Raw genomic sequence first — 50618 nt, 5'->3', positions numbered from 1 at the left:
CGCGGCGCACCGCCTGCCGCACGGGGCCCGGCGCGCGTTGCGCAGGGCGGGGAGGCTGCCGGTAATGGCGCCGGCAATGGGGCTGGAAGCGATCCGGAGCCCGAGCCCGAGCCTGCCGCGCAGGACGCGCCTGAGGACAAGACATCCGCCCGGCGCGCGCCGCCCGCGAAGGTCGTTTTCCGTGAAGTCGACGGCGTGCCGCCGCTATTCACTGGCGAATGGCCCGCGCTCGCCGCGCAACTGCCGGCACGCGGACTGGCGCAGCAGTTGGCCTATCAGAGCGAACTGATCGAGGTGGCGGGGCGCACGCTGACGGTGCGGGTACCGCTGCGTCAGTTGGCCGATGCGGCGACGACCGACAAACTGCGGCAGGTGCTGATCGAACATTTCGGCGGCCCGGTCGATCTTCAGGTCGAACTGGGTGCCGTCGGCACGACGGCCGCCGCGATCGCCGCGGAACAGGCGGCGCAACGCCAGCGTGCCGCCGAGCAGGCGATTGCCGACGATCCCATGATGCGCACGCTGATCGAAGAATTCGGCGCGCAAATCCTGCCCGGGACCATCCGCCCGGTGCAATAATCCAACTGTTTACGCGATTGCTTTCGCTTTACCTCCAGGAGTCATGATGCTGAAAGGACAACTCGCTGGCCTGATGAAACAGGCGCAGCAAATGCAGGACAACATGAAGAAGATGCAGGAGCAGCTGGCCCAGATCGAAGTCGAGGGACAGTCTGGCGCCGGTCTCGTCAAGGTGACCATGACCTGCAAGAATGATGTTCGCCGCGTGTCGATCGACCCGAGCCTGCTTGCGGACGACAAGGACATGCTGGAAGACCTCGTTGCCGCCGCGTTCAACGATGCCGTGCGTAAAGCCGAAGCCACCGCGCAGGAAAAAATGGGTGGCATGACGTCCGGCCTGCCGCTGCCGCCGGGCTTCAAACTGCCGTTTTAACGCATGTCTCTCAAATCCGTTCGGGGGTTCACCGGACGCTACGCATTGCGCAGCGTCCGGCATGCGCCCTGGGGGCGAACATGACGCAACTCTCGAGCCTGCAGGAACTGGTCGAGGCACTGCGTGCGCTGCCAGGCGTCGGGCCGAAATCGGCCCAGCGCATCGCCTATCATCTGCTTCAGCGTGATAGAAGCGGTGCGGTGCGCCTTGGCGAGGCGCTCCTGCATGCGTCCGGGCAGATCAAGCATTGCGCGCGCTGCAACACCTTCACCGAGGTCGAGATTTGCGAAACCTGTCTCGATTCCGAGCGCGATCCCGCGCTGTTGTGCGTCGTCGAAACGCCCGCCGACCAGAACATGGTCGAGCAGACCATGACATTCAAGGGGCTGTATTTCGTGCTGATGGGCCGCCTGTCGCCGCTGGACGGCATCGGTCCGGGCGAGATTCACTTCGAGCAATTGATTCGCCGTGCCACTGACGGCGTGGTCGAGGAAGTCGTGCTCGCCACCAATTTCACGAATGAAGGCGAGGCCACCGCGCACTATCTCGGCCAGATGCTCAAGGCGCGCGGATTGCGCGTCAGCCGTCTGGCGAGAGGGGTGCCGGTCGGCGGCGAACTCGAATATGTGGATGCTGGCACCATCGCCCGCGCAGTCCTCGATCGTCATACGCTCTGAGCATCACACGCCTGCGGCCGCAGGGACTTCTGCGCGTAGGTAGTCGTACCGTCATCCAATCGGATTAGCTGTTTTCCGCTATATCTGCGCACATACCCCTCACCTAGACTGAATTGCCGACCCGGAGCCCGACGTGGCTCGTTGACAAACGCGGGCGGTATTGGGGCCGTTCACCTGACGTGCAGGCACACCGCGATCATTGCCGGCGCGACAGGATCTGCTTATGGCAGGGAGTTAAGGTATGGCTAACGATACCGGGCGCACCCTGATTTACGCTTCCCGAAAGCACGATGATGCGGTGCTCGCCTACATGAGCGCTCAAGGTTGGCATGTGACGCCAGCCAAGTCGGCCAGCGACGTGGGACGGGTCTTGACCCCGGGGCTCACCACGGCGGCGCTCATCGATCTCAGCAGCGGTTACAGCGACCGCGACATGAGTTCCTTCGAAACGTGCATGCAACCGGCCACGGTCGGTTGGGTTGCCGCGACCCTTCCGCAACAGCTCGCCAGCACGCCGGTGCGGCGCCTGATTCGCGACTATTGCTTCGATTACGTCAATATGCCGTGCTCGAACGATGCGCTTGCGCACTCGATCGGTCACGCGTGGGGCATGGCATCGCTGTCGGAAGCGCCGCTTGTCATTCCCCAGACAACGACCGGCGACCAGGAAATGGTTGGTACGTGCGAAGTCATGCAGCAACTGTTCCGCACGATTCGCAAAGTGGCCAATACCGACGCGCCGGTGTTCATTTCGGGCGAGTCGGGGACCGGCAAGGAGTTGACGGCGGTTGCCATCCATGAACGTTCGTTGCGGGCGAAGGGCCCGTTCGTCGCGATCAACTGCGGCGCGATTCCGCCGCACTTGATGCAATCGGAGCTGTTCGGCTATGAACGCGGCGCGTTTACCGGCGCCAATCAACGCAAGATCGGCCGCGTCGAAGCGGCCAATGGCGGTACGCTGTTCCTCGACGAAATCGGTGATTTGCCGATCGAGAGCCAGGCCGGCCTGCTGCGTTTCCTGCAGCAAGGCGCGATCGAGCGCCTCGGCGGCCACGAAGTGATTCCCGTGAACGTTCGCATCATCTCGGCGACGCACGTTGATCTCGAGGCGGCCGTGAAGGAAGGGCGTTTCCGTACTGACCTGTTCCACCGCCTGTGCGTGCTGCGGGTTGAGGAGCCGCCGCTGCGGGCGCGCGGGCAGGACATCGAGATTCTCGCGCACCATGTGCTGCAACGGTTCAAAGTCGACAACCATCGCAAGATCCGCGGCTTTACGCAGTGTGCGGTGCAGGCCATGTACGAATACCACTGGCCGGGCAACGTTCGCGAATTGATCAACCGCGTGCGGCGCGCCATCGTGATGGCCGACAGCCGCATGATCTCGGCGAAAGATCTGGACCTGTTGGCTTGGGCGCCGAAGCTGGTGCGCACGCTCGAAGAGATTCGCACCGAGGCTGAACGGCAGGCGATCGAGCAGGCGCTGCTGCGGCACTGCCATCGGTTGACGGATGTCGCGGCCGAGCTCGGCATTTCTCGTATTACGCTGTATCGGCTGATGTGCCGATATGGTTTGCGTGGTGAAGAATCGGGCGTGCCGGCCTGATGTCTCCTGGCGGAGTGAGGCGACCGTCCCGTGATAAGCGGGCCGGTCGTTTTTTTGCCTGCGCACGAGGCAATTTCGGCTGTCTGTTCCCCGATCGCTCCCCGGTACCCGATATTCCTTAGATTAACGAACTATCCACGTCTTTGGCGACGGCTGGCGTCGTCGTTGGCGACGGCCTGTTCGGGCACGGTGCGCAGTGCGTACGGCGTCGCGGCGGCCGGCATGCTGGCGTGCGTGGAAGCGTCATCGGCGGCCGCATCCGGTGCGGCATCAAAGTTGAAACATCCTCGCCGGCCGTGCCTGGAGCGGTCTTTCCGGCGAGCGTTGCACTTCCCGCCGAAATCGGCGCCGACCTCGCCACCGCCGACGCGCGATCCCTTGATATACGTGCTTTTGCCCCACGCGCGTGAAAAAGTCCGACAAATCAACGATGTTTGCGGGCGGGCCTGACGCAGCGCAGCGGCCACGATGTTGGGCATATCGAGGGGCGCGTATCAGGCATGAAACGTTTTTAGCTCCCGTGGGTGCCAGGGCTCGAGGTCGAGAATAAAAAACGCTTTGTTTTCAATGGTCTGAAGGCCGTGGCACGGAAGTCGCTTTATTGACTCCGCAAGGAGGACACGGCAATGCGACTTCTCACCTTTGACATGACCCACAGCGCGCGGCAACGCTTGAGCGCACTGTGCATGACGGCGCTGACGGCCGTGGGTGCTTTGTGCGCGGCCCCGGTGTTGGCGCAGGGCGCCGAGCCTCAACTGCGCGGCGCCGAGACCCAACTGGCAATGGTGTCCGATACGGGTGTGGTGGACAAGGCCGTTGCATCCGTGGTCGCTACGCAGGCGGCCGACGACGAAGCCGCGGCGGCGCAAGCCAAAGACGAGAGCTTCTCCGGCGCCGTAGCGACGAGCGTCGCGCGCATCGACGACAGCAGTCTCGGCAATGAACGCGGCCGCAATGCGCAAGGCATGACGTTGACGGTGCCCGGCATGGCAGCCAACGGCGTCACCCTGTGGGACGAACTTCCGTCCTCAGGCGTGCCGCTGCCGCGTCCGCAACAGTTGTCGAACGGCAGCAACGTGCAAGTCACGCGTGTGACTTACACGACGAGGTGAACGCCATGGGCCACGTGCCGAATTCACTGACGCGCGCAGGGCTGGCTGCAGTCCTGCTTGGGCTGGCCGTCCAGTCCGCGAGCGCAGATCCCGGCGATCTGGTCGTTGAGCGCCAAGTCGGCCCGCGTATCGCCTACCGCGGCTTGCCGGTCGATAGCTATCCGGTGACGGAGAGCGTGCACACCTTCCCGTCCCAGGCTTTCGGCGCATCAATGGATTCGCTGCAAAGCGTGACCGACAGCGAGTTGGCGTCGTATGCCGCCACAGGCGTGGGCGGTGTAGTGGACAACGCGTTGCAGCCCGCGATGGTGGGGCTGCTGGCAGGCAGCGGTGCCGCCGCCGGCACCCTGACGCCGGGCGGGACGCTTGGCGGCGCTTTTGGCGGCCTCGCCGGGGGCGTGGGCGGCACGATCACCGGCGCCCTTGGCGTGCTGTCGACGCTGCCTTCGATGCTGGGCACCGCGGGAGCCGGCAAATGAGCGCCCGTCACGTGGTCGGGTTGTCCGTCGCACTGGCGTGCGCCGGCATCCACGGCCTCCCGGCACAGGCGCAGTCGCTCGACGGCAACGCTGCGTATGCCGTCATCAATGGGGACGCGGCACGTAACGCTTCCGGGCGGATAGCGGTCAACGAAGCTGCGGGCAGCAGCAGTGCGCAGAGTAATCAAGCCGTCATCGCGACCAGTAGCGCCGTCTTTGGCGTGATCGGGTCCAGGCAGTCGGCGAGCATCGCCGGCGACGTCGCCACCGCAAGCAGCACGATCGGCGGCGCGGCATTTTCAGGTGTCACCGGACTGACGCAGGTCAATCAGTCCAGTGGCAGCGGAAATCTTCAACACAACGCCGCGGCGATTGTCGTCGGCGCGGTGAGTGGGGTGGAGGTCGTCTCGGATACGGCACTATCCGGCGCGATCTCCAAGGGTGGCCCGACTGGCCAAGGCAGCACCTCCGTGCAGATTCGGGAGGCATCCATTTCTCCGGACGCCTTTCGTAATGCATCGGGCATCGTGCAGGTCAACCAGTCGGCTGGGATAGGCAATGTAACCGCAAACGTTTTTGTGCTCCGTCCCCCGGCGGGCACATCTTTTTAAACTTGCGCTCTCGTCAAGGAGATGATCATGAAAAAGACATTTATCGCAGTTGCCGCAGTATTGGCCTTAACCGCCGGATCCGCGATGGCAGGCGGCGATGGCGATGAAGAACTCAGCGTCAGCAGCAACACGGAGATCAACAACGTCGCGAACGTCCGGACTTGTCTGTTCTTCTTCGGTTTCAACTGGGTTGACGGCGAAGCCAAGGCCAACATCGGCAATGAACAGCTGACCTTCAACAACACGCTCGAGCCGGGCAAGATGAAGCACCATCATAAGGATCATGGCGATGACCCGACTGCGACCGTAGGCGGTGGCGCATTGGCAAAGGCTTCGGGCAATATCGGCGTGAACGTGGCGGCCGGTGTCGGCAACAACCAGTCCAACGACGTCGCGTTGGCGGCAATTGACGCAGACAACGTCTTCGCCGCAGCGACTTCGGTATCGCATCAAAAGACCTTCGGAAATTCCGAAAAGCGCATGACCAATACCGCCACGCTTGACGGCGGCGCGCTGGCCGACGCCAAGGGGAATATCGGCGTGAACATCGCGGCCGGTGCCGGCAACAACCAGGAAAATGCGCTGGCTGCATCGATCAACAAGAGTGGCGTGTTGGCCATGGCGACGGGCACCAACGATCAAACCACGTCTGGCAACAAGGAAACGGGGGTGGTGGACATGGCAACGTTGGGCGGCGGCGCGTTGGCCGGCGCCGTGGGTAACATCGGCGTGAACTTGGCTGCGGGCGTTGGCAACAACCAACACAACAGCCTGGCAATCGCAGTAGGCGCCAAATTGTAAGACTCACTAAGCGCGAGCTCGGGCCGGTTGCAGACGCAGCCGGCCCGACCACCTCGCAGGGAGGCCGTGATGCTGAGACTCCGTAAGGGCTCTCTGTGTCGGCAGTTATTCGTCGGCATCTTGCTTGGCATGCCTTTGCTCGGGCATGCCCAATTGGCGTTTGACGCCAATGAAATGGTAGGTGTGCCAATCGTCAAGACGATCCATACGATGCGCGACTTGCGCTATCGCAACATCGTCAGGCAGCAATACGACTTCAGTTGCGGCTCCGCCGCGCTCGCGACCCTGCTCAAGTATGGCTACGGCATCGACATTCCCGAGCCCGAACTGATCAAGCAGATGATGACGTTCTCGACCCCCGAGATCGTGATCAAGAACGGCTTCTCGATGCTGGACATGAAGAAATTCGTGGAGACCCTTGGCTTTCGTGGCCGGGGATACCGGGTCGACATGGCTGCGCTGCACCAACTGCGCGTTCCGGTGATCGCGCTGATAGACATCAAAGGCTACCAGCATTTCGTCGTCATCAAGGCTGCCGCGGAAGGACGTGTGTTCGTTGCCGATCCCGCGCTTGGCAACCGCATCGTCGAAGAAGACGTTTTTGCCCAACAATGGAACGGGCTGGTGCTGGCTGTCGTCGGCAAACCGTTCAAGGAGGACTCCCCCCTTCTGCAAGGCAACGAATCCCTGGCCATGAAGTTGCGCGACCGCGCGCTTGCCACGGGAACGTCGCCGACGCCCATGGTCGATTTCGGCTTAATCAGGTCGGACTTGTTCTGAGAAGATCATGAATCGCTATGCAACGCTATTGGCTCTGAACCTGCTCGCAGGCGCCATGCCCGTGCTCGCGTCTGAAGTGCCGACATCCTGGCAGGCCGTCGACGACGACGTGCTCGCGCAGGCTACCGGAAAGTATCTCGATCAAAACATGATAGCGGGCTTCCAGCTCGTATTGCAGTCGCAATGGCAGACCCCGTCGGGCGCGAATCTTATTGCCTCCGGCGCCATCGACGTACAGAAGGCCGGCAATGGCTATCAAGTCGGCACCTCCGGCGCGACCGGCGTCACGCCGGCGCTCACGAACGTGTTGCCGTCGGCAAACAATATGGTCTCCAGCGCGTTGGCTACCATCAACGGTGTGGCGCAGATCACGCAGGTGGCCGGCAACGGCAACGCCGCGACCAACTTCGCAAGCATCGATTTCTCACCCGTAGCACATCTGGTGCCGACCGGCGGCACGGGAGGCGCAACGAGTTCGTCGACATCGCTGGGCGGCTCGACGGCACAGGTGGCGATCAATGCGGCTGGCGTAAACCTCAACCTTTCGACGCCGTTCGGCAATGTTTCCCAGTCGGTCGCAGGCGGCGCAGGCGGTGCGGCGAACCGCCTCATGCAGTTGGTGCAAGTGACGGGCAACAACCAACAAGTGCTCAACACGTTGAACCTGCATCTCCAAACCAGCCCGATTACCGCAGATGCGCTGCGTCAAATCGGCATCCAAAGCGCGCTGGCGAACATGCTGCCGGCGCGCAGGTAAATACAAAGCGGGGGATCGCCGTGCAGGGAGGCGGCGAATCCAGAAAAGAAGCGGAAGTAAAGACAAAGCAGTCAAGCAGCAAGGACGAGACGTTTTCGAGTTGATGTTGGATTGAGCGCGGCGGGGCCGTTCAGGCACCGCGGCGCTTTTACCCGGGGGGGTGCCATGAAGAACAATCACCGTTTTTTTCCCGTTGACGCGATCGCATGGGGGGTACTGCTTTTCACGCTATCGGCCCAGGCTCAGGAGCATACCGGCCCCTCGCCGGACGACAGATTCCAGCAGTTGATGGATATCGTGGACCGGCAGCAACGGGAAATTTCTTCTCTGAAGCAGCGTCTCACCGACCTGGAGATGACGCAGCGCGCGAGGGGGCTGACTGCGTGGGACACCGCGCAGATATCCCCGAGCGACGGTACCGCCGCCGGCACGGCCGGCGCGGCGGCCGGTGGGGCGGCCGGATCCTCCGGCGCAGGCTCGGCGGCGCCGATCGGCCAGACGCAACAAATGCAACGCAGTGAAAGCGAAGCGCAGCGCTCGCCCGGGGAAGAAGCCGTGGTGCAGCGTGAACATGCGCCGTTGTTCGACAAGAAGCTCACCATCGATGCTGGCTTGAGCTACGGTTACTACGACCGTCGCCAGTTGGCCTTGACGGGCTTTCTCGCCCTCGACGCGATTTTCCTTGGCACACTCAACCTCGGCGAGACCAAGGCGAGCGTGTGGACGTTCGACGTCAACACGCGCTACGGTCTGACCGACCGGTTGAGCGTGGCCGTCGACATTCCGTATCTGTATCGCAATACGAATTTCATCTCGGGCGGTGTCGGCGGCGCATCGACGACGATCAGCGACATCTCGAAGAACTCGTCTGCGATCGGCGATGTCAACGCATCGCTGTACTATCAAATCGTCAAGGAATCGACGGGCTGGCCGGATATCGTCGGTTCCTTGCGTGTGACGGCGCCTACCGGCACGTCGCCGTTCGGCATCAAGCTGGTCACGCCCGATCCGAACAACAACAATCTGCAAACGCCGGAACGCCTGCCTACCGGCAATGGGATCTGGTCGCTCACGGCCGGGGTGTCCTTCCTGCGTACGTACGATCCGATCGTGCTGTTCGCGAACGTCGCCTACACGTACAACATCGCGCGCTCGTTCAACGACATCTCGGCGGTATCGGGCGTTGTGCAGCCGGCCAAGGTAAAGCTTGGCGATGTCGTGCAGGTGGGTGCCGGGATGGCGCTGGCACTGAATGACAAGACCGCATTGAGCATTTCCTATTCGACCGCGATTTCGCGCGCATCCAAGACCCAGGTGCCTGGCGGCAGTTATACCAAGGTAGCCGGCAGCGCGACCAACGCGGCATCGCTCAATTTCGGCATCAATTACGCGATCGACAAACATTGGACGTTCAACGGCTATGTCAATGCCGGCATGTCGCCCGATGCGCCGAACTATGTGATCGGCGTTCGGTTCCCGTACACCTTTTGACGGGACGGGGTAACCAGGGCGGAACTGCGCCCGCCGGCATGTCCGGTGCGCGTGGTGCCGCATGCGGGAGAACGGAGATGGACAAGATTCGATCGGGGTTGGCCGCCTGTCTGGCGGTTGCGGGGTGGTTGATGGTGTCGACGGCTTACGGGGTGCCTGACTCGCTTGGCAGTGTGGCGCTGGGTACCGTTTTCGGCGGTGGTTCGTCGAGCCAGCCTGCGGCGGAAACGCCGCGATTGAGTCCGGAGCAGCTCGGCGGCTTGCTCGGCGGCGTCGCAACGCGGGTCGATCAATGCGTCAAGGGTGGATTGCTGGCGGACGACGGGACGCGTGCGGAGACACAGCTCGACAGACTGTTGACTAGCGCCGAACGCGCAACGGGCGAGACCAACGTGTTTTCGCAGATTCGCGGCGGGTGGGAGAAGGTCCGGCTACAGATGGCGGCGACCGAACAAACACCGCTGACAACGCGGGATTGTTCGGTGGCGGCGCGTCAATGGCGGCAGGCGAAGTCGACCTACCCGATCCAGTAGGGGGTACGCGCGTATGCGGCACGGCAAAAAATCGCCGCCACCGGCAGCCTGTTGCGGCAGCTCAGTGACGGACGGGGCCCACGCTCAAGTGAACGACGCTCAGCTGTTGACTGTGAAGGTTGGTGGTGGTGTCGAGGTGCGTGCCCGTGTTCTGTTGCGGCTTCGGCGCGGGAACGGGCGGGATGATTTCGTCCCACAGGCGTACCGCGCTGAGTTGCATTGTCGGGGCGGCCGGCATTGCGACGACTGTCGCCGACTGGCCGTGTGTCGCGCGCATTGTCGAAAGGGCCGCGTCGCTAATCGGCTGCGCCGGCAGCATCGTTGGCGCCGTGATGTCGGCGTGAGCCGTCGCCGGCATGAGCAGGCCCGGCAGACAATACATGGCTGAACGAATCAAATGGGTAATGGTATTTGACATGGCGAGCCCCCCGGCGTCCACCGTGCCGCCGCCTGCGACACTGCTCTGTATTGTATTGCGGACTCGGGGAAAAGATAGGGGTTTATTGGGGGTCATATGCGACTGCCCTTCGGTTTTCGCCGCAGGGGGGATGTCGCGCGCGGGCAACAGCTACGCGATGCGCAGCGCAAATGCCGCGCGAATTGCGGCGAACCGACATAAACTGGACGCCAACCGTCTCGGATGCGCGCCGGCGGGTGCGGTTGCGCGCAGCGTACGGAATCCGAGGGTTTCGTCTAATCGAATCGCCGCAGGGCGGCAAGACACAATAATAAGAAGCGGTCTGACCTGACCAGGCAGAGCGGGGGAAGCATGCGCGTGCTGGTGGTGGGCGAAGACGCCCCCTTGACCGGGGGGTTGACAACGGCCTTGCAGGCCGACGGGGAAGACTCGTCGGTCGCATTGCGCCACGCCCGGGAAATTCAACCGCGCGACTGGGCGTGGTTGCGCGAGTCGCCCGTGCGCCGGTGCCTGGTGGTGGGCGAGTCGGTCGCACGCGCCGGACTGGAGCTGTTGTGCGTGCAAGCGTCGGAACACCTCCCCGTCATTCCGGTGATCGTGACCGGACATACGCTGTTTCCCGATGAAATGATTCGCTGGCTGCAATTGGGCGTCTCGGCTTGTTTGCCGTGGCCGGCGCCGGCGGTGCGCACGCGCGCGGTGATCGACCTGGTGTTGGCGGGCGGCCGTTTTGTGCCCGATGAATCGCTCGCGGCGCTTCTGATGCTGTGGCGCCAGGAGTCGTTGGGCGGCGGCCCATTGGCGGCGGCCGGTTTGCCGGTGTTTCCGCTGGGCGGCGACAAGGCGGCCCAATTGGCTGAATCCGCCTTGCTCGGCATCTCGCAACGTCAATACGAAATCCTTGCGCTGCTCTCGCGCGGGTTGTCCATCAAGACCATCTGCCAGCAGTTGCTTATCTCCGAAGGCACGGCGAAGACGCACGTCTCGGCGTTGTACCGCCGGCTCGGCGCGCGCAACCGCGGCGAGGCGATTTATATTGCGGCGCAACGCGGCGCGAAGCGCCTCTTCGAGACGTGAACGCCCAAATCAAACGGAGACAATAGGCGCGGCGCGCTGCCGGGATTACCATCATGGCTTCGAGAACAAGATACCGAGACAGAGGAGCCCACGTTGTCCGCATCGTCGTCATCGTCAACGCCCACTTCACCGGCCGCCGCAGCGGCTGCCCGTTCGCAAACTGCCGCGCCTGAAAGCGTACCCGACCCATCGACCCCGAAAGGCGCGTTGGCCGGCGTCAAGGTGCTCGAACTCGGCACGCTCATTGCGGGGCCGTTCGCGGCGCGCATGCTCGCCGAATTCGGTGCCGAAGTCATCAAGATCGAAGACCCCGCCGGCGGCGATCCGCTGCGCAAATGGCGCAAATTGCACCCGGCTGAAGGCGGCACGTCGCTGTGGTGGGCCGTGCAGGCGCGCAACAAGAAATCGGTCACCGTCAATCTGAAACATCCCGAAGGCCAGGACATCGTGCGCCGCCTCGCTGCCGAGGCGGACATCGTCATCGAGAACTTCAGGCCGGGCCTGCTCGAACGTTTCGGACTCGGTTACGAACAACTCTCGGCCATCAACCCGGGGCTGATCATGGTTCGCCTGTCCGGCTACGGCCAGACGGGACCGTATCGCGACCGTCCCGGCTTTGGCGCGATCGCCGAGTCGATGGGCGGCCTGCGTCACATTACCGGCTATCCCGAACTGCCGCCGCCGCGCATCGGTATCTCGATCGGCGATTCGATCGCCGCGCTCCATGGCGTGATTGGCGCCATGATGGCCCTGCACCACCGCAATGCGCATGGCGGACGCGGCCAGATGGTCGACGTGGCGCTGTACGAGGCTGTCTTCAATCTGATGGAAAGCGTGGTACCCGAATACAGCGTGGCGGGCATGGTGCGGGAGCGCACCGGCGCCGCCTTGCCGGGCATCGTGCCGTCGAACACCTATCCATGTGCGGACGGCATGATCGTTATCGGCGGCAACAGCGATCCGATCTTCAAGCGCCTGATGTGCGCGATCGGGCGACAGGATCTCGCGGACGACCCGGGTCTCGCCCACAATGACGGACGCGTGCCGCGCACGCAGGAAATCGACGATGCGATCGGCGCGTGGACGCGCACGCAGCCCATCGAGGCCGCCCTTGGCGTGCTGCAGGGCGCGGACGTGCCGGCGAGCCGGATCTATACGGTGGCCGACATGTTCACCGATCCGCAATTCATCGCACGCCAGATGATCCAGCGGCATGCCTTTCCCGACGGCACGCCCATCGATCTGCCCAATATCTCGCCGAAACTCTCGGAAACGCCGGGGCAGACCCAATGGCTTGGGCCCGAACTGGGGGCACATACGGATGAAGTGCTGCGGCATCTGGGTTATGATGCCGACCAAATATTTAAGTTGCGAAGCAATAACGTCATCTGACGGAGACAATCGATGCAAAGACGGCAATTCATGTCGGCCCTGGCCGCAACGGGCTTGATCGGCGCAGGCGTGCGTCCGCTGCATGCCCAGGCCAAGCTGGAAAAGACGAAGATTGCGATCGCCGTCGGCGGCAAGAATCTCTTCTATTACCTCCCGCTGACCATCGCCGAGCGCCTGGGCTACTTCAAGCAGGAGGGCCTCGAGGTCGAAATCTCCGACTTTGCCGGCGGCTCCAAGGCGTTGCAGGCATTGCTCGGGGGCAGTGCCGACGTCGTGTCAGGCGCCTATGAACACACCATCGCGCTGCAGGCCAAGAACCAGTACATCCGCGCTTTCGTTCTGCAGGGCCGCGCCCCTCAGATTGTGTTCGCCGTCTCCAACAAGACGATGCCGAACTACAAGTCGCTCGCCGACCTGAAGGGCAAGAAGATCGGCGTGACCGCGCCGGGTTCGTCGACCAACATCATGGCCAATTTCGTGCTGGCCAAGGCCGGCATCAAGCCCAACGAGGTTGCATTCGTGGGCGTGGGCGCCTCGTCCGGCGCATTGGCGGCGCTGCGGTCGGGCAACATCGACGCAATGGTGAATCTGGACCCCGTCATCACGATGCTGGAGCGCGACAAGGAAGTGCGCATCGTTTCCGATACGCGCACCCTCAAGGAGACGCAAGCCGTGTTCGGCGGCAATATGCCGGCCGGTTGCCTGTACTCGACGGACAGTTTCATTCAGAAGAATCCGAATACGACGCAAGCGCTGGCCAACGCGATGGTGCATGCGCTGCGCTGGCTGCAGACCGCGGGGCCGTCGGAGCTCATCAAGACGGTGCCCGAGTCGTATTTGCTGGGCGACCGCGCCTTGTATCTCGATGCCTGGAGCCGCGTGAAAGAAGCCATCTCGCCGGACGGCCTGATTCCGGCCGACGGACCCGCCACGGCATTGCGCACGCTGCAGGCCTTCGACGAAACGGTACGCGGCAAGCAGATCGACCTGTCGAAGACCTTTACGAACGAGTTCGCGAAGAAAGCGGACGCGAAGTACAAGTAACGCGCCGGAAGTCACCCACCGACCCATGAGCCTACCTGCCCTCAGTTTCGACCGCATTACCTGCACCTTTGTCGCGCGTGACGACCGCACCCAGCGTTATACGGCCGTCGCCGACACGTCGCTGACCATCGCGGCCGGCGAGTTCGTATCCGTCGTGGGGCCGACCGGGTGCGGCAAGTCGACTTTGCTCAATGTGGCCGCCGGCTTGTTGTCGCCGTCGTCCGGCGACGTCAAGGTCTTCGGCGAGCCGCTTTCCGGCATCAACAGCCGCGCGGGCTACATGTTCCAGGCTGAAGCGCTGATGCCGTGGCGCAATGCCATCGACAACGTTACCGCCGGTCTCGAGTTCCGCGGCGTGATGAAGGACGAGGCGCGCATGCGCGGGCAGGAATGGCTCAAACGGGTGGGGCTCGGCGGTTTCGAGGACCGTTATCCGCATCAGTTGTCGGGTGGCATGCGCAAACGCGTCGCCATGGCGCAGACGCTGATTCTCGATCCCGACATCGTGTTGATGGACGAGCCGTTCTCAGCGCTCGACATCCAGACGCGTCAGTTGATGGAGAATGAGCTGCTCGACCTGTGGGCCGCGAAGCGCAAGGCCGTGCTTTTCATCACGCACGATCTCGACGAAGCCATCGCACTGTCCGATCGCGTGATCGTGTTGTCGGCAGGGCCGGGGACACGTCCGATAGGTGAATTCCGAATTGACTTGCCGCGCCCGAGAGACGTTGCGGAAATTCGGTCGCATCCGCGATTCACCGAGCTGCATGCCCAGATATGGGACGTGCTGCGCGAGGAAGTCCTGAAGGGCTACGCCCAGCAATTGAAAGCGGTTTAAGCGGCATTTTCCACTCGAGTCGAGATCCGTACGTCATGCGAAATCGTTCGTTGTCCCGTTACCTGCGGTTGTGGCAATGGCTGCTGCTGCTTGCGTGTTTTCTCGTCTGGTATGCGCTGACCAGCCCGACCTTGTTGCCCGCCTTCTATTTCGACAGTCCGGACAAGGCCGCCTTCTTCTTCGGCGAGCCGCAGCGCGTGCTGATGCAGATCTGGACGTGGTTCGCGGGCGGCGAAATTTACCTGCATCTCGGCGTGACCCTGCTCGAGACGGCGCTGGCGTTCGTCATCGGCACCGTGTTCGGGTTGGCAGTGGGTCTGTGGCTGGCGCTGTCGCCGACGGCCGGCGCGTTGCTCGATCCGTACATCAAGGCCGCGAACTCAATGCCGCGCGTGATTCTGGCGCCGATCTTCGGGGTCTGGTTCGGGCTCGGCATCTGGTCGAAGGTGGCGCTGGGCGTCACGCTCGTTTTCTTCATCGTATTTTTCAACGTCTACCAGGGCGTGAAGGAAGTGAGTCCGGTGGTGTTGGCCAACGCGCGCATGCTGGGTGCCAATCAGCGCCAGCTGCTGCGCCGCGTGTATCTGCCAAGCGCCACGAGCTGGGTGTTTTCGAGCCTGCACAACTCGGTGGGACTGGCGTTCGTGGGCGCGGTGGTTGGCGAATACCTGGGGTCGTCACGCGGCGTCGGCTATCTGATCCTTCAGGCGGAAGGGACCTTCGACATCAACACCGTGCTGGCCGGGGTGCTGGTGCTCACCGCGTTCGCGCTCGCACTCGATTCGCTGGTCGGCCTGGCCGAAAGACGCCTGATGGTATGGCAGCCGCAGGCCGGGGAGACCGAGAAAATGTAGGACAAGGGACGGCGGCCGGCTGGCCTCGGGCACGGCCGCAATTGTGACCGCATTTGTGACCGCATTTGTGACATATCGCCGTGGCTTTCCTCGGTTACAATTCCCATTATGCGAATCCTGCTCAGCAACGACGATGGGTATCAGGCGCCGGGCCTGGCTGCGCTTTACGAGGCGCTGTCACCGCTTGGCGACATTACCGTGGTGGCGCCCGAACAGAACTGTAGCGGCGCCTCGAACTCCCTGACCCTGCAACGGCCGCTGTCGGTATTTTCCGCCGCCAACGGGTTCCGTTTCATCAATGGCACGCCGACCGACTGCGTGCATATTGCCCTGACCGGGCTGATTGACGAGCGCCCCGACATCGTCGTGTCGGGCATCAACAACGGGCAGAACATGGGGGAAGACACCCTCTATTCGGGCACCGTGGCCGCCGCCACCGAAGGCTTCCTGTTCGGCATCCCGTCGTTTGCTTTTTCCCAGGTGAACAAGGGGTGGGATCATCTCGACGCCGCCGCACGTGTGGCGCGCGAGATTGTCGAACGGTATATGGAGCGTCCGATTGGCGCGCCGTTCCTGTTGAACGTCAATATTCCCAATCTGCCGTATGCCCAGATCAAGGGTGCGCTGGCCACAAGGCTGGGCAAGCGGCATCCGTCGCAACCGGTGATCCGACAGGAGAATCCGCGCGGCGAACCGATTTACTGGATCGGCCCCGCCGGCGACGCGCGTGACAGCAGCGAAGGCACCGATTTCCATGCCGTGGCACACGATTACGTCTCGGTGACTCCCTTGCAGCTGGATCTGACGCACACCGCGCGACTGGACGTCGTGCATGATTGGCTCGCCAGCGCAGGGGTCACTGGACGATGACGACACCACCGAAGCGTTTCCCACTTCCGCTCGCTGATGTGATGGCGCGCCGCCAACGCAAATCGACCGCACTGGACAAGGCCGCGCGCGTTTCCCCGGCGGGTGCGCCACCGGCTTCGATGACGCGGCCGGCAACGCCGGCCTCGGGCAAGCCCGCGACACCGCCGGCGGCGAAAACGGCAAGCAAGCCGGGCACGAATATGACAAGGCAAACCACAAGCCATGCCGCGACGAAGGCTGCATCAGGCGCCGCGAGCGCTGCGGCTGCCGGCAAGCCGGCGCATGCACTGCGCGCCTCGGCGACGTCGCTGTCAGGCGCTTCCGCACGACCGCAACCGGGCGGTGGGCGGCATCACGGTGGTACCCACGCAGCGGGCGCGAAGACGGGCGCTGCCCGACCGGCCGCCGCGCCGCATGCGCAGCCGGTGCCGAAACCTGCCGCGAAGCCGGCGGCGAAATCCGTTTCGCCGGGCGGTGGCATGCAGAAAACCGTTGCCCGCGCCGCGACCCAGTCCGACGGCGTCGGCCTCACTTCCGAGCGGGTGCGTTTGCGTTTGGCGGAGCGTGTCGAGGCGTTCGGCGTCAAACACCGCGGCGTGCTCGACGCGATAGCGACGGTGCCGCGTCACGGGTTCGTCGATGCGGCGTTGGCCAATCAGGCGTATGAGGATGCGGCGCTGCCGATCGGCCACGGGCAAACGATTTCGAAGCCTTCGGTGGTGGGGTGGATGATCGAGCTGATGCTCGCGGGCCGGCCCACCTTGGACAAGGTGCTGGAAATCGGCACGGGCTGCGGCTATCAGGCGGCCGTGCTGAGCCTGCTGGCGCGCGAGGTGTACTCGATCGAGCGCATCCGGCCATTGCATGAGCGCGCCAAAGCGAACCTACGGCCGTTACGCGTGCCCAATATCCGTTTGCACTACGGCGACGGCCGACTCGGGTTGCCGAGCGTCGCACCGTTCGACGGCATCATCATTGCTGCGGCTGGCCTTGAAGTTCCGCAGGCGCTGCTGGAGCAATTGGCGGTCGGCGCGCGTCTTGTCGCGCCGGTCGGCGGCGAACAACAGTATTTGACCTTGATCGAGCGTACGGGCCCGCGCCAATGGCGGGAGACGCGCCTTGATAGGGTCTTATTCGTACCTTTAAAATCGGGCATTATTTGAGCCCGACAGCTACATTCTGCGGAGGAATTGAGTGAATTTGCGAGCGGGACTTCATCAGCGCGTCGCCAGTGTGTTGTTGTTGAGCATGCTGGCTGCATGCGCATCGCGCCAGGTGGGCGCGCCCGTGGTCGACCGGACCATGACGCCGGGCACGAGTGTGTCGGGCAGTGTGGTTGGCGCTGCGCCGGTCGTTGACGATACCCCGGTGCCGCCGGGCTTCTATCGTGTCAAGCCGGGCGATCGCCTATATCGGATTGCGTTGGAAAACGGGCAGAATTACCGTGACATCGCACGCTGGAACAATATCGCGAACCCGGACCAGATCGAAGTGGGTCAGGTGCTGCGCGTGAAGCCGCCGGCGGGTGACACGGCGACCCCATTGCCCCAGGCTGCGCCGGTCGCAGGCGCTGCGGCGAGCGGCGCGAACGGGGCTACGGCGAACAACCCCGCGGCCGCACCGGCGCAGGCGAACCCGGCAGCATCGGCGCCCGCGGCGAGCGGCGGGGCATTATCCCTTGGCTGGCCGGCGCGCGGCAGCGTGGTGGGCACATTCAATGACAGCACCAACAAGGGGCTGAACATTTCCGGCAGCGCGGGTGATCCAGTGGTGGCAGCCGGCGCGGGCAAAGTGGTGTACTCGGGCGCGGGCCTGCGTGGCTACGGCAATCTGGTGATCATCAAGCACGATGGCACCTTCTTGACGGCGTATGCGCACAATCGCACACTGTTGGTGAAGGAAGGCGACAGCGTAACCCGAGGGCAGAAGATCGCCGAAATGGGGGATTCCGACGCGAGCCGCGTAATGTTGCATTTCGAGGTGCGCCGCGATGGCAAGCCTGTGGATCCGATGAAGTATTTGCCGCCTCAATAACCAAGGCAGGGTCGAATGCTCAAGAGAAAGCGTCGTACTTCGCAAGAGGAAGGCCTCGCTACCCCGGGTTCCGAGGATCGGAACGAGGGGCAGGACGAAGCTGTGGACGACGCTTTCGCTGAAGAGCGTGAGGCGGAGGAGGAGGGCGATGAAGAGGAGTCGTCCGAATCGTCATCGGCCGAGGGGCGCCGTGCAGCGAGGCCGGTGGCCGAGCCGGAGGACTTCGGCACGGTGCTGCAGGCCGAGCTGACGGCCGATACCGTCCAGCACTATCTCAATCGCATCAGCATCAAGCCATTACTGTCGCCCGCGGAGGAGCTCGACTACGCGACACGCGCGCAGGCGGGCGAGTTCCCGGCGCGGCAGGTGATGATCGAGCGCAATTTGCGGCTCGTTGTCAGTATTGCGAAGGGGTATTTGAATCGCGGGGTGCCTTTGCTCGATTTGATCGAGGAGGGCAACCTCGGTTTGATGCATGCGATCGAGAAGTTCGATCCGGGCCGCGGTTTCCGTTTTTCGACGTACGCGACATGGTGGATTCGCCAGAGCATCGAGCGGGCGATCATGAATCAGGCGCGAACGGTGCGTTTGCCGGTGCATGTGATCCGCGAGCTGAATCAGGTGTTGCGCGCGAAGCGCCATCTTGAAAAGAGTGCGGCGCATGCGGACGGTGGCGAGCATCGTGATGCGAGCATCGAGGATATCGCGGACCTGACAGGCAAGACGGCTGAGGAAATTACCGATATTTTGGCGCTCAACGAGCATGTGGCATCGCTCGACGCACCGCTCGAAATCGACCCGGGCAGCAGTTTGCTCGATCTGCTGTCGGATGACCACAGCGAGGCGCCGGAGCAGGAGGTGCAGCACCGCGAGCTGGAAGATCTGATGCGGTTGTGGCTGTCCCGGCTGTCGCAGAAGCACCGCTATGTGATCGAGCGCCGCTTCGGCTTGAACCGGGTCGAACCGGCTACACTGGAAGAACTGGCGGACGAGATGGGGCTGACGCGCGAACGTGTGCGGCAGATCCAGCAGGAAGCGCTGGTCAAACTCAAACGTTATTTTGCTTCGAACGGGGTTCGTAAGGACGCCGTCTTGTGATGCCCTTGCCCACACCTGTCCTGGTATTTGATATTGAGACGATTCCGGACGTCGACGGTTTGCGTCGGCTCGATCCCGCATTGGCAGGGTTGTCCGACGACGCAGTCGCTGAAGCGGCGTTTGCGGCGCGCCGCGAAAAGGTCGGTCACGACTTCTTGCCGCTGCATCTGCATCGGGTCGCAGCGATATCCTGCGTGTTCCGCGATCGTGATGGTTTGCGCGTAAAATCGATTGGGACGCTCGAGGACGGCGAAGGCGCGCTTGTGAGCGCGTTCTACCGCACGATCGAGAAATACGCGCCGCAATTGGTATCCTGGAACGGCGGCGGTTTCGATCTGCCGGTGCTCCACTACCGCGGACTGATCCACGGGGTGCAAGCCCCGCGCTATTGGGACATGGGCGAGGACGATCGCGAGTTCAAATGGAATAACTACATCAGCCGTTACCATAGCCGTCATCTGGACCTGATGGACCTGCTGGCGATGTATCAGGCGCGCGCCAACGCGCCGCTCGACGACCTCGCCAAGCTCTGCGGTTTTCCGGGAAAGCTCGGCATGGACGGCAGCAAGGTTTGGGAAGCTTATCGTCAAGGAAATTTGGCGGAGATTCGCAATTATTGCGAGACGGATGTCGTGAATACGTATCTCGTCTATTGCCGTTTTCAGTTGATGCGCGGCGGGCTGCGCATGGCGGAGTACGAGCAGGAAATCGAGTTCGTCAAACGCTCGCTTGCCGATGAGGCTGCGCCGCATTGGAAGGAGTATTTAGCGGCGTTTGGGTGAGTTTTTTGGGGTTGATTCCCCGTTGGGTAGGCTGGCGGTTTGTTCGATTCTGGACCCGCTTTCCACCGTGGTCAGTTGACGCTTCGTTTGAGGCTGGACCCGCTTTCCACGCTCGCGCCAGCCGCTTTATCGACCCTCCTTCCGCTCCCGGAGCACACGTCCGCTGCAGGAGGGTCAATAAAACGGCACCGACGTTACCGTGCCTTTGATTCCCGGTCCGTCGAAGACCCGCTTCACACTCCCCCACGCGACACTTTGCCCTCCGTAACCGCCGCCAGTGCGGCACTCCCAGCGACGGTCCCTACAGCCAAAGTGTCGTGAGACCCAGTCGTTCATCGGCCCGGGGGCAGCATCGCAATCACTGGCGGCCTGGCTCGCCTCACGGGTGCTCCCCTCGATGCATGACGACGGCAATGGCGCTGGTTTTGCGCAGCAAAAGTAGCTCCGTTGGCGGCCTCGGGCGCTGGAGAGGGCGCGAGCGCAGCAATTTGGGCCAGTGCTGAAGGTCCGCTGGCGGCCCCGGGAGCCGGGGAGGGCGCAAGGGAATCACATCGAGATGCCGCTGGTGCCCGACAAACCGGCATCCCACCCAATTCCTCCTCCTCAGGAGGAATACACCCAGCGAATCGTCTACAATGGCGGGTTTGCTGTACTGAGAATGACGCCGTGACCCGCCCCACAAGACATGCACACCGCGGCCGCCAGCCCGCAGAGCTTGGCATCATCGACATTGACTCGCTCGACATGGAAGCGCGTGGCGTCGGCCGCCTGCCGCCCGAGGGCGAAGCGGGTACGCCGGAGTATAAGCCGGGCAAGGTGATTTTCGTCGAAGGCGCGCTGCCGGGTGAGCGCGTCACTTTCCTCTCGTACCGCCGCAAACCCAAATTCGAGCAGGCCGATACGGTCAGCGTCCTGCGTGCCAGTGCCATGCGCGCCCATCCGAAATGTCCGCATTTCGGCAAGTGCGGCGGCTGCTCAATGCAACACCTGGAGCCGCGCGCCCAGTTGGCCATCAAGCAGCGCGTGCTTGAAGACAATCTGTGGCACCTCGGAAAGGTCAAGGCCGAAACGCTGCTGCGCCCGATTCAAGGGCCGGATTGGGGCTATCGCTTTCGCGCACGCCTCACGGTACGTTACGTCGCCAAGAAGGGCGGAGTGCTGATCGGGTTCCACGAGCGCAAAAGCAGTTATGTGGCCGACATGGATTCCTGTGAAGTGCTGCCGCGTCACGTCTCGGATATGCTCGTGCCGTTGCGCCGCCTCGTGGAGTCGCTGTCAATCAAAGAACGCCTTCCGCAAATCGAATTGGCCATCGGCGCCGACGTCACGGCGCTGGTGCTGCGAATCCTCGAGCCGCTAACGCCGGAAGATGAGGCGATCCTGCGGGCCTTTGCCGACACGCATCGCGTGCAGTTCTGGGTGCAGCCGAAAGGGCCGGACACCGCTGTGCCGTTCTATCCGCTCGAACCGGAACTCCATTACACGCTGCCGGAATACGATATTCGTATGCCGTTCAAGCCGACGGATTTTACGCAGGTCAATCATCAGATCAATCGCGTGCTGGTCAGCCGAGCGTTGCGCCTTCTCGCGCCGCGACCGGACGAGCGGGTGCTCGACCTGTTCTGCGGGCTCGGCAATTTCACGCTGCCGCTGGCCCGCGTGGCCGGCCGGGTCGTGGGGATCGAAGGCAGCACGGCACTTACCGAGCGCGCGCTCGCCAACGCCGGCCGTAACGGTCTGGCTGGCAAAACGGAATTTGCCTGCCGCAATCTGTTCGAGGTCTCGGCCGAGGATATTCGCGCGCTCGGCCACTTCGACCGCTATTTGATCGATCCGCCCCGTGAAGGGGCACTGGCCGTCGCGAAGGCGCTGGCGGAACTGTCGCAGGCCGGCTACGACGGGTTGCCGCGCCGTATTGTCTATGTCTCCTGCGGCCCCGGTACGCTCGCGCGCGATGCCGGTCTGCTCGTTCATGAAGCCGGCTACCGCCTGACGCACGCCGGGGTCGTCAATATGTTCCCGCACACGTCTCACGTCGAATCGATCGCCGTGTTCGAACGGCCCAATATCGGTGAAAAATGGGTGCCCCGTATGTCGGCCCCCGTTTCGGCTCCCGTTTCAGCTCCCGTTTCAGCTCCCCTTTCCGCCGCCGCGGAACAAGAGGACTTGTCCGAGAACGTGGATTCGGCAGGGATGCCCGACGTCACTTCCGACGTTAGTGCTTGATGAACGCATTGAAAAATAAGGGTCGGATGATCTGGGCGTAAAAAAACCGGCCTCGAATGAACTGCACCCCCAAAGGTTGGATCGATGTCCAACTTGATGGGGTCAGTTCAGAAAGGCCGGCTTATTTTCCGGTATTGGGCGAAATGCGTGGTCCGCCCGATCCGGGAGTGCGCCGCTTAGTTGCGGTTGCCGCCCAATACGCCGAGCAAGGCGAGCAGGTTGGCAAAGATGTTGTACAGGTCGAGGTAGATCGCGAGCGTGGCCGTGACGTAGTTCGTTTCGCCACCGTTCACGACGCGCTGCACGTCGAACAGGATGTACGCAGAGAAGATGGCGATGGCGAGTACTGACACCGTCAGCATCAGGGCCGGCAGTTGCAGCCAGATGTTGGCGATCGACGCCAGCACAATGACCATTACGCCCATGAACAGCCACTTCGACAGGCCGCTGAAGTCGCGCTTGCTCACCGTGGCGACCGTCGCCATGGCCCCGAAAATCACCGCCGTGCCGCCAAACGCCATCATGATCAGCGACGCGCCATTCGAAAAACCCAGCACGAAACTCAACAGGCGCGTCAGCATCAGGCCCATGAAGAACGTGAAGCCCAACAGCAGGGCCACGCCAGCGCCACTGTTCTTGAAACGCTCAATGGCGAACATGAAGCCAAAGGCAATCGCCAGGAATGCGATCACGCTCACCATCGGGCTGCCCGCGAACAGCGAGAAGCCATAGGTCACGCCAAGCCACGCGCCGGCAATCGTCGGCAGCATCGACAAGGCGAGCAGCCAGTAAGTGTTGCGCAACACCCGGTTGCGAACGGCCACCGTGGTGACGCCACCCCGGCCATAGCCGAAACGTTGGAAATCCTGGTTCATGTGTTCTCCTTTGCAAATGCGCATCCGGCCTCGCCGGATCGCGATTCGACACTGCCTTGACTGGCCGGATTCTCCGGCGCGTCCCCGCGACCGGCACCCCTGCGCGCGCCGAAACGCCCAATCTTGCCAGATCGGCGCCTCAAAACGCGGGACATGCCCGGCCGTCAACGCTTTTGAGCCTGACGGGCGCGTTAGGTTCCGTCCCCATCATAACAGCCTTCATGCTACAATTACGGATTCATTTTGGTTACATAACTGCTTAATTTTTTGGAGTTTTTCATGGCAGTCGAACGCACTTTGTCGATTATCAAGCCCGATGCCGTTGCCAAGAACGTGATTGGCCAGATTTACAGCCGCTTCGAAGGCGCTGGCTTGAAGATCGCAGCGGCCAGGCTGGTTCAGCTCTCGCGCGGCGAAGCCGAACAATTCTACGCCGTCCACAAAGAGCGCCCGTTCTTCAAGGACCTGGTCGATTTCATGATCTCGGGCCCGGTGATGATCCAGGTCCTCGAAGGTGAAAACGCCGTCGCGTTGAACCGCGAGCTGATGGGCGCCACCGATCCGAAGAAGGCCGAGAAGGGCACGATTCGCGCCGATTTCGCCGACAGCATCGATGCAAACGCCGTGCACGGCTCGGACGCTGCCGAAACGGCTGCGGTCGAAGTCGCATTTTTCTTCCCGGGTCTGAACGTCTACTCGCGCTAAGCGAGTCTGGATGTTCGCGGGATGCTTGACGGAGTAGGGCCATGACCGAACCGCTGAAGAATCTGCTCGATTACGATCCGGATGGTCTGGCTGCGTACTGCGCAACGCTCGGCGAAAAGCCGTTTCGCGCGCGTCAATTGCAACGCTGGATCCACCAGATGGGCGCCGCCGATTTCGACGGCATGACCGATCTGGCCAAATCGTTGCGCGAGAAGCTGCGTACGCGCGCGGAAATCCGCGCGCCGCAGGCGATCACCGACCACCTGTCGGCCGATGGCACGCGCAAATGGCTGCTCGACGTCGGCAACGGCAACGCCGTGGAAACCGTCTACATCCCGGAAGATACGCGCGGCACGCTCTGCGTTTCCTCGCAGGCGGGCTGCGCCGTCAATTGCCGTTTCTGCTCGACCGGCAAACAGGGCTTTTCGCGCAATCTCACGATGGGCGAAATCATCGGCCAGCTCTGGATGGCCGAATTCCTGTTGCGCCATACGCTGGGCCGCGAAGGCAAGCAGGAGCGTGTCATCACCAATGTGGTGATGATGGGCATGGGCGAGCCGCTGCTCAATTTCGAGAACGTTGTGGGCGCCATGCGCCTGATGCTCGACGATAACGCCTATGGGCTGTCGCGCCGCCGGGTTACGCTGTCGACTTCGGGTGTGGTGCCGATGATGGACCGCCTCGGCGCCGAATTGCCGGTGGCGCTGGCCGTTTCGCTGCATGCACCGAACGATGCCCTGCGGGACACGTTGGTGCCGCTGAACAAGAAATATCCGCTGCGCGAACTGATGGGCGCGTGCGAGCGGTACCTCGAAGTGGCGCCGCGCGATTTCATCACGTTCGAATACTGCATGCTTGACGACGTCAACGACACCGACGCGCATGCGCGCGAGCTCGTGGCGCTCACGCGCGACGTGCCGTGCAAGTTCAATCTGATTCCCTTCAATCCGTTTCCCGAATCCGGCCTGTTGCGTTCGAAGGACCCGCAAATCAAACGGTTTGCGCAAATCCTGCTCGATGCCGGCCTCGTCACGACCGTGCGCAAGACGCGTGGCGATGACATCGACGCCGCCTGCGGCCAGCTGGCCGGCGAAGTGCAAGACCGCACGCGCCTCGCGCAACGCGGTAAATTCGGGAAAATTGCGGTCGAGGTGCGAGCCGTATGAGGTTGCGCGCGGGCGGGTCGAAGCCGACGGGCGAACGCGCCCGGCAGTGCCCGCCTTCGATGGCAAGCACGATTGCGATAACGAAAATTCAACGCACGCAGGGCGCGTTCGACGCCGCGCGTGAATTCGCCGGTCAATCATTCCCGTGGTCCGCTGATGCCGTGGCAGGCCGCCATGCGACACGGACGCGGCGAATGACGGAACCGGCTTCAGCATCATCAGAATATCCTCAGCCGTCAAAGACGGTTGCTTACGAACGGGGGCGTATCGATGGATAACCAGGATCAGGCAGAAGCGATCACGCAAACCGAACCGGCAGGCGCCGGTCCGGCGCCGGGATTGGCCGAAACGGCCGTCCAGGTGGGCGCGCAGCTTGCCGCGCTGCGTGAACAGCGCGGCATGTCGATCGAAGACGTTTCGGCGCGCCTCAAGGTTTCGGCTCAAAAGCTGAAGCGCCTGGAGGCAGGGGAGTGGAGCACGCTTCCCGAAATGCCGTTCGTGCAGGGCGTGGTGCGCGGCTATGCGCGCATGCTCGGTGCGGATCCGGCGCCGCTGACGGAGCCGTTGCGCCGCTTCGGCCGCAACGCGCAAATCGAGATGCCGCCGCCCGTGCCGAATGCCCCCAGCATTCCGAAAAGCCCCGTGCGCTTCCGCTCGCCGGTCGGCTCGCCTCAGGCCAAGTGGCCCTGGGCGCTGGCCGTGCTCGTGATCGTGGCGGGCGCTACGTGGTATTTTGGCGGCAGTCACAAGGCGGCCTCGACGGTCTCGCCGGCGGAACCCGCTTCGTCGGCCAGCACGCCGGCTGCGCAAGCCGCGGAGCCGGCCAGCCAGCCGGTCGTCGCGGATGTCAATGCGACGCCGCCGGGCGCCGATGCCGGCACCGTGGCAAGCGATGCCGCCGCTGCCAACAGCACCGGTGCAGCAATGATCGCCGCAACGGATCCGTCGCGCGTCGTCTCGGCCGTGGCGAGCGCCGCAGCCGGGATGTCGGCCGAGGCCTCGGCGCCTGCCGCCATGGCGCCGGCGTCGTCCGCAGCGGCGGGCCAGCCGGGTAACGGCAAGCTTACGCTGAACCTGAAGGCCGACAGTTGGGTCGAAGTGCGTCAACGCGACGGCAAAATCGTGTTCTCGCAACTGCTGCGTGCAGGTGCAGCCCAGGACATCACGGGCGATGCACCGCTCAAGGTGGTGATCGGCAACGTGGCCGGCGTCGAGTCGGTGCAGTTCAATGGTCAACCGGTCGAATTGAAGACCCGCAATGCGGGCAACGTGGCGCGCCTCTCGCTGCAATGAGGGCGCGGACGAGGTAAATCATGGCTTCTGTACAATGCATGCCGATCACCGGAGGGCCTGCGGCGCGCCGCAAGACGCGTCAAGTGGGCATTCGCTGGGGCGGGCAACGGGTGACCGTCGGCGGCGATGCGCCGATTCGCGTGCAATCGATGACCAATACGGATACGGCCGACGCCATCGGCACGGCCATCCAGGTCAAGGAACTGGCGCAGGCCGGCTCGGAACTGGTCCGTATTACCGTCAACACGCCGGAAGCGGCTGCGGCGGTGCCGTCGATTCGTGAGCAGCTCGATCGCATGGGCGTGACTGTCCCGCTCGTCGGCGACTTTCACTACAACGGCCACAAGCTGTTGACCGATTTCCCGGCATGCGCCGAAGCGCTGTCGAAGTACCGGATCAATCCCGGCAATGTCGGGCAGGGCGCAAAGCGGGATTCGCAATTTGCGCAGATGATCGAGGTGGCTTGCCAATACGACAAGCCGGTGCGCATCGGCGTGAACTGGGGCAGTCTCGACCAGTCCCTGCTCGCGCGCATCATGGACGAAAACGCGCAGCGCGCCGAGCCTTGGGAAGCGCAGAGCGTGATGTACGAGGCGCTGATCACGTCGGCGATCGAGTCGGCCGAGCGCGCTCGTGAAATCGGGCTGCCGGCAGAGAAGATCCTGCTGTCGTGCAAGGTCAGTGCGGTGCAGGACCTGATCGCGGTGTATCGCGAATTGTCGCGCCGCTGCGATTATGCGCTGCACCTCGGATTGACCGAGGCCGGCATGGGTTCGAAGGGCATTGTCGCGTCGACCGCCGCGCTGTCGGTGCTCCTGCAGGAAGGCATTGGCGATACCATTCGCATTTCGCTGACGCCGGAACCGGGCGGCGCGCGCACTGGCGAAGTCGTCGTTGCTCAGGAAATCCTGCAGACGATGGGTTTGCGGGCTTTCGCGCCGATGGTGATCGCCTGTCCGGGCTGCGGTCGCACCACAAGCACGGTGTTCCAGGAGTTGGCGGCAAGCATTCAGACATATCTGCGTGAACAAATGCCGGTGTGGAAGGCGCAATATCCGGGCGTGGAAAACATGCACGTTGCGGTCATGGGCTGCATTGTCAACGGACCGGGCGAGTCGAAGCACGCCAACATCGGCATCAGCCTGCCGGGGTCGGGTGAATCGCCTGCCGCACCGGTGTTCGTCGACGGACAGAAGGTGCGCACGCTGCGCGGCGAGCGTATCGCAGAAGAGTTTCAGCAGATCGTCGACGACTATGTGAAGACCCATTACGCGCCGGCAGCGGTAACCGCGTAAAGCAATAATAAGGGCAGGAAGATTTGACAATGAGTGAAGCGAAGAAAGGCAACGGTCGCGCCAGCAAGTTGGCGGGCGTGAAGGGCATGAACGATATCCTCCCGCAGGACGAAGCCCTGTGGGAGTTTTTCGAAGAGACCGTGCGCGCCATGCTGCGCGCTTATGGCTATCAGCAAATCCGCACGCCGATTCTGGAGCAGACGCAACTCTTCTCGCGCGGCATCGGAGAAGTCACCGACATCGTCGAGAAGGAGATGTACAGCTTCACCGATTCGCTGAACGGCGAGCAACTGACGATGCGTCCCGAGAACACGGCATCTGTCGTGCGCGCCGCGCTCGAGCACAATCTGCTCTACACCGGACCGAAGCGCTTGTGGTACTTCGGCCCGATGTTCCGCCACGAAAGGCCGCAACGCGGCCGCTATCGCCAGTTCCATCAGGTCGGCGTGGAAGCGCTCGGTCTGGCCGGCCCGGATGCGGACGTCGAAATCATCCTCATGTGCCAGCGGCTGTGGGACGACCTCGGGCTCACCGGCATCAGGCTCGAACTGAACTCGCTCGGCCAGGCGGAAGAGCGCGCGGCGCACCGCAAGGACTTGATCGCGTATCTTGAAGGCCACGCCGAACTGCTCGACGAGGATAGCCGCCGCCGTCTGTACACGAACCCGCTGCGCGTGCTCGATACCAAGAATCCGGCGATGCAGGCGATGGTTGAAGGCGCGCCGAAGCTGATCAACTACCTCGGCGAGGCATCGCTCAAGCATTTCGAGGGCGTGCAGACGCTGTTGAAGGCGAACAACATCCCGTTCACGATCAATCCGCGCCTGGTCCGCGGTCTCGACTACTACAACCTGACCGTTTTCGAATGGGTCACGGACAAGCTTGGCGCACAGGGCACGGTCGCCGGCGGTGGCCGCTACGATCCCCTGATCGAGCAACTGGGCGGTGATTTCACGCCGGCGTGCGGATGGGCGATGGGGGTCGAGCGCATTCTGGAGCTGTTGCGCGAAGACGACCTCGTGCCGCAAGCCGAAGGTTGCGACGTGTACGTCGTCCACCAGGGCGAGACGGCTGTGGCGCCGGCGATCGTGGCTGCCGAGCGCATGCGCGACGCGGGCCTGAACGTGGTGTTCCACTGCAGCCCTGATGGCAAGAGCGGCAGCTTCAAGTCGCAAATGAAGCGCGCGGATGCCAGCGGCGCTGCGTTCGCCGTCATCATCGGCGAGAACGAGGTCGCCACCGGACAGGCCGCCGTCAAGCACTTGCGTGCGGCCAACCAGGACAACAACCAGACCAGCGTCGCTTTTGAATTGCTGGCCGAACATCTGATCGATGCCATCGTCGCCACGGCGGACGACAGCATCAACGAAGCCTGACGAGGAGCGGGGTCGATGAGCTATCACGAGGAACAGGAACAGATCGAGAACGTCAAGGCCTGGTGGAAGCAGTACGGCAACACGGTGGTCTGGATCCTTGTCGCAGCCATGCTCGCCTACGGCGGCTGGAATCTGTGGCGTTATTGGGAACGCAAGCAGTCGGTCGAGGCGGGCGTGCTGTACAGCACGCTGGAGAAGGCCGTCGACGCGAAGGACAAGGCGAAGGTCACCCGTATCGCAAGCGATATGGAAGACAAGTTCGGCCGCACGGCCTATGCGCAGATGTCGGCGCTGCTCGCCGCCAAGTCGCTCGACGAAGCTGGCGATCTGGCGGGTGCGAAGACGCAGCTGCAGTGGGCCGCCGAGCATGCGCAGGACGACGAATACAAGCAGCTCGCCAAGCTCCGCCTGGCAGGGCTGCTGCTCGACCAGAAGTCGTATGACGAAGGTCTGAAAGTGCTCGGCGACGCACCGCCTGCGCCGTTCGCGGGATTGTTCGCGGACCGCCGCGGCGATTTGCTCGTCGCACAGAACAAGATTGCCGACGCGCGTGCGGCATACCGTCTCGCGCTCGACAAGCTGGATAAGCAGGACGCGGCAATGCGTCAGTTCGTCCAGTTCAAGCTTGATGCCTTGGGTAGTTAATCGATAGCGATATGCCGCCCGGTCTCATCGGCCACGCGCGGCGCACACCAATAACGCATAACCGGGTACATGATGATCTTTACCGATTTCCGTCGATCGATGCCGACCGCAACGAGCCAACGTTCCCTCAAGCGCGCCAGTGGCCTGACCGCGACCGTGGCTGCGCTGGCCGCCGTGACGCTGCTCGGCGGCTGCGGCTTGTTCAGCAGCAAGCCCGCGCATGAACCGACGCCGCTTACGGAGATCAAGCAGGGGCTGACCGTCCGCCAGATGTGGACGGCCAGCGTCGGCAAGTCCGGCAGCTACGATTTCGCGCCGATCGCCGTGGGCGAGGCAGTGTTTGCCGCCGGCGCGAATGGCGGCATCGTGCGTCTGGACGCCAACACCGGGGCCACCACCTGGGCCGCCAAGGCCGACACGGACATTACCGCCGGCCCCGGCAGCGATGGCGAGACGACGGCTGTCGCGAACGCGAAGGGCGATATCCTCGCGTTCGACCACGACGGAAAGCAGACCTGGAAGGCGAACGCCGGCAGCGAAGTGCTGGCCACGCCGTTGGTCGGCCGCGGCCTGGTGATCGTGCGTGCGGTCAACAACCGCGTGACGGCGTTCGATTCGACCACGGGCGCCGTGAAGTGGACGTACACGCAACCGGCGGCCGCATTGACGTTGCGTACCGGCACCGGCATGATTTTCGTGGGCGACCGAGCCATGGTCACTGGTTTCCCCGGCGGCAAGCTCGTGGCGTTAGACCTGCAGACCGGCAATCCGCTGTGGATCACGCCGCTGTCATATCCGAAGGGCGTGACCGAGGTCGAGCGCGTCAACGACGTGACGGGCAGCCCGGTGTTGTTCGGCCGCCAGATCTGCAGTGCGACGTTCCAGGGCCGAGTCGGCTGTGTGGACGCGGTGACCGGCAACGGCCTGTGGGCGCGTGAATTTTCGTCGCCGAACGGCGTGTCGCAGGACGAACGCCTCGTGTCGTCCGTGAACAGCGAGGGGCAGGTGTTCGCGTTTGCGTCGACCGACGGCTCGACGCTGTGGCAAAACGATAAACTCAAGTATCGCACCCTCGGCGCGCCGCTGGCGTTGGGCCGCGTGGTGGTGGTTGGCGACATGCAGGGCTATGTGCACTTCCTGTCGCGCGACAACGGCGAATTCGTCGCTCGCGCCAAGGCGAACGGCGCGATCAGTGCACAACCGGTGCTGGCGGGGCAAACGCTCGTGATCCAGACCCGCGACGGCAACCTGATCGGCTATCGTCCGGAATAACCGGCGCCCGGCTGTTCCGGGAGCGGCCGGCAGTGTGCCGGCCGTATTTGTTTTTAGGGCTTGTTTATGAAACCCGTGATCGCGCTCGTAGGGCGCCCCAATGTCGGCAAATCGACACTCTTCAACCGTCTGACGCGTTCGCGCGACGCGCTCGTCGCCGACTTGCCGGGCCTCACGCGCGATCGTCACTACGGCGAAGGCCGCCTGGGCGAGTACCCGTACCTCGTGATCGATACGGGCGGCTTCGAACCGGTGGCCAAGGACGGCATCTTCCACGAGATGGCCAAGCAGACCCGCCAGGCCGTGGTCGAGGCCGACGTGGTGATTTTCATCGTCGATGGCCGGCTGGGGCTTGCCCCGCAAGACATGATCATCGCCGATTACCTGCGCAAGACCGGCCGTAAGGTCATGCTCGTCGTGAACAAGGCGGAAGGGATGCGTTACTCGTCCGTCGCCAACGAGTTCTACGAGCTCGGTCTCGGTGATCCGCTTGCCATCTCGGCCGCCCATGGCGACGGCGTGCGCGAAGTCATCGACGAGGCGCTTGCGCCTTTCTATGCGAACGCCGAGCAGGAGGAAGCCGAGAAGCGTGAAGACGGCCGGATCCGCATCGCCATCGTGGGCCGTCCGAACGTCGGCAAGTCGACGCTGGTGAACACGCTGCTCGGCGAAGAGCGCGTGATTGCGTTCGACATGCCCGGCACCACGCGCGATTCGATCCACATCGACTTCGAGCGCCAGAGCAAGAAATACACGCTGATCGATACCGCTGGCCTGCGCCGCCGCGGCAAGGTGTTCGAGGCGATCGAAAAGTTCTCGGTAGTCAAGACGCTGCAGTCGATCGAAGACGCGAACGTCGTGATCCTGCTGCTCGATGCGCGCCAGGAAGTCTCCGATCAAGATGCCCATATTGCCGGCTTCATCGTCGAGTCGGGGCGTGCGCTGGTGGTCGGCGTGAACAAATGGGACGGTCTCGACGAATACGTGCGAGACCAGACCAAGGAAGAGCTTGAGCGCAAGCTCAAATTCCTCGAGTTCGCCAACTTCCATTTCATTTCGGCGGCAAAGTCGACCGGCATCGGTCCGCTGATGCGTTCGGTCGATAGCGCGTATGCGGCGGCGATGGCGAAACTGCCGACGCCGAAGCTCACGCGCACGCTGGAAGAGGCCGTGGAATTCCAGCAGCCGCGCCGCTCGGGATTCTCGCGTCCGAAAATGCGCTACGCGCACCAAGGCGGGTCGAATCCGCCGATCATCGTGATCCACGGCAACAATCTCGATGGCGTGACCGACACCTATAAACGCTACCTGGAACGGCGCTTCCGAGAAACTTTCGGGCTCAAGGGCACTCCATTACGAATAGAGTTCCGCAGCGGCGCAAACCCTTACGCCAAGGCGGAGTGAAACGCCCGGCCGAGGCGGGGTTTTGCTGGCGCACCATGCAAAATCGGCTATAGTGTGGGAGTTGGGGCGGGTAGCGCGCACGCGTCCCAATTTACGGTCAATCTAAAAAAATTCAATGGAGTATCTTATGAGCAACAAAGGGCAACTTTTACAAGACCCGTTTCTGAACGCCTTGCGCAAGGAACACGTTCCCGTCTCGATCTATCTCGTCAACGGCATCAAGCTGCAGGGAAATATCGAATCGTTTGACCAGTATGTCGTTCTGTTGCGCAACACGGTGACCCAGATGGTTTACAAGCATGCCATCTCGACGGTCGTGCCGGCGCGTCCGGTGAATTTCCACCCGGAAGCCGAGCAGTCCTGATCCAGGCCCGTCCGGCCAGCCACATTGGCTCGGCCGGGCGAATTCCATCCGCATCTTCTTCCCACGCCCCCGCTTTTTGACTAACGCCGCCCTCGTCGGCATCGATTTCGGCAAGCTCGATTTCGAAGCCAGCCTCCAGGAACTCGATCTTCTGACGCAAAGCGCGGGAGCCCGACCTGTCGTCACCATCACCGGCCGCCGCCACAGTCCCGATGCCAAGTTCTTCATCGGCAGCGGCAAAGCTCAGGAATTGAAAGAAGCCATCGGCCATTACGGCGCCGAGCTGGTCATCTTCAATCATGCCTTGAGCCCCGGCCAGCAGCGCAACCTCGAGCATTTCCTCGGTTGCCGGGTCGTCGATCGCACCAGCCTGATTCTCGACATCTTCGCGCAGCGCGCCAAGAGTCACGAAGGCAAGCTGCAGGTCGAGCTCGCGCAATTGCAATATCTGGCCACGCGCCTCGTGCGCGCCTGGACTCACCTGGAGCGGCAAAAGGGCGGTATCGGCCTGCGTGGTCCCGGCGAAACCCAGCTCGAAACCGACCGCCGCCTGCTCGGCGAGCGTGTGAAATCACTCAAAGTGCGGCTGATCAAACTGCAGCGTCAGCACGACACGCAACGCCGTTCGCGCAAGCGCAACGGCACGATGTCGATCTCCCTCGTCGGTTATACCAACGCGGGGAAGTCGACACTGTTCAACGCGCTGACGAAAGCCAATGCGTACGCGGCCGACCAGCTCTTCGCCACGCTCGATACCACTTCGCGTCGCGTTTATCTTGGCGAGGCGGGGAACGTCGTGCTGTCCGATACTGTCGGATTCATCCGTGAACTGCCTCACCAATTGGTGGCGGCATTTCGCGCCACACTGGAAGAAACGGTGCACGCCGACATGCTGCTGCATGTCGTCGATGCTTCAAGTTCGGTGCGGCAGGAACAGATGGCCGAGGTCAATGGCGTGCTGTCCGAGATCGACGCTGCCGACATCCCCCAGATTCTTGTCTGGAACAAGATCGACGCGGCGCCGGAATTGGCAGCGCAGGGGCCTCGGATCGAGCGCGACGAATCCGGCCGCGTCTGGCGTGTCTTCCTGAGCGCACGGACAGGTGAAGGGCTTGATTTGCTTCGGGATGCCATTTCCGAGGCCGTGAGCCTGGGCACTGGGTTACAATCGGATGACGAAGCGCCCGATGTCCGGCTGGTCGACTCTTGGGTCGATGAGCCCCACGCAGAAGAACGGTAAAAAAATTACGTAGTCTCGCCGAACATCGCCAGCCGCGGATCACATGCGGCAGCGGATTGCGGCAAGACATTGCTCAGACACACGGGGCGAGCCGCTGGCGCGCCGCTTAGCGAATCGAGAACCCGGCCAGGGGCGCCGCATGCGCCGTTGGCCACGCCTTGACCGCTTCAGTCACCACGCTTCTTTCTATGCTTCCAAAAGCCTTGATGCGACGAGTTGGCTTGATTTTCTCCCTGAATGACCCGCGCTGGGGGCGGGGCGAGGGCAATGACAGCCCGGCGGGCGGCCGCGATGAGCAGCCGAACCGTCCCAACAACAATCCCGAACCCAAAGAGCAGGGGCCGCGCCAGCAAGACGGCCCGCCCGATCTGGACGAACTGTGGCGCGATTTCAATCGCCGCCTCAATCGCCTGTTTGGCCGCAAGAACGGCGGCAACGGCGGCAATGGCGGTGCGGGCGGGAAGTTCACCGGCGGCGCGCGCGGGTCGGGCGTTGGCGTGGGTGTCGTCGTCGCGATTGCCTTCCTGATCTGGCTCGCCACGGGCGTGTTCATCGTCCAGGAAGGGCAGGTCGGCGTCGTCATGGAATTCGGCCGTTACAAGTACACGACGACGTCGGGGATTCAGTGGCGCTTGCCGTACCCGTTCCAGTCGCACGAGATCGTCAACATGTCGCAAATCCGCTCGGTCGAAGTCGGCCGTTCGAACACGATTCGCGACACGGATCTCAAGGACTCGTCGATGCTGACCGGCGACGAGAACATCATCGACGTGCGCTTCGCGGTGCAGTACCGCATCAAGGATGCCAGCGAGTTCCTGTTCAACAACGTTGAAGCGGAAGCGTCGGTCAATCTTGCGGCCACCACGGCGGTGCGCGAGATCGTCGGCAAGAGCAAGATGGACTTCGTGCTTTATGAGGGCCGCGAGCAAATCGCCAACGAACTGGTTCAGTCGATCCAGCGCATTCTCGACAGTTACAAGACGGGCATCCTGGTGACCAGCGTGACGATGCAAAGCGTGCAACCGCCTGAGCAGGTGCAGGCTGCGTTTGACGACGCCGTGAAGGCTGGGCAGGATCTGGAGCGCCAGAAAAATGAAGCGCAAGCTTATGCCAACGACGTGATTCCGCGCGCCAAGGGGACGGCCTCGCGCCTGACCGAAGATGCCGCCGCCTACAAGGCGCGTGTGGTCTCGTCGGCGCAGGGCGATGCCGACCGCTTCAAGGCGGTGCAGGAGGCTTATGCGAAGGCGCCGGCCGTCACGCGTGAGCGCATGTACCTCGAAACGATGCAGCAGATCTATTCGCGCACCACGAAGATCCTCGTGGATACGCGCAACAACAATAGCCTGTTGTATTTGCCGTTGGACAAGATCATGGAGCGAACGCGTGCCGAGGGCGCAGCGCCTGCGCCGGCATCGGGCGCAGGCGCTGCCGCGTCGAGTGGCAGCACGAGCGGCAGTACGAGCGATGACGTCACCGACGCCGACCATGATCGATCGCGTGCGGCACTGCGCAACCGCGAACGCGATTCACGCTAAGGGGATACGCGCATGAACCGAATCGGAACCATTATTGTTGCGCTGATCGTCCTGTTGATCGTGCTCGCCTCGACCATGTTCGTGGTGGACCAGCGCCGTTTTGCCGTCGTCTTCTCGCTTGGCGAGATCAAGCAGGTGATCGACAAGCCCGGCTTGCGCTTCAAGCTGCCGCCGCCGCTCGAGAACGTGCTGTATCTCGACAAGCGCATCATGACCATCGACAACCCCGAGCCAGAACGCTTCATCACGTCCGAGAAGAAGAACCTGATCGTCGATTCGTATGTGAAGTGGCGCATCGTCGATCCGCGCAAGTTCTACATCAGCTTCAAGGGCGAGAACCGTCTTGCGCAAGATCGCCTGACACAGCAGATCCGTTCGGCGCTGCAGGAGGCGTTTACGAAGCGCACGGTCACCGAGGTCGTATCGTCACAGCGCGAGCAGGTCATGCAGTGGGTGCGCCAGAAGGTTGGTGAGGACGCCGCGCAGGTCGGCATCGAGATCGTCGACGTGCGCATGCGCCGTGTCGACCTTGCGGCCGGCATCAGCGACTCCGTCTATCGGCGCATGGCCGCCGAGCGCAAGCGCGTCGCCAACGAACTGCGCTCGACCGGCGGCGCGGAAGCCGAACGGATTCGTGCCGATGCGGATCGCCAGCGTGAGGTCGTGGTGGCCGAGGCGTATGCCAAGGCGCAGCAGATCAAGGGCGAGGGCGATGCCCAGGCATCGCTGATCTACGGCCAGGCGTTCGGCCGCGATCCGCAGTTTGCGCAGTTCTACCAGAGCCTTGATGCGTATCGGAACACGTTCCGCGACAAGAAGGATGTGATCATCGCAGATCCGAACTCCGATTTCTTCCGTTTCATGCGGAATCCACAAGCGACTGGCGCGCCCGCCGGAAAAGCGGGAAAATAGCGCCAAACTAACGATGCCGCCGCCCGCCTTCGCGGGCGGTGGCTTTTTGTGGTCCGGTCCCCCGTGAGCAGCACGATTCTTCTCGCCTTGGCCCTGATGCTGATCCTCGAAGGGCTGTTTCCTTTCGTCTGGCCTGATCGCTGGCGCCAAAGTTTTCGTAAAATAACGGAAATGTCCACGGGGCAGATCCGCTTTTTCGGCCTGTCGGCGCTTGCGCTCGGGCTGATTCTGCTGTTGCTGGCCGAACTTTAATGGCGCGTGCGCGCCGTCTTACCAAGAAATTCCCATGCCGAACTGGCTGCTACCCGAAAACATCGCCGACGTGCTGCCGTCTGAAGCACGCAAGATCGAAGACCTGCGCCGGCTCATGCTCGACCGTTTCCGTACCTACGGGTACGAGCTGGTCATGCCGCCGCTGCTCGAATACGTCGAATCGCTGCTGACCGGTACCGGTCATGACCTCGATCTGCGCACGTTCAAGCTCGTCGACCAGCTTTCGGGCCGCACCATGGGCCTGCGTGCCGACATCACGCCGCAGATCGCCCGGATCGACGCACACCTGCTCAACCGCCGTGGCGTGACTCGCCTGTGTTATGCAGGCAGCGTGCTGTTCACGCGCCCGCGCAACCTGCTCGCCACGCGTGAGCCGATCCAGATCGGCGCCGAAATCTTCGGACATGGCGGACTGGAAGCCGATCTCGAGATTCAGGAATTGCTGCTGCACTGCCTGCGGCTGGCCGGTCTTGATCACATTCGCATCGATCTTTGCCATGCCGGCGTACTCGAAGCGCTGATCGAAGGCGTGCCGCAGGCGCAAGTCATCGAAAGCGAGCTATTCGGGGCGCTCGCCGCGAAAGATGTGCCCCAGCTCGAGGTGTTGACCGCCAACCTGCCGGTGGCCCAGCGTGAGGCGCTGCTGGTGCTTCCGAAGCTGTATGGCAACCCGGACATCATCGACGAAGCACGCAAGCGTCTTCCGGACTTGCCCGGCGTGCGCGCGGCGCTCGACGATCTCGCGTACCTGGCGGCGCAAAGCAAGGAGGCGGTCGTCACGATCGATCTGGCCGATTTGCGCGGTTATCAGTATCACAGCGGCGTGATGTTCTCCGCCTATGTGGACGGCATTCCGAATGCGATTGCGCGCGGCGGCCGTTATGACAAGGTGGGGCAGGCCTTCGGCCGCGATCGCCCGGCAACGGGTTTTTCGCTCGATTTGCGAGAGTTGGCGGGTATTTCGCCGGTGGAAGCGCGCAGTAGCGCGATTTTGGCGCCTGCGAACGACGAACCGGGTTTGCGTGCCAAGATTCAGGAATTGCGCGATGCCGGGGAGGTGGTCATCCGCATGTTGCCGGGTCACGAGCACGATCTCGAGGAATTCGCGTGCGACCGGGTGCTCGTCGAGACCGGTGGTCGCTGGAATGTGACAGCGCGCTGAAAAAAGCGGCACTCGGGTTCCTCAACACGGGTAGAATACGTTTTTAACCAAACCAACTATTGTTATGTCCGGCAATGCTTTGAATCAGGGGCGCAACGTCGTCGTCATTGGTACGCAATGGGGTGACGAAGGCAAGGGGAAGGTCGTCGATTGGCTGACCGATCACGCGCAAGGCGTGGTGCGCTTCCAGGGTGGCCATAATGCCGGACATACGCTCATCATCGGCGGCAAGAAGACGATTCTGCGCCTGATTCCGTCGGGCATCATGCACGAAGGCGTCACCTGCTACATCGGCAATGGTGTGGTGCTGTCGCCCGAAGCCCTGTTCAAGGAAATCGAAGAGCTCGAAAGCGCCGGCCTGAATGTTTGCGGCCGTCTGCGCATTTCCGAAGCCTGTACGCTGATCCTGCCGTATCACGTCGCCATCGACCAGGCCCGCGAATTGCGTCGTGGCGCCGACAAGATCGGCACGACTGGCCGTGGCATCGGCCCGGCGTACGAAGACAAGGTTGCCCGCCGCGCATTGCGCGTGCAGGATCTGTTCGATCCGAAGGTGTTTGCCGAGCGTCTGCGCGAGAACCTTGATTACCACAACTTCGTGCTTACGCAGTATCTGGGCGCGAAGGCCGTCGACTTCCAGGAAACGCTCGACACGATGCTCGGTTATGCGCCGCGTCTCGCGCCGATGATCGAGGATGTCTCGCAGCGCCTTTACGCCGCGAACCGCGAGGGTCAGAATCTGTTGTTTGAAGGCGCGCAAGGCACCTTGCTCGACATCGATCACGGCACGTATCCGTTCGTGACGAGCAGCAACTGCGTGGCAGGTGCGGCGTCTGCCGGCGCCGGCGTCGGTCCGCAACAGCTGCACTACATCCTTGGCATCACGAAGGCGTATTGCACGCGCGTCGGCGCGGGCCCGTTCCCGAGCGAACTGTACGATGCGGACAACCCTGCGCGCCAGGAACCGATCGGCCTGCAACTGGCGACCGTCGGCAAGGAATTCGGTTCGGTCACGGGCCGTCCGCGCCGTACCGGCTGGATGGATGCCGCTGCGCTCAAGCGTTCGATCCAGATTAACGGGGTGTCGGGGCTGTGCATGACAAAGCTCGACGTGCTCGACGGTCTCGAAACGGTTCGCCTGTGCGTTGGCTACACGATAGACGGCAAGACGACGGACATCCTGCCGCGTGGCGCGGTGGACGTGGCGCGTTGCGTGCCGGTCTACGAAGATTTCCCGGGCTGGACGCAGAGCACGGTCGGCGTGAAGTCGTTCGATCAACTGCCGGTCGAAGCGCAGAACTATCTGAAGCGGATCGAGGAAGTAAGCGGTGTACCGATCGATATGGTGTCGACGGGCCCGGATCGTGAAGAAACGATCCTGCTGCGCCATCCGTTCAAGAATTAAGCCGCCGCGGCACCGCACGAATCAGCATGAATCTGCCTCAAAACGACGATAAGAACCTCTGGGTCTCTTGGGACGACTATCACCGGTTGGTGGAGCGCCTGGCGCTCAAGGTCTACGAGTCCAACTGGAAATTCGACAAGATCCTGTGCCTCGCCCGCGGCGGTTTGCGTGTGGGCGATCAGCTCGCGCGCATTTACGATGTGCCGCTGGCGATTCTGGCAACGAGTTCATATCGAGAGGCCGAAGGCACGGTACGTGGCGAACTCGATATTGCCCAGTACATCACCATCACGCGCGGCGAGCTGGAAGGCCGCGTGCTGCTGGTCGACGACCTGGTCGATTCGGGTGTGACGCTCGAGCGCGTCGGCCGGCATCTGAAGGAGCGTTTCCCGAAGGTGACGGACGTGCGCTCGGCCGTGCTCTGGCACAAGGCATGTTCGAAGGTGGCGCCCGACTATCACGTCGAATTCCTGCCGACGAACCCGTGGATTCATCAGCCGTTCGAAGAGTACGATACGCTGCGTCCGCACAATCTGGCGGCCTGGATCAAGCGGGGAACGTAAGTTCGGCGTGTGCCGAGTGGATCACGTCCAAAACGGGCGGTTCATCTTTTGATGGACCGCCCGTTTCGCTTTCCTGGCCGGCTTAGGCTGAACAGGCCCTAGTTGGCCGACATCCCGCTATGGCGCAGCAGGGCATCGACCTTCGGCGGGCGGCCGCGGAACGCCACGAACGAGGCCATCGCCTCCCGGCTACCGCCGACTGCGAGGATCTCGTCGCGATAGCGCGCCCCGGTGGCGCTGTCGAGCACGGTGCCGCTGACCTTCGCTGCTTCCTCAAACGCTGCATACACATCTGCGGACAGCACTTCCGCCCACTTGTAGCTGTAGTATCCGGCAGCGTACCCACCCGCGAAGATGTGGCTGAATGTATTCGGCCAACGCGAAAATTCCGCTTGCGGCGTCACATGCAGCTTGGCGTTGATCTCTCGTGACAAATCGAGGACCGACTGCTTGCCCTTCGGATCGAAGTCGCAGTGCAGGTGCATGTCGAAGTCCGAGAACACCAGCTGTCGCAGCATCATCAGACCGCTCTGGAAGTTGCGCGCCGCAATCATCTTGTCGAACAGTGCGCGCGGCAACGGCGCGCCCGTATCGACGTGGGCAGTCATGTGTTCGAGCACATCCCATTCCCAGCAGAAGTTCTCCATGAACTGCGACGGCAGTTCGACGGCATCCCACTCCACGCCGTTGATGCCTGCCACGCCCGCGTCCTCGACTTGCGTCAGCATGTGATGCAGGCCATGGCCGAATTCGTGGAAGAGGGTGATGACGTCGTCGTGCGGCAACAGCGCCGGCTTGTTGCCCACGGGCGCCGGGAAGTTGCACACGAGATACGCCACCGGCGTTTGCAGTTGACCGTCGTGCAGGCGCTTGCGCGTGCGGGCGCTGTCCATCCATGCGCCGCCACGCTTGCCCTCGCGCGCGAACAAGTCCATGTAGAACTGCGCGACAAGCTCGCCATTGCGCTCGATGCGGAAGAAGCGCACGTCCGGGTGCCAAGCCTCGGCGTCCTGCGGCTTGATCGTTACGCCGAACAGTGTGCCCGCGACACGGAACAGGCCTTCGAGCACCTTCGGCAGGGGGAAATACTGGCGCACTTCAGTTTCCGAGAATGCATAGCGCTGTTGACGCAGCTTCTCCGACGCGTAAGTCGTATCCCACGGTTGCAGTTCATCAATGCCGAGTGACTTGGCGGCAAACGCGCGCAATTCTTCCCAATCCTTTTCTGCGTACGGACGTGCGCGGTGTGCCAAGTCCTCCAGGAACTCCAGTACCTGTGCCGGCGACTCGGCCATCTTCGGCTCGAGCGACACTTCCGCGTAATTCCTGAAGCCCAGCATCCGGGCTTCCTCGCCACGCAGCGCCAATTGTTCGACCACGTTTTGCGTGTTGTCCCATGCCGCATCGCCTTCGCCGAACTGCGGACCCAATTCCGATGCGCGCGTGACGTTCGCCTTGAACATTTGCTCGCGCAGCGCACGGTTGTCCGCGTATTGCAGGATCGGGAAGTACGACGGGAAATGCAGCGTGAATTTCCAGCCCGGCTTGCCGTCGCGTTCGGCGGCGGCACGGGCGGCATCCTTGTCATCGTCCGGTATGCCTGCCAACTCGGCTTCGTCCGTCACGAACAATGCAAATTTGTTCGTCGCGTCCAGCACGTGATCGGAAAACGCCTTGGCCAGTCCGGCCTGTTCTTCCTGAATTTCAGCAAAGCGGGGCTTCTGGTCTTCCGGCAACTCGGCGCCGCCGAGCCGGAATCCGCGCATTTCATTATCGAGAATCTTCTTGCGCGCCGTCGACAAACCCGCGAATTCCGGGCCGGCGGCGATCGCCTTGTATTTGTCGAAAAGCGCCAGGTTCTGACCGACGCTGGCGGAGAACTCTGTCACGCGCGGCAGATTGTCGCTGTAGGCGGCGCGCAACTCGGGCGTGTCCGCCACGGCGTTCAGGTGTCCGATGATTTCCCAGGCGCGTCCCAGGCCTTCGGTGCCGTCCTCGACCGCGTCGAGAATGTTGGCCCACGTGGCGGGGGTCGCCGGATCGGCTGCGCGATCGACGGCGGTGCGGGCTTCTTCGAGCAGGACATCGACGGCGGGCGTCACATGTTCAGGACGAATCTCGGAGAATCGCGGCAGGCCGGTGATGTCGAGCAGGGGATTGGCGTAGCGAGGTGTGTTCATGCGTTTGGATGTCCACGGAAAAGACGTAAGAAGAGTGTGGGGGCATCCAGACGATTTTTCCAGTCGTTTTTTTCAACCGGAATGATTCAAGCGTAGGCGCGGCCGGCAGCATGGGCTGCGCCGGCCGCAGGTTGGGCGCGCCGAAGGGGCGCCTGAGCGGTGCTTACGCAAGACCTGCCGCGCGTTCCGCGGCTTCGAGCGTGTTGACGAGCAACATGGTAATCGTCATCGGGCCGACGCCGCCGGGGACCGGCGTGATATAGCCCGCGACTTCCTTGACGCCGTTGAAATCGACGTCGCCGCACAGCTTTCCGGCGTCGTCGCGGTTCATGCCGACGTCGATCACCGCCGCGCCCGGTTTGACCATGTCGGCCGTAATGATATTGCGGCGGCCGACGGCAGCCACGATCACGTCCGCATCACGCGTGTGCGCGGCCAGATCGCGCGTCTTGCTATTGCAGATGGTCACGGTCGCGCCGGCCTGCAGCAGCATCATGGCCATCGGCTTGCCGACGATGTTCGACGCCCCGACCACCACGGCACGGGCGCCGCGCAGCGGAAAATCGACCGATTCGAGCATTTTCATGCAACCGTACGGCGTGCACGGGCGGAACATCGGCGCCCCGGTCATCAATGCGCCCGCGTTCGAGATGTGGAAACCGTCGACATCCTTCTCCGGCGCGATCGCTTCCAGCACCTTGTGGCTGTCGATATGCTTCGGCAGCGGCAATTGCACCAGAATGCCATGGATCTTCGGATCGCGGTTTAAAGCGTCGATCCGGGCCAGCAGGTCGGCTTCCGTCAGGTCGGCCGGGTACCGGTCGAACGACGAAAACAGCCCATTGTCTTCGCACGCCTTGACCTTGTTGCGGACATAGACCTGGCTGGCGGGATCTTCGCCCACGAGCACCACGGCAAGGCCCGGCTGGCGGCCGCGGGCGGTGAGGGCGGCAGCGCGCGTGGCGACTTCGCTGCGAATCTGTTTGGCGAGGACGTTACCGTCGAGGATGGTGGCGGTCATGATGCGTGGGTGTCAAGTCAGGGATGGGGGAAACTTGTGTGCCGTTGTCCGTGGATGGGGGCGCGCACGGCAAACCGTCATTATACCGGGCACGTGCGGCGTCCGGCAGCACGCGCGCGTGTCCGGGGCGGCGAAAAAAAAGCGCGGCCGGTCAGGCCGCGCCTTGTTCGGCACGGTTGGGGCGGGCGGTTCAGGCCCCGCTCAGGAACGCTTCGACAGCGCCAGGCGCAGCAGGTCGGCGACCGTGTTGACGTTGAGCTTTTCCATGATATTGGCGCGGTGCGCCTCGACGGTCTTGATGCTGATGCCGAGATCGTCGGCAATCTGCTTGTTCAGACGGCCGGCAATGATGCGCTCCAGCACTTGCTGCTCGCGGCCGGTCAGGCGCGACAGCAGCTCTTCCGCGGCTTGTTGCTCCTTCTGGCTGCTTGCGTCGTGGCGGGCCTTTTCCAACATGCGCTCGACCAGTTTGCGCAGCTCGGCTTCGTCGAAAGGCTTCTCGATGAAGTCCATCGCACCCTTTTTCATCGTATTGACGGCCATTGGCACGTCGCCGTGCCCCGTCACGAAGATGGTCGGGATGTTGATCTTCTGGGCGATGAGCTGTTCCTGCAGTTCCAGACCGCTCATGCCGGTCATGCGCACGTCCAGGATCAGGCAGCCCACCTGGCGCCGGTCGTAGTGCGAAAGAAACTGCTCGGCGCTCTCGAAGCCGCGCACGTGATACCCGTTGGCCTCTAGCAGCCAACGTAGGGAGTCTCGCACGGCCTCGTCGTCGTCCACGACGAATACGGTCTCTTGTTCGATGCTGGTGTTGGCGGTTGTCATGTTCCTCCCCCGGGTGTCGATGTCGAGTCACCTTCTAACGGTAACAGAATACAAAAGGTACAGCCATTTCGCACGCCGTCAATTTCGTTATTCTCCACCCAGAGACGGCCATGATGCGATTCAATGATGGAACGGCAGATATTCAGGCCCATGCCCATGCCGTCCGATTTAGTACTGAAAAATGGTTCAAACAGGCGTTCGATGGTCGCTTCATCGACGCCGGGGCCGTGGTCGGCCACCTGGAATTCGACCGCTTTGTCACGCCGTTCTACATGCAAACGCACGGTCGGGTCGCGCCGTTGACCGGGCGGTGGCGCGTGCCCCGCCATCGCTTCGGCCGCATTCTTGAGCAAATTGACAAGTACCTGCTCGATCAGCACCGGATCGACGTAGATCTGTGGCAGTCCTGCCGGCAGCTCCGTCACGATCCGGATGCGGCGCTTGCGCGCTTCGAGCTCTGCCAGACCGACCGCGTCGGCCACGATTTCGTAGATGCTCGACGGCGTGCGCTTGGGCTCGCTGCGCTTCACGAACGCCCGGATGCGCTTGATGATCATGCCGGCGCGCACCGCCTGCTGTGACGTCTTTTCCAGCGCCGGCAGCAAGGTTTCCGGTGAGGTGCGGCCCGCGCGCACCAGCGCGGCCGTGCCCATGCAGTAATTGTTGATGGCGGCCAGCGGCTGGTTCAGCTCGTGTGCCAGCGACGAGGCCATCTCGCCCATCGTCGTCAGGCGGCCGGTGAACTGCAGGCGCTCTTCTTCCTGACGGGCCAGTTCTTCCGCGTGGCGGCGCGCCGTGATGTCGGTGGCGACCTGAAGCTGTGCGAGATGGCCGTCCACCCATTGGATGTACTGTCGGCGCACTTCGAACCATTTCTGGTGCGTCGGCAGGTAAATTTCCTGGGTTTCCGCGGCCGTATCGGCCAGCGACGCCGCCGGCAGGCCCGCGAACGTATCAACCATGTCGATACGATCGAGCGAAGTCGGCGAGAGTTCGCCGCCGCCGGACAACTCGAGATGGCCTTCCGGGCGGGTGCCGAACAGTTGGCGATAATAACGGTTCGCGAACAGCAGTTCCGCCTTGTCGACCGCCAGCACGGACACCGAGGCATCGAGGCTTTCCAGTACCGTGGTGAAGCGTTCGTGCGCGGCCGCCAGTTCTTCGCGTGCGCGCTTCGGCTCGCTGATGTCGGTCAGCGAGGACATCCAGCCCGTTTGACGCCCATGGGCGTCCACGAGCGGCGAAACGAACATGCGCGCATAGAAAATCGTACTGTCCTTGCGCTGCACGCGGATTTCGAAGCCATGCGACGGGGCCTTGCCGCGCAGGGTCATGTCGATGCGGCGCTGCATTTCGTGGATGTCGTCTTTCGGCCAGTACGGATACGGGGGCGGGCGCCCCAGCAAATCGGTTTCTTCCCAGCCGGTCATGCGGCAGAACGCCGGATTCACGTAGGTAATGTGCCCCTGCAAATCCAGCACGCGCATGCCGATGACGATGGAGTTCTCCATGGCGCGCCGGAACGACGTTTCATTGAATAGCGCCTGCTGCGCTTCAAAACGTTGCCGCGTGTGCCGCCACAGGCTCCAAAGGCTCCAGAGCACGAAACACGACAGCCCGGCGATCAGCCAGACGAGCGTATTGTTGACGAAATTTCCGACCGCCGGATAGGAGTAGATCCTCACCGCCAGGCTGTGTCCGGGCGGATCGAGCAACAGTTCGTAGGAGACGTCGCGCGGCAGGGGCGGACGCGTCGACGTGGTTGCCAGTTCGTTGTTGTGCGTGTCGATGAAAGACACCTTGAACTTGTCGCCAAGCTCCTGCGGCAGTTCGTGGATCAGCAGGCCTTCCACGGAATACACGGCGCTGATGGTGCCGAGAAATTCGCGCTCACGCAGCACCGGCACCTGAATGACGATGTAGCTTGCGCCCGACGAATCGTAGATCAGCGTGGAGTAGGCCGAGCGCCGCGAATCGCGCGCTGCCCGGTAGGCCACCAGCAGTTCGTCTTCCATGGGGCGCGTGGCCGAGCCCTGCACGCGGGCGGTGAACGGCGAATCCGCCGGCATGGCCCAGCGCGGGCGCTGCTGCGCGTCGAGCCAGTTCATGAAGACGATGTCCGCATGATTCTGCATCAACTCACTGGCCGTATTCTGGAAATGGGCGGCATCCTGCGGCCGCGCCGCCGTATCGCGCGCGAGGGAACTGATCTGGTCCTGAATCGCAAGCATGTTCAGGCGGATCTGCTGTTGCGCCCACGCCACATTGCGATAAAGCGTGTCCTGCTGCTGCTCGGTCTCACGCCGGTTCAGGCTCCACAGGATCAAGCTCATGACCACAAGGAAGATCACAATGGAGACCAGCGGCACCAACAGGTAGTAATGCGACTCGGCGAACCCCTGCAGCCAGCGATTGGAGCGGGCACTCGAGGCAGGAGACCGGGACGAAGGCGAAGTGTTGGCGAGCCGAGGTGAAAGCATGGCGAGATTGTAGCGCAGACCAGCCCGGAATCCCCCGGCCTGCGTGGATTTCGGTGAAGTTCTGACCACTCGCCCGGCGCTGTCTGCCGGGCGGGGCAACGGTTCCCACGCGATACGCCGAACCCGTCCTTTGCGCCGCGCGGGAAGCCCCGTCCTTAGGTGCGCCGCACAATGAATTTCGCATTATAAAATTTGATATCGTAATTTGAAATTTTTGTTGCGGAGGGTTCGATTTGCTTCGTACAATGCTTCGGTAAAAATCGCGGTGGGCTTGTCCATGGGCAAGTTCAACCGTTACGCCAACCGCTCACGACAGACAGGAGACAACCATGTCGGCCGTACCTGAAGAAGCACTGAAAATCGTATCCGAAGCGGATGCGGATCCCCAGGAAACCAAAGAATGGCTGGAATCGCTCGAGGGCGTGATGGCCAGCGAGGGACCGCAGCGCGCCCATTACCTGCTGGAGAAACTGATCGAGTTCGCGCGTATCAACGGCGAACATCATCCGTTCTCGGCAAACACGCCGTACATCAACACGATTCCGCTCGATCAGCAGGCGCGCATCCCCGGCGACCAGGAAATCGAGCACAAGATTCGTTCGTACACGCGCTGGAACGCCATCGCCATGGTGCTGCGCGCGGGCAAGGACACCAACGTCGGCGGCCACATCGCGTCGTTTGCGTCGGCCGCCACGCTGTATGACGTCGGCTTCAACCATTTCTGGCACGCGCCGTCGGACAAGCACGGCGGCGACCTCGTGTTCGTGCAGGGCCACTCGTCGCCGGGCGTCTACAGCCGCGCGTACCTGCTGGGCCGCCTGAACGAAAACCAGCTCGAAAACTTCCGTCAGGAAGTGGACGGCGGCGGTCTGTCGTCGTACCCGCATCCGTGGCTGATGCCCGATTTCTGGCAGTTCCCGACCGTGTCGATGGGCCTGGGCCCGATCATGGCGATCTACCAGGCGCGCTTCATGAAGTACCTGCAAAGCCGCAGCATCGCGCAAACGGAAGGCCGCAAGGTCTGGGCGTTCCTCGGCGACGGCGAGACGGACGAGCCCGAATCGCTCGGCGCGATCGGCATGGCCGGCCGCGAGCGTCTCGAGAACCTTGTGTTCGTCATCAACTGTAACCTGCAGCGCCTGGACGGTCCGGTGCGCGGCAACGGCAAGATCATCCAGGAGCTCGAATCCGAGTTCCGCGGCGCCGGCTGGAACGTCATCAAGGTCGTCTGGGGCAGCCGCTGGGATGCCCTGCTGGCCCGCGACAAGCACGGCCTGCTGATGAAGCGCATGATGGAAGCGGTCGACGGCGAGTATCAGACGTACAAGTCGAAGGACGGCGCATACGTGCGCGAGCACTTCTTCAATACGCCGGAACTGAAGGCGATGGTCGCCGACTACTCCGACGAAGATATCTGGGCGCTGAACCGCGGCGGCCACGATCCGCACAAGATCTACGCGGCGTTCCACGCAGCCACGCATCACCAGGGCCAACCGACCGTCATCCTCGCCAAGACCATCAAGGGCTATGGCATGGGCGAAGCCGGCCAGGCCATGAACATCACCCACCAGCAGAAGAAGATGCCGGTGGAGTCGCTCAAGAAATTCCGCGACCAGTTCAAGCTGCCGATCACCGACGACGAGATCGCCGACGTCCCGTACATCAAGTTCGAAGAAGGTTCGAAGGAACTCGAGTACATGCGCGCTCGCCGCATGGATCTCGGCGGTTACCTGCCGCAACGCCGCGAGAAGGCCGCGTCGCTCCAGGTGCCGGAACTGTCGGCGTTCGATGCGCTGCTCAAGGCGACCGCCGAAGGCCGTGAAATCTCGACGACGATGGCCTTCGTGCGCGCGTTGAACGTGTTGCTCAAGGACAAGGTGCTGGGCAATCGCATCGTGCCTATCGTGCCGGATGAGTCGCGCACGTTCGGCATGGAAGGTCTGTTCCGTCAGATCGGCATCTGGAATCAGGAAGGCCAGAAGTACGTGCCGCAGGATTCCGATCAGCTGATGTTCTACAAGGAATCCCAGACCGGCCAGATCCTGCAGGAAGGCATCAACGAAGCCGGCGGCATGTGCGACTGGATCGCGGCAGCGACCTCGTACTCGACGCACAACGAGCAGATGATTCCGTTCTACATCTTCTACTCGATGTTCGGCTTCCAGCGTATCGGCGACCTGGCCTGGGCGGCCGGCGACATGCGCGCGCGCGGCTTCCTGGTTGGCGGCACGGCCGGCCGTACAACGCTGAACGGCGAAGGCCTGCAGCACGAAGACGGTCACTCGCTGCTGTGGGCATCGTCGATTCCGAACTGCCTGCCGTACGATCCGACGTTCGCCTACGAGCTCGCCGTGATCGTCCAGGATGGCTTGCGCCGCATGGTCCAGGAGCAGGAAGACGTCTATTACTACCTGACGGTGATGAACGAAAACTACGCTCATCCGGCCATGCCGGAAGGTGTGGAGCAGGACATCCTGAAGGGCATGTATGCATTCCGCCGCAGCGCGGAGAACAGCAACGCACCGCGCGTGCAGCTGCTCGGATCGGGCACGATCTTCAACGAAGTGATCGCCGCCGCCGAAATGCTGAAGAACGAATGGGGCGTTGAATCGGATCTGTGGAGCTGCCCGAGCTTCACCGAGCTGGCCCGCGAAGGCAACGACGTGGCGCGTTACAACCTGCTGCACCCGACGCAAGCGCAGCGTGAATCGCACGTCGAGAAGTGCCTGAAGGATGCGCGTGGCCCGGTCATCGCATCGACCGACTACATCCGCACGTACGCCGAACAGATCCGTCCGTTCGTGCGTGGCCGCTATGTCGTGCTGGGCACCGACGGCTTCGGCCGTTCGGACACGCGCGAGAAGCTGCGCCACTTCTTCGAAGTCGACCGGAATTGGGTCACGATCGCCGCGCTCAAGGCGCTGGCCGACGAGGGTGCGATTCCTGCATCCAAGGTGGCTGAAGCGATCGCCAAGTACAACCTGGATCCGAACAAACCCAACCCGATGACTGTGTAAGGCCGCTGCCGGCGCGCCCGGCCCCGCCGTCCCCTCGGGGCGGCGGGGCGCGGGCGCGCGGCACGCGCAGCCTCGAGGAGACTGTCGAAAATGAGTCAAGTGATCGAAGTTAAAGTGCCGGACGTCGGCGACTTCAAGGACCTGCCGGTCGTGGAAGTGCTCGTCAAGACCGGTGACACGGTAAGCGCCGAACAGTCGCTGATCACGCTGGAATCGGACAAGGCGACGATGGACGTGCCGAGCCCGGCGGCTGGCGTCGTCAAGGATATGCGCCTCAAAGTGGGCGACACGGTGTCGGAAGGGTCGCTCATCATGACGCTCGAAGCCGTTGTCAACGGCGCGAGCCCGTCAGCGGCCCCCGCGCCTCAGGCGGCGGCGCCTGCGGTTGCCCCCGCGGCAGCACCGGCCCCTGCGACCCCTGCCGCGGCAGCCGCGCCCGCACAGGGCGGCGGCACGGTCGAAGTGAAGGTCCCCGATATCGGCGACTTCACGGATATCCCGGTGATCGAAGTGCTCGTCAAGGTCGGTGACGTCATCGCCGCCGAGCAGTCGGTCGTCACGCTGGAATCGGACAAGGCGACGATGGACGTGCCGAGCCCGACGGCCGGCACCGTCAAGGAAATCAAGGTCAAGGTCGGCGACAACGTGTCGGAAGGCTCGTTGATCCTGGTGCTCGAAGGCGCTGCCGCCGGGGCTGCTGCACCGGCACCGGCCGCTGCGGCACCGGCGCCTGCCCCCGTGGCCGCGCCGCAAGCTGTTGCGCCGGCCGCCGCACCGGCACCAGCGCCTGCCGCCGCGGCCCCGGCCGTGGCCGGCGGCGAGCAGCCGATCAGCCACGCCAGCCCGTCCGTGCGCAAGTTCGCGCGCGAGCTCGGCGTCAGCATTACGCAAGTGAAGGGCACCGGTCCGAAGGGCCGCATCATGCTCGACGACGTGCGCGAGTTCGTCAAGGGCGTGTTGTCGGGCAACCGTCCGGCAGCGCCGGGCGGCGCAGCCGTCACGGGTGGCGGCGAGCTGAACCTGTTGCCGTGGCCCAAGGTCGATTTCGGCAAGTTCGGGCCGGTCGAGCCGAAGGCGCTGTCGCGCATCAAGAAAATTTCGGGCGCGAACCTGCATCGCAACTGGGTCATGATTCCGCACGTCACGAACAATGACGAAGCGGACATCACGGAGTT

Annotated in this window: 48 protein-coding genes (1 of these 48 cut by a window edge); 41 read left to right on the top strand and 7 right to left on the bottom strand. The window is 62.9% G+C overall.

Annotation, left to right across the window (positions count from 1 at the left end; all coding sequences use genetic code 11):
- The 4 genes from PTE30175_RS09750 to PTE30175_RS09735 form a co-directional block, all read left to right on the top strand.
- The coding region (locus tag PTE30175_RS09750) for a DNA polymerase III subunit gamma/tau C-terminal domain-containing protein (protein WP_275938952.1) at positions 1–579 on the top strand (579 nt) is incomplete at its 5' end.
- Between the two features lie 46 nt (positions 580–625).
- On the top strand, positions 626–952 hold the full coding sequence (locus tag PTE30175_RS09745) for a YbaB/EbfC family nucleoid-associated protein (RefSeq protein ID WP_150696876.1): 327 nt from the start codon (positions 626–628) through the stop codon (positions 950–952).
- An 80-nt stretch (positions 953–1032) separates the two neighbouring features.
- On the top strand, positions 1033–1629 hold the full coding sequence (gene recR, locus PTE30175_RS09740) for a recombination mediator RecR (RefSeq protein WP_150696854.1): 597 nt from the start codon (positions 1033–1035) through the stop codon (positions 1627–1629).
- Between the two features lie 241 nt (positions 1630–1870).
- Positions 1871–3232, top strand: a complete 1362-nt coding sequence (locus PTE30175_RS09735) for a sigma-54 dependent transcriptional regulator (RefSeq protein ID WP_150696853.1) — start codon at positions 1871–1873, stop codon at positions 3230–3232.
- A 131-nt stretch (positions 3233–3363) separates the two neighbouring features.
- Here the strand turns inward: PTE30175_RS09735 and PTE30175_RS09730 are convergent, their stop codons facing one another.
- Positions 3364–3699 (bottom strand): hypothetical protein, encoded by a 336-nt coding sequence (locus PTE30175_RS09730; RefSeq protein WP_150696852.1) that lies wholly within the window; start codon positions 3697–3699, stop codon positions 3364–3366.
- A gap of 159 nt (positions 3700–3858) precedes the next feature.
- Here PTE30175_RS09730 and PTE30175_RS09725 point away from each other — a divergent pair, with 159 nt between their 5' ends.
- The 8 genes from PTE30175_RS09725 to PTE30175_RS09690 all read left to right on the top strand — a co-directional run bounded on the left by PTE30175_RS09725 (position 3859) and on the right by PTE30175_RS09690 (position 9796).
- Entirely contained in the window at positions 3859–4344 is a 486-nt protein-coding gene (locus PTE30175_RS09725) for a hypothetical protein (protein ID WP_150696851.1), read from the top strand.
- Positions 4345–4349: 5 nt separating this feature from the next.
- Positions 4350–4823 carry a hypothetical protein gene (locus PTE30175_RS09720; protein ID WP_150696850.1) on the top strand — a complete coding sequence of 158 codons (474 nt, stop codon included), beginning with the start codon at positions 4350–4352 and terminating at the stop codon, positions 4821–4823.
- On the top strand, positions 4820–5434 hold the full coding sequence (locus PTE30175_RS09715; protein WP_224788675.1) for a hypothetical protein: 615 nt from the start codon (positions 4820–4822) through the stop codon (positions 5432–5434). The genes PTE30175_RS09720 and PTE30175_RS09715 overlap by 4 nt, the downstream gene beginning before the upstream one ends.
- A gap of 27 nt (positions 5435–5461) precedes the next feature.
- Positions 5462–6235 (top strand): hypothetical protein, encoded by a 774-nt coding sequence (locus tag PTE30175_RS09710; protein ID WP_150696849.1) that lies wholly within the window; start codon positions 5462–5464, stop codon positions 6233–6235.
- Positions 6236–6364: 129 nt separating this feature from the next.
- On the top strand, positions 6365–7015 hold the full coding sequence (locus tag PTE30175_RS09705; protein WP_224788683.1) for a C39 family peptidase: 651 nt from the start codon (positions 6365–6367) through the stop codon (positions 7013–7015).
- 7 nt (positions 7016–7022) lie between these two features.
- On the top strand, positions 7023–7772 hold the full coding sequence (locus tag PTE30175_RS09700) for a peptidase C39 (RefSeq protein ID WP_150696847.1): 750 nt from the start codon (positions 7023–7025) through the stop codon (positions 7770–7772).
- Between the two features lie 165 nt (positions 7773–7937).
- Positions 7938–9263: a hypothetical protein gene (locus tag PTE30175_RS09695; RefSeq protein ID WP_150696846.1), complete on the top strand. Its 1326-nt coding sequence runs from the start codon at positions 7938–7940 to the stop codon at positions 9261–9263.
- A gap of 77 nt (positions 9264–9340) precedes the next feature.
- Positions 9341–9796, top strand: coding sequence for a hypothetical protein (locus PTE30175_RS09690; RefSeq protein ID WP_150696845.1), 456 nt, complete (start codon positions 9341–9343; stop codon positions 9794–9796).
- 61 nt (positions 9797–9857) lie between these two features.
- Here the strand turns inward: PTE30175_RS09690 and PTE30175_RS09685 are convergent, their stop codons facing one another.
- Positions 9858–10214: a hypothetical protein gene (locus PTE30175_RS09685; RefSeq protein ID WP_150696844.1), complete on the bottom strand. Its 357-nt coding sequence runs from the start codon at positions 10212–10214 to the stop codon at positions 9858–9860.
- A gap of 351 nt (positions 10215–10565) precedes the next feature.
- Between PTE30175_RS09685 and PTE30175_RS09680 the strand changes: the two genes are divergently transcribed.
- The 11 genes from PTE30175_RS09680 (at position 10566) to rlmD (ending at position 22429) form a co-directional block, all read left to right on the top strand.
- The gene (locus PTE30175_RS09680) at positions 10566–11291 is read left to right on the top strand and encodes a helix-turn-helix transcriptional regulator (RefSeq protein WP_150696843.1); all 726 of its coding nucleotides are present in this window, start codon (positions 10566–10568) and stop codon (positions 11289–11291) included.
- A 207-nt stretch (positions 11292–11498) separates the two neighbouring features.
- Positions 11499–12683, top strand: coding sequence for a CaiB/BaiF CoA transferase family protein (locus tag PTE30175_RS09675; protein WP_224788682.1), 1185 nt, complete (start codon positions 11499–11501; stop codon positions 12681–12683).
- Between the two features lie 30 nt (positions 12684–12713).
- Positions 12714–13727, top strand: coding sequence for an ABC transporter substrate-binding protein (locus PTE30175_RS09670; RefSeq protein WP_224788681.1), 1014 nt, complete (start codon positions 12714–12716; stop codon positions 13725–13727).
- 25 nt (positions 13728–13752) lie between these two features.
- Positions 13753–14565 (top strand): ABC transporter ATP-binding protein, encoded by an 813-nt coding sequence (locus PTE30175_RS09665; protein WP_150696840.1) that lies wholly within the window; start codon positions 13753–13755, stop codon positions 14563–14565.
- A 35-nt stretch (positions 14566–14600) separates the two neighbouring features.
- Positions 14601–15419: an ABC transporter permease gene (locus PTE30175_RS09660; RefSeq protein WP_150696839.1), complete on the top strand. Its 819-nt coding sequence runs from the start codon at positions 14601–14603 to the stop codon at positions 15417–15419.
- A 108-nt stretch (positions 15420–15527) separates the two neighbouring features.
- Complete coding sequence (gene surE, locus PTE30175_RS09655; RefSeq protein ID WP_150696838.1) at positions 15528–16289, top strand: 5'/3'-nucleotidase SurE; 762 nt, start codon at positions 15528–15530, stop codon at positions 16287–16289.
- Positions 16286–17452 carry a protein-L-isoaspartate(D-aspartate) O-methyltransferase gene (locus PTE30175_RS09650; protein ID WP_150696837.1) on the top strand — a complete coding sequence of 389 codons (1167 nt, stop codon included), beginning with the start codon at positions 16286–16288 and terminating at the stop codon, positions 17450–17452. Before surE ends, PTE30175_RS09650 begins: the two co-directional genes overlap by 4 nt.
- Positions 17453–17537: 85 nt before the next feature.
- Positions 17538–18323, top strand: a complete 786-nt coding sequence (locus PTE30175_RS09645; protein ID WP_150696874.1) for a peptidoglycan DD-metalloendopeptidase family protein — start codon at positions 17538–17540, stop codon at positions 18321–18323.
- A 15-nt stretch (positions 18324–18338) separates the two neighbouring features.
- Positions 18339–19421: an RNA polymerase sigma factor RpoS gene (rpoS, locus tag PTE30175_RS09640; protein ID WP_150696836.1), complete on the top strand. Its 1083-nt coding sequence runs from the start codon at positions 18339–18341 to the stop codon at positions 19419–19421.
- A 5-nt stretch (positions 19422–19426) separates the two neighbouring features.
- Positions 19427–20203 carry a 3'-5' exonuclease gene (locus PTE30175_RS09635; protein WP_224788674.1) on the top strand — a complete coding sequence of 259 codons (777 nt, stop codon included), beginning with the start codon at positions 19427–19429 and terminating at the stop codon, positions 20201–20203.
- A gap of 666 nt (positions 20204–20869) precedes the next feature.
- The gene (rlmD, locus tag PTE30175_RS09630) at positions 20870–22429 is read left to right on the top strand and encodes a 23S rRNA (uracil(1939)-C(5))-methyltransferase RlmD (protein ID WP_420819617.1); all 1560 of its coding nucleotides are present in this window, start codon (positions 20870–20872) and stop codon (positions 22427–22429) included.
- A gap of 176 nt (positions 22430–22605) precedes the next feature.
- Here rlmD and PTE30175_RS09625 read toward each other — a convergent pair whose 3' ends face one another.
- The gene (locus PTE30175_RS09625; RefSeq protein WP_150696835.1) at positions 22606–23304 is read right to left on the bottom strand and encodes a Bax inhibitor-1 family protein; all 699 of its coding nucleotides are present in this window, start codon (positions 23302–23304) and stop codon (positions 22606–22608) included.
- 279 nt (positions 23305–23583) lie between these two features.
- On the opposite strand from PTE30175_RS09625, the gene ndk reads away from it, so the two are divergent.
- From ndk to PTE30175_RS09545, 16 genes are all read left to right on the top strand, one after another.
- Positions 23584–24009 carry a nucleoside-diphosphate kinase gene (gene ndk, locus PTE30175_RS09620; protein ID WP_150696834.1) on the top strand — a complete coding sequence of 142 codons (426 nt, stop codon included), beginning with the start codon at positions 23584–23586 and terminating at the stop codon, positions 24007–24009.
- Positions 24010–24050: 41 nt separating this feature from the next.
- Positions 24051–25175, top strand: coding sequence for a dual-specificity RNA methyltransferase RlmN (rlmN, locus tag PTE30175_RS09615; protein WP_150696833.1), 1125 nt, complete (start codon positions 24051–24053; stop codon positions 25173–25175).
- A gap of 270 nt (positions 25176–25445) precedes the next feature.
- On the top strand, positions 25446–26468 hold the full coding sequence (locus PTE30175_RS09610) for a helix-turn-helix domain-containing protein (RefSeq protein WP_150696832.1): 1023 nt from the start codon (positions 25446–25448) through the stop codon (positions 26466–26468).
- Positions 26469–26488: 20 nt separating this feature from the next.
- Complete coding sequence (gene ispG, locus PTE30175_RS09605) at positions 26489–27763, top strand: flavodoxin-dependent (E)-4-hydroxy-3-methylbut-2-enyl-diphosphate synthase (RefSeq protein ID WP_150696831.1); 1275 nt, start codon at positions 26489–26491, stop codon at positions 27761–27763.
- Between the two features lie 29 nt (positions 27764–27792).
- Positions 27793–29139, top strand: a complete 1347-nt coding sequence (hisS, locus tag PTE30175_RS09600) for a histidine--tRNA ligase (protein ID WP_150696830.1) — start codon at positions 27793–27795, stop codon at positions 29137–29139.
- Between the two features lie 15 nt (positions 29140–29154).
- Positions 29155–29784 (top strand): tetratricopeptide repeat protein, encoded by a 630-nt coding sequence (locus PTE30175_RS09595; RefSeq protein WP_150696829.1) that lies wholly within the window; start codon positions 29155–29157, stop codon positions 29782–29784.
- Positions 29785–29883: 99 nt separating this feature from the next.
- Positions 29884–31056: an outer membrane protein assembly factor BamB gene (gene bamB, locus PTE30175_RS09590; RefSeq protein ID WP_338044423.1), complete on the top strand. Its 1173-nt coding sequence runs from the start codon at positions 29884–29886 to the stop codon at positions 31054–31056.
- 66 nt (positions 31057–31122) lie between these two features.
- A complete protein-coding gene (gene der, locus PTE30175_RS09585) occupies positions 31123–32460 on the top strand; it encodes a ribosome biogenesis GTPase Der (protein WP_150696827.1) in 1338 nt (445 codons plus the stop codon).
- A gap of 127 nt (positions 32461–32587) precedes the next feature.
- The gene (gene hfq / locus PTE30175_RS09580; protein WP_010807283.1) at positions 32588–32824 is read left to right on the top strand and encodes an RNA chaperone Hfq; all 237 of its coding nucleotides are present in this window, start codon (positions 32588–32590) and stop codon (positions 32822–32824) included.
- 76 nt (positions 32825–32900) lie between these two features.
- Positions 32901–34064: a GTPase HflX gene (hflX, locus tag PTE30175_RS09575; protein ID WP_150696826.1), complete on the top strand. Its 1164-nt coding sequence runs from the start codon at positions 32901–32903 to the stop codon at positions 34062–34064.
- Positions 34065–34252: 188 nt separating this feature from the next.
- Positions 34253–35602: an FtsH protease activity modulator HflK gene (gene hflK, locus PTE30175_RS09570; protein WP_150696825.1), complete on the top strand. Its 1350-nt coding sequence runs from the start codon at positions 34253–34255 to the stop codon at positions 35600–35602.
- A 12-nt stretch (positions 35603–35614) separates the two neighbouring features.
- A complete protein-coding gene (gene hflC / locus PTE30175_RS09565; RefSeq protein WP_150696824.1) occupies positions 35615–36514 on the top strand; it encodes a protease modulator HflC in 900 nt (299 codons plus the stop codon).
- Positions 36515–36577: 63 nt separating this feature from the next.
- On the top strand, positions 36578–36766 hold the full coding sequence (locus PTE30175_RS09560; RefSeq protein ID WP_150696823.1) for a DUF2065 domain-containing protein: 189 nt from the start codon (positions 36578–36580) through the stop codon (positions 36764–36766).
- A gap of 34 nt (positions 36767–36800) precedes the next feature.
- Positions 36801–37949, top strand: coding sequence for an ATP phosphoribosyltransferase regulatory subunit (locus PTE30175_RS09555; protein ID WP_150696822.1), 1149 nt, complete (start codon positions 36801–36803; stop codon positions 37947–37949).
- 64 nt (positions 37950–38013) lie between these two features.
- Positions 38014–39354, top strand: coding sequence for an adenylosuccinate synthase (locus PTE30175_RS09550; RefSeq protein ID WP_150696821.1), 1341 nt, complete (start codon positions 38014–38016; stop codon positions 39352–39354).
- Between the two features lie 26 nt (positions 39355–39380).
- Positions 39381–39917 (top strand): phosphoribosyltransferase, encoded by a 537-nt coding sequence (locus PTE30175_RS09545; protein ID WP_150696820.1) that lies wholly within the window; start codon positions 39381–39383, stop codon positions 39915–39917.
- A gap of 98 nt (positions 39918–40015) precedes the next feature.
- Here PTE30175_RS09545 and PTE30175_RS09540 read toward each other — a convergent pair whose 3' ends face one another.
- From PTE30175_RS09540 to PTE30175_RS09525, 4 genes are all read right to left on the bottom strand, one after another.
- Positions 40016–42097 carry a M3 family metallopeptidase gene (locus tag PTE30175_RS09540; protein WP_150696819.1) on the bottom strand — a complete coding sequence of 694 codons (2082 nt, stop codon included), beginning with the start codon at positions 42095–42097 and terminating at the stop codon, positions 40016–40018.
- A 163-nt stretch (positions 42098–42260) separates the two neighbouring features.
- Positions 42261–43118 carry a bifunctional methylenetetrahydrofolate dehydrogenase/methenyltetrahydrofolate cyclohydrolase FolD gene (gene folD / locus PTE30175_RS09535; RefSeq protein WP_150696818.1) on the bottom strand — a complete coding sequence of 286 codons (858 nt, stop codon included), beginning with the start codon at positions 43116–43118 and terminating at the stop codon, positions 42261–42263.
- Positions 43119–43319: 201 nt separating this feature from the next.
- The gene (locus PTE30175_RS09530; RefSeq protein WP_150696817.1) at positions 43320–43946 is read right to left on the bottom strand and encodes a response regulator transcription factor; all 627 of its coding nucleotides are present in this window, start codon (positions 43944–43946) and stop codon (positions 43320–43322) included.
- Positions 43943–46426 (bottom strand): PAS domain S-box protein, encoded by a 2484-nt coding sequence (locus PTE30175_RS09525; protein WP_224788673.1) that lies wholly within the window; start codon positions 46424–46426, stop codon positions 43943–43945. The genes PTE30175_RS09530 and PTE30175_RS09525 overlap by 4 nt, the downstream gene beginning before the upstream one ends.
- 329 nt (positions 46427–46755) lie before the next feature.
- On the opposite strand from PTE30175_RS09525, the gene aceE reads away from it, so the two are divergent.
- Together aceE and aceF are read left to right on the top strand one after the other, a co-directional pair.
- Positions 46756–49443 carry a pyruvate dehydrogenase (acetyl-transferring), homodimeric type gene (gene aceE / locus PTE30175_RS09520; protein ID WP_150696816.1) on the top strand — a complete coding sequence of 896 codons (2688 nt, stop codon included), beginning with the start codon at positions 46756–46758 and terminating at the stop codon, positions 49441–49443.
- Positions 49444–49533: 90 nt separating this feature from the next.
- Positions 49534–50618, top strand: the 5' portion of a protein-coding gene (gene aceF, locus PTE30175_RS09515; RefSeq protein WP_150696815.1) for a dihydrolipoyllysine-residue acetyltransferase. The gene runs 577 nt beyond the window's last position; 1085 of the gene's 1662 nt are visible here — the first part of the coding sequence; its start codon is at positions 49534–49536; its stop codon lies off the right edge, out of view.

The sequence above is a fragment of the Pandoraea terrae genome (genome assembly GCF_902459695.1).
Classification (GTDB): Bacteria; Pseudomonadota; Gammaproteobacteria; order Burkholderiales; family Burkholderiaceae; genus Pandoraea; species Pandoraea terrae.
This window is presented reverse-complemented; position numbering and strand designations above follow the sequence as displayed.

Coding starts and splice junctions, on each gene's coding strand:
- PTE30175_RS09745 (WP_150696876.1), top strand. CDS start 626: ATGCTGAAAGGACAACTCGCTGGCCTGATGAAACAGGCGCAGCAAATG.
- recR (WP_150696854.1), top strand. CDS start 1,033: ATGACGCAACTCTCGAGCCTGCAGGAACTGGTCGAGGCACTGCGTGCG.
- PTE30175_RS09735 (WP_150696853.1), top strand. CDS start 1,871: ATGGCTAACGATACCGGGCGCACCCTGATTTACGCTTCCCGAAAGCAC.
- PTE30175_RS09725 (WP_150696851.1), top strand. CDS start 3,859: ATGCGACTTCTCACCTTTGACATGACCCACAGCGCGCGGCAACGCTTG.
- PTE30175_RS09720 (WP_150696850.1), top strand. CDS start 4,350: ATGGGCCACGTGCCGAATTCACTGACGCGCGCAGGGCTGGCTGCAGTC.
- PTE30175_RS09715 (WP_224788675.1), top strand. CDS start 4,820: ATGAGCGCCCGTCACGTGGTCGGGTTGTCCGTCGCACTGGCGTGCGCC.
- PTE30175_RS09710 (WP_150696849.1), top strand. CDS start 5,462: ATGAAAAAGACATTTATCGCAGTTGCCGCAGTATTGGCCTTAACCGCC.
- PTE30175_RS09705 (WP_224788683.1), top strand. CDS start 6,365: ATGCCTTTGCTCGGGCATGCCCAATTGGCGTTTGACGCCAATGAAATG.
- PTE30175_RS09700 (WP_150696847.1), top strand. CDS start 7,023: ATGAATCGCTATGCAACGCTATTGGCTCTGAACCTGCTCGCAGGCGCC.
- PTE30175_RS09695 (WP_150696846.1), top strand. CDS start 7,938: ATGAAGAACAATCACCGTTTTTTTCCCGTTGACGCGATCGCATGGGGG.
- PTE30175_RS09690 (WP_150696845.1), top strand. CDS start 9,341: ATGGACAAGATTCGATCGGGGTTGGCCGCCTGTCTGGCGGTTGCGGGG.
- PTE30175_RS09685 (WP_150696844.1), bottom strand. CDS start 10,214: ATGTCAAATACCATTACCCATTTGATTCGTTCAGCCATGTATTGTCTG.
- PTE30175_RS09680 (WP_150696843.1), top strand. CDS start 10,566: ATGCGCGTGCTGGTGGTGGGCGAAGACGCCCCCTTGACCGGGGGGTTG.
- PTE30175_RS09670 (WP_224788681.1), top strand. CDS start 12,714: ATGTCGGCCCTGGCCGCAACGGGCTTGATCGGCGCAGGCGTGCGTCCG.
- PTE30175_RS09665 (WP_150696840.1), top strand. CDS start 13,753: ATGAGCCTACCTGCCCTCAGTTTCGACCGCATTACCTGCACCTTTGTC.
- PTE30175_RS09660 (WP_150696839.1), top strand. CDS start 14,601: ATGCGAAATCGTTCGTTGTCCCGTTACCTGCGGTTGTGGCAATGGCTG.
- surE (WP_150696838.1), top strand. CDS start 15,528: ATGCGAATCCTGCTCAGCAACGACGATGGGTATCAGGCGCCGGGCCTG.
- PTE30175_RS09650 (WP_150696837.1), top strand. CDS start 16,286: ATGACGACACCACCGAAGCGTTTCCCACTTCCGCTCGCTGATGTGATG.
- PTE30175_RS09645 (WP_150696874.1), top strand. CDS start 17,538: ATGCTGGCTGCATGCGCATCGCGCCAGGTGGGCGCGCCCGTGGTCGAC.
- rpoS (WP_150696836.1), top strand. CDS start 18,339: ATGCTCAAGAGAAAGCGTCGTACTTCGCAAGAGGAAGGCCTCGCTACC.
- PTE30175_RS09625 (WP_150696835.1), bottom strand. CDS start 23,304: ATGAACCAGGATTTCCAACGTTTCGGCTATGGCCGGGGTGGCGTCACC.
- ndk (WP_150696834.1), top strand. CDS start 23,584: ATGGCAGTCGAACGCACTTTGTCGATTATCAAGCCCGATGCCGTTGCC.
- rlmN (WP_150696833.1), top strand. CDS start 24,051: ATGACCGAACCGCTGAAGAATCTGCTCGATTACGATCCGGATGGTCTG.
- PTE30175_RS09610 (WP_150696832.1), top strand. CDS start 25,446: ATGGATAACCAGGATCAGGCAGAAGCGATCACGCAAACCGAACCGGCA.
- ispG (WP_150696831.1), top strand. CDS start 26,489: ATGGCTTCTGTACAATGCATGCCGATCACCGGAGGGCCTGCGGCGCGC.
- hisS (WP_150696830.1), top strand. CDS start 27,793: ATGAGTGAAGCGAAGAAAGGCAACGGTCGCGCCAGCAAGTTGGCGGGC.
- PTE30175_RS09595 (WP_150696829.1), top strand. CDS start 29,155: ATGAGCTATCACGAGGAACAGGAACAGATCGAGAACGTCAAGGCCTGG.
- bamB (WP_338044423.1), top strand. CDS start 29,884: ATGCCGACCGCAACGAGCCAACGTTCCCTCAAGCGCGCCAGTGGCCTG.
- der (WP_150696827.1), top strand. CDS start 31,123: ATGAAACCCGTGATCGCGCTCGTAGGGCGCCCCAATGTCGGCAAATCG.
- hfq (WP_010807283.1), top strand. CDS start 32,588: ATGAGCAACAAAGGGCAACTTTTACAAGACCCGTTTCTGAACGCCTTG.
- hflK (WP_150696825.1), top strand. CDS start 34,253: ATGCTTCCAAAAGCCTTGATGCGACGAGTTGGCTTGATTTTCTCCCTG.
- hflC (WP_150696824.1), top strand. CDS start 35,615: ATGAACCGAATCGGAACCATTATTGTTGCGCTGATCGTCCTGTTGATC.
- PTE30175_RS09555 (WP_150696822.1), top strand. CDS start 36,801: ATGCCGAACTGGCTGCTACCCGAAAACATCGCCGACGTGCTGCCGTCT.
- PTE30175_RS09550 (WP_150696821.1), top strand. CDS start 38,014: ATGTCCGGCAATGCTTTGAATCAGGGGCGCAACGTCGTCGTCATTGGT.
- PTE30175_RS09545 (WP_150696820.1), top strand. CDS start 39,381: ATGAATCTGCCTCAAAACGACGATAAGAACCTCTGGGTCTCTTGGGAC.
- PTE30175_RS09540 (WP_150696819.1), bottom strand. CDS start 42,097: ATGAACACACCTCGCTACGCCAATCCCCTGCTCGACATCACCGGCCTG.
- folD (WP_150696818.1), bottom strand. CDS start 43,118: ATGACCGCCACCATCCTCGACGGTAACGTCCTCGCCAAACAGATTCGC.
- PTE30175_RS09530 (WP_150696817.1), bottom strand. CDS start 43,946: ATGACAACCGCCAACACCAGCATCGAACAAGAGACCGTATTCGTCGTG.
- PTE30175_RS09525 (WP_224788673.1), bottom strand. CDS start 46,426: ATGCTTTCACCTCGGCTCGCCAACACTTCGCCTTCGTCCCGGTCTCCT.
- aceE (WP_150696816.1), top strand. CDS start 46,756: ATGTCGGCCGTACCTGAAGAAGCACTGAAAATCGTATCCGAAGCGGAT.